Below are 51,442 nucleotides of genomic sequence, written 5' to 3'. Positions count from 1 at the left end.
AAAGGCGCTTTCGCGCCTTTTTACATTTCTAAGATAAACTATTTTTGATAAATAATTTCGACACCTTCGTCGTCATCTTCATCCCAATCGTCATCCCAGTCATCATCAAAATCTTCAGTACCAGAAAGTTGTTCTTTGTGATAATCGTCCCACATGAATTCAACTTTTTCAGGTTGCTGTGTATCTTCAGTCGTTGCCATATCACGCGGTTGAGTATTCATAAATTCCATGATATCCCAACACAGTGCTTTCACACCTTCGTGGTTAACTGCTGAAATCATATAGAATTTATCTTCCCAGCCCATCGCTTTGGCAATTTCTGCTGCGCGCTGTGCTGATTCCTCTTCACCTAAGATATCAATCTTATTGAAGACTAACCAACGTGGTTTTGCTGCCAGCTTTTCACTGTATTTTTCTAACTCACTGATGATGATCTTCGCATTTTCGACAGGATCAGACTCATCAATAGGGCAAATATCAATCAAGTGAAGTAAGACACGACAACGTTCTAAGTGTTTCAGGAATTGGATCCCAAGGCCTGCACCTTCCGCTGCGCCTTCGATCAACCCTGGAATATCCGCAACCACAAAGCTTTGTTCGTTATCCATACGCACGACACCCAAGCTTGGGACTAAAGTGGTAAATGGATAATCAGCAACTTTTGGTTTTGCTGCTGACACTGAACGAATAAAGGTAGATTTACCTGCATTCGGCATACCAAGCATACCAACATCTGCTAACAGCATTAGTTCTAACAGTATTTCGCGAGTTTCCCCTTTTGTCCCCATGGTACGTTGACGTGGAGCACGATTCACTGAAGATTTAAAACGGGTATTTCCAAGCCCATGGAAGCCGCCTTTAGCGACCATATGACGTTGATCATGACGAGTCATATCACAAAGTACTTCATTGGTCCCTAAATCGCGTACACGCGTTCCTACAGGCACTTTAACTGTGATATCTTGACCACGTTTACCTGTACATTCACGGCTTTGGCCATTCTGGCCGCGCTCTGCACGAAAGGATTTTTCAAAACGATAGTCGATTAGCGTGTTGAGGTTTTCGTCTGCTTGTAAGTAAACGTCCCCACCATCGCCACCGTCACCACCGTCCGGTCCCCCTTTAGGGATGTATTTTTCACGGCGGAAGCTGACACAACCATTGCCACCATCTCCTGCCACGACCAATATTTTGGCTTCATCTACAAATTTCATAATTCTCTCTCCGCTTCTGAGCCGCATAACGCTGGATGGCTGTTCTACTCAGAGATGGTGCATCTTTAATACGTGTGTAGTTCATTAAAGATCAAATATCTGAATATAAAAAGCCCCGCAAAAGGTTTTTGCAGGGCTTTAATTCTGAATTAAAGGTCAGAAAACTTATTCAGCTTCGATGCTGATAAATTTACGATTGTTTGGACCTTTAACTTCAAATTTAACTTTACCGTCCGCTAATGCGAACAGAGTGTGGTCACGGCCACAACCTACGTTGTTACCTGCGTGGAACTTAGTACCACGTTGACGAACGATGATGCTACCTGCTAATACAGCTTCACCACCAAAACGTTTAACACCTAAACGTTTTGCTTCTGAGTCACGACCGTTACGAGTCGAACCACCAGCCTTTTTGTGTGCCATTAATCTGCTCTCCTAAATCTTAAGCGATGACAGTGATCTTAACATCAGTGAACCACTGACGATGACCCTGTTGTTTACGGCTATGTTTACGACGACGGAATTTGACGATTTTAACTTTTTCGCCACGACCGTGTGCAACCACTTCCGCTTTCACTTTAACGCCTTCAACGACAGGAGCGCCGATTTGGATCTCATCGCCATTAGCAACCATCAGAACTTGATCAAATTCAACAGTTTCACCTGTTGCGATGTCCAGCTTTTCTAGGCGGACAGTTTGACCTTCGCTAACTCGGTGTTGTTTACCACCACTTTGGAAAACCGCGTACATATTAACTCCGCTTTCCGCGTACCCGCTAAATATTTCAATTCCAGAGCACGCTATAAAATATTCACAATAGGGCGCGAATTCTACGCAAAAAAGCAGCAGAACACAAGCCAATAATGCGGTTAGATGACAAAAAATACGACTTTTTTCTCAATAACCGTTTTTGAACGTTGATTTTGTCCCTATTCACTCAATTGTTACTTATTTAAACATTTTTTGCATCACACCTGATAATCTTATAATTAATAATGTTATGCTAGAAAGATAACTGTTCTATCGGTCTCCCAACTTTTTATTTCGGGAATGAACCAAAAACTAATAATATGAATAAATTAAGATGAATTTAGAATCTATTATTGAACTGACAACTGAGGATATGTCAGCGGTAAACGAAGCCATCCTCAGTCAATTGAATTCAGATGTTGCGCTAATTAACCAGCTTGGTTATTACATCGTCAGTGGTGGCGGTAAAAGGATCCGGCCTATGATCGCAGTGCTTGCTGGTCGATCCTTAGGTTACTCGGGTCATAAACATACCCAAGTTGCTGCATTGATCGAGTTCATTCATACAGCAACTTTGCTGCATGATGACGTCGTTGATGAGTCCGATATGCGTCGCGGAAAGCAAACTGCAAATGCTGTTTTTGGTAATGCAGCGAGTGTCTTAGTTGGTGATTTTATTTACACTCGATCATTCCAGATGATGACGGATCTCGATTCAATGCGGGTGCTAAAACTGATGTCTGAAGCGACGAATGTGATCGCTGAAGGGGAGGTTTTGCAATTGATGAACTGCAACGATCCTAACATTACTGAAGAAAACTATATGCAAGTGATCTACAGTAAAACCGCACGTCTTTTTGAAGCAGCAGCCCATGCATCTGCGATTTTAGCCAATGCGACACCAGAGCAAGAAAAAGCACTACAAGATTATGGTCGTTATATTGGGACAGCTTTTCAGTTAATTGACGATCTACTCGATTATGATGCAGACAATGCTCAGCTGGGGAAAAATACGGGGGATGATTTAGATGAAGGTAAGCCTACACTTCCCCTACTTCACGCGATGCAAAATGGTAATGAAGAAGAGTCAGCATTGATCCGCCAAGCGATTGAACAAGGCAATGGGCGTCATCTGTTAGATACTGTTCTTGCAACTATGAAACGCTGTGGTTCCCTTGAATATACTTATGCAAGAGCCCAAGAAGAAGCACAAAAAGCGATTGATGCCTTAAATGTAATTGAAGATTCAATTTATAAAGATGCATTGATCGGCTTAGCTTATATCGCAATCCAACGCCATTCTTAGTCACTAGAAAAGGCAAAACAGGTCAAGAAAAGGGGAAACGCTATTTTTCCCCTTTGTCTTCTTCATCGATTTGCGCAAGCAGTGACGACAAACCATAACGCAGGATATATTTCACTATTTTATTGCGCTCAGACTCTGTCAATTGATAATACGCTTCTGACCAGATCTGTAATGCATCTGTTCTTTGACTTTGGTAAGTTACCGAAGGCTCATGCAGGCTAAGTTGCCCTTGGATTTCCCCCGGTAAGCTTTCATAATAATACTCAACAGCCTTACCTTGCACCCCTCTTTTACGGCGGTTTTTCCAGCCTTCTCGTCTTGCCATTAGGTTAATTCCCTGGGGTGATGTCGGGAGTCCTTCTAACCCAGCTAATTCTTTGGCAGTGAACCACAATTTTTTCATTTTTCACTTCACACTTATATTATGAAACCTGCTGTTGCAGCTTTACTAAAATGTCATCTGTTAAAAAATTTTTTAAATTCAATATAATATTATTTTTATATATTAATTATTTACACCTTAAGTAATTGTAAATTATTTATTATTAATTAAATCAATTAGTGCTAATGTGCCTTCACGCATAATAAATGTCAGGATAGTGTCTCGTTCATCATTAGAAAGCTGGTTATAAGCTTCCTGCCAAATAAAGGCATTATCATTTCGTTTTACTTGATAAGGAGATGAAGTTTCGTTAGCAAACTGCCCCTCAAAAATATCGATAGGTAAAGAACTAATATGGTACTCCAACGCTTTGCCTTGAATACCTCGCCTTTTACGGCTTACCCAGTTTTCACGCCTTGCCATTGCATTAATACCTTGAGTTGTCATGGGAAGCCCTTGTAACCCAAGCAGCTCTTTTGCCGTTAGCCATTCCTTGTACATGCTGACCCTCCTAGTCATGATGACAATTTAATTCTCAGTTGTTGAAAACTATCTATATTTTCTCAAAACCTCATTAACTCATTCGTTTTATTTATGCCTATAAATAATAATATACAAATTATATTTGTTATTAGCATTCTAATTTCTTTTAATAACAGACAATTAAATAATTTACTCACTAATAATTTAACTAATTTTATTAACTAATCTAGATATATTACGAGTACGAGTAAAAAGTAGCATTAAATATGCCATTTCTATCCCTAACTAGAAAGAGTTAGTTTTAACATCAAAGTTTTATCCTAATTCACAGTTATTCATTCTGACTTTCTATTTAATTTCATAAAAACCACGATAGTTTCATAAAATGAATTTTTAAGAAAAAATCAGAAATTATTTTGGGAAATTTCTGTTATTTTATTTCCAATAACTAAACGGATGTACTGAATGTATCATAATTTTCGGTTACTCGTACCACTAACTCTACATGATTCTAAGTGAAAAAAGGACTAAAAAATGATTTTACGGAAGTCGGACTGGCACCCTGCAGATATCATTGCAGCTTTACGTAAGCGTGGGACAACTCTTGCCGCAATTTCGCGCGAGGCAGGACTAAGCTCTTCAACGTTAGCAAATGCACTATCACGCCCTTGGCCTAAAGGGGAATGGATTATTGCCAATTTCTTAGCGATCCACCCCGCTGAAATTTGGCCAAGTCGTTATTATGACCCAATTACAGGGGATTTATTAGAAAGAAAAGTCAGAGTAAAAACACCAGCAGAAGATTAAAAATTGAATTGATATAATTATAACGCCGTGAATAATAAATCAATTTATTCACGGCATTATCCTTAGATGGCTCTCCAATAAAGAACGGTCTTGTTTATTTCATCCGAGAAAAACCGTCAGCGAGATCTTGTTTTAAGTCATCTAAATTTTCTAAGCCAATCTGCAGCCGTAATGTCGGTCCACCAGGGTTCCAATTAGTCACAGTTCGATATTCAGCACAATTAAATGGAATAATTAAGCTTTCAAAACCGCCCCATGAATACCCCATACCAAAAATTGATAAACCATCCAGCATTTTTGCAATATCTGTTTGGGTATATTTAGGGTCAAGTACAATGGAAAACAGCCCCGATGAACCAGTAAAATCCCGCTTCCAAATTTCATGGCCTGGGCAATCAGCAAATGCAGGATGTAAAATACGAATCACTTCGGTTCGTTCTTGCAGCCAGTGTGCAATATTTAAAGCTCTTTCTTGAGCTTCTTTTAAGCGAATAGGTAAGGTTCGCAAACCCCGCAATGCAAGAAAACAGTCCTCTGCTCCCGGCAACATGGCCATGTAATCATAAGTTTCACGTAGTTTCGGCCACCACGCTTGATTCGCCGAGATAATTCCCATTAGCAAATCAGAATGGCCGCCTAAATATTTGGTGCCTGCTTCCAGCGAGATATCACAACCCAGTTCATGAGCTTTAAAAAATAAAGGTGTCGCCCATGTATTATCAATAATCGTCGCAATATCATGGCGTTTTGCAACCTCAACAATTGCAGGCACATCTTGAATTTCAAAACTTTGAGAACCTGGAGATTCTAAAAAAATTGTGCTGGTATTTGGCGTTACCAGTTTTTCAATGTCAGCACCAATCATCGGGTCATAATAGGTTGTGATGATCCCCATTTTATCCAACAGACCATGACAAAACTTACGTGTTGGCCGATAAACACTATCAGGCATTAATAAATGATCACCTGTTTTCAATGTTGTCAGCAATGCCAACACAATCGCGCCTAAACCAGATGGTGAAAGCACCGTCCCTTCGGCTCCAGCAAGAGCGGACCAAGCTTGCTCCAATTGCTTAATTGTTGGCGTGCCCGCTGTACCATAATTAAATTCCGCCCTATCATTGATTAAGGCATCAACAGTTGGAAATACGACCGTCGAACCACGATAAACGGGAGCATTTACAAAACCAGCTTGCTTAGCAGGGTCTCTCCCTAGCTGGGTGACTTGTGTATCAACATGAAATTCAGATACCGCTTTTTTCTTCATGAGATCCTCTCAACAACATCATTATTTATTCGAAAAATTTAAAGAATGGAGATAGGCATAACAGCACACCAAAGAAAATGATGAACCACACTGTTGGGCCTTTAAATTTGTGTAATGCCGGAACTTTGTAAACCAGATAGCAAGGAATTAAGCAAGAAACGATACCAAATAATGGGCCGCCAAGTTGCATGAAAAACAGAATAGAAAACCGTGTTGAAACCCAAAACCACAGTGCAATGATAACGCCTAAGCATACCCCATAATGTAGCACTGTTTGGTTAATGCGTTCTTCAGGAATAAATCGACTCAATAGATTGACAACAATGCCTTTGATTGCTTCTTGGAAGCCTAAATAAATTCCTAAGAATGCCGTCAAGATTGCAAAAATATTGAGTAATGCGGTCATCACTTTCACTATTGCCCCTGGTATCACTTGAGCAGCAATCGCTAATGCTGAAATATTCTGTTCAAAGGCTGATACGGCTTGCTCATGGCTAATTGAGAAAGTAAAAGAAAAAGCAAAAAACAAGACTGCAACGGCGAGAATAATATACGCAACACGGTTAGCGCGTATTGCTCGGTATGTCGCGATACGCTTATTACTTTCTATTTTACGATACGCAATGTTCATGGGGCTCAATATTTGCACAAACAATATAGAAAATAAGGTAAATGGTAGTGTTAAAAAAACATCTCTCATAAATGGGAGAAAATCAGGAAATGCTGTGATATTGGCAAAATTCCAATATGGAACCATCACTATACCAAGCAGTACGATAATACCGAATTTTACAATAACCATTGGACCAGAGACTTTAAACAGTAACCGCTCCCCTTGTGCAGCAATTGCGACTAATACTGAAATAATAATCAACCCATACCAAACAGAATCAGATAATAGCCCTTCCGTCAATCCAAACGTTTTAATGTAAGAAGCACTATCGAAGGTGACCGCCAGCGAGTAAGAGAACATTCCATGCAATAACATCAAAAAATAGGCAATCCCTAATGCTATCCCCCAGTTTTTACCTAAATATTGTGTAATAACACTGGCGTAGTCATTACATTCTTCAGATTCAGATAATGTTCTGAGATATAAATTTTGTAGCCAATAAATTGCTGGATAAGAAAGTATTGTTGCAGCAATAAAGACCCAAATACCTTTGATACCAATTTGCACAGGCATAAAAACAATCCCTGAACCAATTGCCATACCAATGCATAAAATAACCCAACCAACATCATATTTTGTAAAGGGGATCTTTTTTGTATTAATCGGATTATCTGCACTTGCCTGAATACTATTAGACATAGTCTATTCCTCAACGTTATAGATTTAATTATTAAAAAAGTTAGGAACAACAATATTGTGTAGAAGCTACATTTCTTTTTAAAACTGGTGTGGCATGAGTAAACTGCGATAAATTCACAATTATAGTATGCTGGAATAAACGGGTTTAATAGGGCATGACAATGCTAATAAATAAAAACACTTTTGCGTTTAAAGCAAAAATTGACAGCTACGCGATTTTTCGGCATTTAGAGTTATTCATCAAAATCGTCGAGTGTAATAGCTTCAGCCTGGCTGCAAAGAAGCTGAATGTAACGCCATCATCAGTTAGTCGAGGCCTTCAACAACTCGAAGATCAGTTGGGGGTTGTACTCCTAAAGCGCACAACGCGAAATTTTATTTTAACGGACGCAGGGCGCTATTTATTGCAACGATCGCAAAACTTATTAGCCGATCTCGATGACTCACTGGTCAATACCGCCAGCTTCTATCAACATGCTCAAGGGCAATTAAAAATTACCTGTTCTATTGCATTTGGAGTTTGTCATTTAATGCAAATATACAGTGAATACCGAGAAACCAATCCTAAAGTGAGTTTGTCTGTTGACCTTAATGACGAACTTATTAATTTAAATGAAGTTGATTTCGATATTGCATTACGAATTACCAGCCACCCACCTGAAAACTTTGCATTACGGAAAATTTGTAATATTAATTGGGTATACTGTGGAAGCCGTACTTATTTCGAACGATATGGTATTCCTCAATCCCCTGCCGATATTGCATCACACAATTGTTTAATTAATCCAAATATTCCTGACACCTGGCGCATGACGGATAAAGACGGTAGCGCATATCCTCTAGAAATTAATAATATGATTGAGGTAAATAGTAGTTTAGGGTTATTAGAGGCAGCACGCTGCCATCAAGGTATCGTTTGTTTACCTACTTATATGCTAGGCAATTATATTGAAAACGGAGAGTTGCTCCCTGTCTTATTGGATTATGACCCTAAATCCACCCCATTTGCCCTATATGCTTTATACCACCCAGCCCATACACACTCACCTAAAATCAGGACATTTATTGATTTTTTAGTAGAGAAAATACCATCAGATCCGCATTGGGACCATTGGATGCGACAGCATGCTTCATGATGACTTACCCAATAAAAAAGGTTGAGTTCTAAACGAAACTCAACCCTTCACATTCACTATTAGGAAAAATTAATTGGCATTAGCCATTAATGAATTTTTCACCTAATTCGATATCTGCTTTTAATACATCTAGCATGTCTTTCAGCGCTTTCTCTTCAAATGCGCTTAATTTACCGATTGGTAAGTGCTTTTCGATACCGTTTTTACCTAAAACAACTGGTTGTGCGAAGAAGCGAGCGTGTTCACCATCACCTTCAGTGTAAACACATTCAACTACATTGCTTTCGCCTTGGAGACCACGAATTAAAGATAAACCTAAACGTGCGGCTGCTTGGCCCATAGATAAAGTTGCAGACCCGCCACCCGCTTTCGCTTCAACGACTTCTGTACCTGCGTTTTGAATACGTTTGGTTAACGCGGCAACTTCCTCATCAGTGAAGCTAACACCTTCAATTTGAGATAACAATGGCAGAATAGTCACACCTGAGTGGCCGCCAATAACAGGCACTTCAAGGTCATTAACATTTTTGCCTTTCAGCTCAGCAACAAACGTATTAGAACGAATGATATCTAACGTCGTCACACCGAATAAACGGTTTTTATCGTATACTCCTGCTTTTTTCAGGACTTCCGCAGCGATAGCAACGGTAGTATTCACTGGGTTAGTGATAATACCAATCAATGCCTTAGGGCAGGTTTCAGCAATTTGTTGGATCAGATTACGGACGATACCCGCATTGATGTTAAATAAGTCAGAACGATCCATACCTGGTTTACGTGCAACACCCGCAGAAATAAGAACAATGTCAGCACCTTTCAATGCAGGTTTTGCATCTTCGCCGGCAAAGCCTGTCACTTTAACATCAGTTGGGATATGGCTTAGGTCAGCAGCAACACCTGGAGTAACTGGTGCGATGTCGTAGAGGGAGAGTTCTGAACCTGCTGGGAGCTGGTTTTTGAGAAGAAGGGCGAGAGCCTGACCGATACCACCTGCTGCACCTAGGACTGCAACTTTCATTCTGAAACTCCTTAATTTGTACTTTAAAAAGATATCACTTTATTTGTTATACACTTAACACATTACGTATAAAAAACAATTTGTTAACAGATAGAGAGAGAGTTTAACGCAAGAGAACTTGTTTATTAATTGCCAGTATTCTAAACAAATTCCTTATCTGTTAATGAGATAACGGGCACTTTTTTAACAAATAGTTTTTCAGGGTATTGCATTTCGCACAATAAGTTGTTTTTAGTGTATATTATTCAATCAAAAATATTTTTATTAACAATAAATTTACAGCAGACATCTGAAAAATTCATTGTTCTATTATGCTAATTTTTCATTCCCACAATTTACGATAAATAAATACTTCAGACTATCAGCTCGAAACAAGCTTATCTAACTTTAAGTTATTCACTGGTTATAAAATCATCATAACGCAATTTTGTTGCATAAAAATGCACTTTTACGGATAATACAACTTGGTTCAATGCAAAAGAATGGGTTAATTATGCGCACTCCGTCTAAACAAGAAGACTTGGTTAAGGCTTTTAAAGCCCTACTTAAAGAAGAAAAATTTAGCTCGCAAGCTGAGATCGTCACAGCTTTGCAAGAAGAAGGCTTCGAAAATATTAACCAATCAAAGATTTCCAGAATGCTTACCAAATTTGGTGCAGTTCGCACCCGTAATGCAAAAATGGAAATGGTATATTGCCTGCCTACAGAGCCTGGTGTCCCTACCGCTACCAGTCCACTCAAAAACTTGGTTTTGGATATAGACTATAACCCTTCTGTTGTCGTGATCAGAACTAGCCCTGGTGCTGCACAGCTTATTGCACGTTTGTTAGATTCATTAGGCAAAGCAGAAGGGATTTTAGGTAGTATTGCTGGTGATGATACTATCTTCTCAACACCGGCAAATAATTTCACCACAAAAGAACTGTATGAAGCGATTCTAGCGTTATTTGAACAAGAGCTTTAATCTATTGATATACATTAGCTTAAGAGGGAAATTGATTTCCCTCTTATTGTTTTTGTCTGTTTCTATTCTATTTTGAGACATCATTTTGCTATTTGATATTTTCCGTAACTTCATACACTACGGCTTTCACTTCCTAATGCCAATTGCCTTTGGTTACCTATTTTGGCGAAAAAATTGGAAACTAGCGGCCCTGATTATGATTGCCACGATGGCTATCGACTTAGATCATCTGCTAGCTGATCCGATTTTCGACCCAGAGCGCTGTGGCATTGGTTTCCACCCACTCCATTCCTTTTGGGCTGCGGTTGTCTATGTCGTATTATTATTCATGCCATCATGGAAACTTAAAGCCATTGCTGTTGGTTGTTTATTCCACCTTTTTACTGATTCAGTAGATTGTTATATGGGAAGTTTAAAAAAAGAAATGAATAGTCCAATAACATTAAGTCTCGTCACAGAACAGTGCCCATTGGGTATGCCAAACATAAAAAAACCCCAGTAATCATAAGAATCACTGGGGTTATCAAATAGCTAGCTAAGAGAATTTAATCATCTCGCTCTGTTTCTGCTTTCGCTTTCAAACCTGCGAGCAATTTGCCATGAATGCCACTAAAGCCACCGTTGCTCATCACCAAAATATGATCGCCCGGTTGTGCGGTTTCAATAATCATATTGGTAAATGCCTCAATATCTGCACTCCAACGCGCGGGTTGGACGCATTTTTCAGCGATGTCTGTCACCATCCAAGGGATATTGGCGGGTTGGAAAAGAAACACTTCATCTGCACGGCCAAGCGCAGGCGCAATATCATTTTTATTGATACCCATTTTCATCGTATTCGAGCGAGGTTCGAGCACCGCAAGAATACGTGAAGTTCCCCCAACTTTGCTGCGAAGTGCTTCTAACGTCGCCAAAATAGCAGTTGGATGATGTGCGAAGTCATCGTAAACACTGACACCATTTTCAACGCCTCGTAGCTCAAGACGACGACGTGCATTGATAAAACTATCTAAGGCGAGACAAGCTTCTTTTACTGGAACGCCCACATGGTGAGCCGCTGCAATCGCCATCAATGCATTTTGGATATTGTGGTTACCCACTTGTGACCAAGTGACTTCTCCAACTTTTTCTTGTTGGTAATACACCGCAAAATGGCTGCCATCGTGGCTGAGCTTCTCAGCTTGCCATCCGCCATGCTCCCCACCCACCAGCTCTTGTTCACTCCAACAGCCCATTCCAATCACTTGTTTTAAATGATTGTCGTTGTCCGGTGTGAAAATTTTGCCACTGGCGGGCACAATACGTACAAGATGATGGAACTGTTTTTGAATCGCTTCGAGGTTTTCAAAGATATCCGCATGGTCGAATTCAAGGTTGTTCAATACCAAGGTTTTCGGGCTGTAATGAACAAATTTAGAACGTTTATCGAAGAATGCACAGTCATATTCATCAGCTTCGATGACAAAAAACGGGCTTTCACCAATCTTAGCGGAGACATCAAAGTTACCTGGGACACCGCCGATTAGAAAACCTGGCTTGTAACCGCAGTCTTCTAAGATCCACGCAAGCATCCCCGCGGTGGTCGTTTTACCATGTGTCCCCGCCACAGCCAGTACCCAACGTTCCGGTAACACATAGTCATGGAGCCACTGTGGGCCAGAAGTATACGGCAAACCTCTTTCTAATACGGCTTCAACACAAGGGTTTCCACGCGTCATTGCATTACCAATCACCACCATATCCGGTATTGGGTCAAGCTGAGCCGGATCATACCCCTGAATAAGCTCAATCCCTTGATTTTCAAGCAATGTGCTCATCGGTGGATACACATTGGCATCCGAACCCGTCACTTTATGTCCTAAAGAACGAGCCAATATTGCTAAGCTTCCCATAAAGGTACCGCATATACCTAAAATATGTATGTGCATTCTTTTTCATCCAATTAGCATGAGGTTGGTCACTATTCTACCCATCAAAAACAGGTTTATAAATGCATTAACCTATTAATCTTTTTTTTATTTAGTTAAACTCTTCCCGCGCGAGGGTAAATGCCCCGCAAAACCTCTGTCAATTTTATTCAGGACCTTCGTCATGAAAACATTAGGCGAATTCATCGTCGAAAAGCAACAAGATTTTCCTCATGCAACAGGTGAGCTGACTTCTTTATTATCAGCTATCAAACTGGGCGCTAAAATTATCCATCGTGATATTAATAAAGCTGGACTTGTCGATATTCTTGGCACTAACGGTGTTTCGAATATTCAAGGTGAAGTTCAGATGAAGCTTGACCTGTATGCAAACGAAAAACTGAAAGCGGCTTTAAAAGCACGCGGAGAAGTCGCCGGTATCGCCTCTGAAGAAGAAGATGAAATTGTCATTTTCGAAGGAGACCGCGCAGAAAACGCAAAATATGTTGTTTTAATGGACCCACTTGATGGTTCTTCAAACATCGATGTAAACGTTTCCGTTGGAACAATTTTCTCAATCTACCATCGTATCACGCCAATTGGCCAACCGGTTACAGAAGCGGATTTCCTGCAACCTGGTAACCGCCAAGTGGCTGCGGGCTACGTGGTTTACGGTTCATCAACGATGTTGGTTTACACTACTGGTGTTGGTGTACATGCGTTTACTTACGACCCATCATTGGGCGTGTTCTGCTTGTCTCATGAAAAAGTGATGTTCCCATCAGAAGGAAAAATGTACTCCATCAATGAAGGTAACTATATTAAGTTCCCGATGGGTGTTAAAAAGTACATTAAATATTGCCAAGAAGAAGATAAAGCAACAAATCGTCCGTATACCACGCGTTATATCGGTTCTTTGGTTGCAGACTTCCATCGTAACTTGCTCAAAGGGGGAATTTATATTTACCCAAGTACGGCAAGCCATCCAAATGGGAAACTGCGCCTTCTGTACGAATGTAACCCAATTGCATTTTTAGCAGAACAAGCCGGTGGTAAAGCCAGTGACGGAGCAAACCGCATTTTAGATATCATACCTAGCGAATTACACCAACGTGCGCCGTTCTTTGTCGGAACTGAGTCGATGGTAGAAAAAGCAGAATCATTTATGCGTGAATTCCCTGACACGGAATAATCTAATTCATTAATTATAAGGCGGGGCTTCCCGCCTTTTTTGTCCCTTTTTTTCACCAACTAGTGAGTTTTGTCCCCTTTTACGGCTATAATGTCCCTCACGCTATCTACTCTATTATTTAATTTGCCTAAAGGCGGCAATAAATGCGATGCCAGCGACAAATTAAAATGAGTAAATTCATTATTCACACAAAGGATACATTTAAATGGGCCTGAACAATGTACCGGCAGGTAAAGATCTGCCAGAAGATATCTATGTTATCATCGAAATCCCTGCGAACGCAGATCCTATCAAATATGAAGTTGATAAAGAGTCTGGTGCGCTGTTTGTAGACCGTTTCATGTCAACAGCGATGTTCTATCCATGCAACTATGGTTACATCAACAACACCCTGTCTTTAGATGGTGACCCAGTTGATGTATTAGTTCCAACTCCATACCCATTACAACCAGGCTCAGTCATCCGTTGCCGTCCTGTTGGCGTACTGAAAATGACTGACGAGTCTGGTGAAGATGCAAAATTAGTGGCTGTTCCGCACACTAAATTAAGCAAAGAATACGATCACATTAAAGATGTGAACGACCTGCCAGAATTACTGCGTGCTCAAATTACTCACTTCTTTGAACATTACAAAGATTTAGAAAAAGGTAAGTGGGTTAAAGTTGATGGTTGGGAAGACGCGGCATCTGCAAAAGCAGAGATCATCGAATCTTTCGAACGCGCTGCAAAAAAATAATATCCCTCTAGGGAGATTATGAAAGCTCTGGTTAATACCAGGGCTTTTTTTATGGGTTATAACCCGTTGATTGGTTCATAAAAAACGCCAGCTATCATGGCTGGCGTCCTGTATAACTATAGCATTCAATATAATATTGGATAGCTACTTTTCTTCATCACGTTTCAACCAGTCGCCACTTTTTATTTGGCGTAGACCATCAACGGAATGTTTATATAGATAAATCCAAGCATTGCCATACGGCGTTGGGATGAGCTCCCTCACATAGTCTTGAGAATTTTTCTTTAGCTCATCTAACTCTGTCAAAATGGACGGGTTGATTCGATAAACTTCGCACTCTATCGCCCCATCCCCTTTGACAACCGCTGGATAATATCCAAGATCATACAGTTCATAGCCTTCTAGCTTATGCTCACCAAGTAGCTGGGCATAAGTCATCCAGTGATGATTTCCTTGCTTTTGTCTTAAGCTGCCATAAACAATTACACGCATAATCTAAAACTCAAATTGGTAAAGGAGATCCAATGCCTGATTAACACCAGACACAGCTTCTAAATACAGTTTTGGCATCAATCGATAACGTAAAGTTAACGTCGCCAATGAGTCAAAGATACCAACTCCATACTTCACTTGTAAATCATTAGTGATCTTACCACTTACAACGACTTGAGAACCATCCCCCACACCTTGGGTATCGACGGCTAAATCAGAGACCCCAAATGTCTCACCAATTTTGCCCACGAGTTGCCCACTTTGTGCTACACCTAAGCCTATTAACATAGATGTCATTTGTGAACCATTTGCGTCCCCACTGTCTAAGCCCTCTCCTCTTAATAAGTAAGACAGCGCTTCTTGTTGTGTTTTCGCCGGTTCAGAGAATATTTCTACTTTCGGTTTATCTGCAAGCCCAGTGACCTTCACCCCTGCAATCACGCCATCTGCCGTGTTGTCTGGGTTACGTATAGCTTCTAAGTTTAAGAATGGTTGGTCCGCAGGGCCTGAGAACTGAATTTGCCCCTTACGTACAATCAAATCTTGCCCATAAGCACGGAAACGACCAGCTGGAATATCCACCTGACCATTGATGTGCAAGCCATGGATATTTTGAACCACTTTCAATAAACCCGTCAGGCGCGCTTTTAAGCCAAACGCATCCAATCGAACATCGTTACCAATTTTAATATCCAAATTGGTCTGAATAGGAATGGATGGCGCTTTTTGTTCAATTGGCTGTAAGTTGCTATCTAACATCACCACATCTGAAGATGCGCTTACCGCCGACTCAGGGAGCTCTTGAACAGTAATTCGAGCCCATGGAATATTGACCGTACCATTTAACGTGAGTACCGAAGGTGATGCATCAAATACAATATCCGGTTGAACATCAATTTGGATCATCGGCGGTAAAGAAACACGGAGGTTATTACCTCGCGCCATGATTTTTGCACGCCATGCATCAATATTGCGCCAATCTGCGTCACCATCAATGTTCAAATAGCCCTCTGGCGTGTTTATCTGACCATTCATGACTGAGCTCGTGCCGTTGAAATTAACACCTAAATGACCACTTTTGATATCAAACGGGATCATTGCAGATCTCACTTCTAAACTCGAAAGCGCTAAATTACCATTTAATAACGGGTTATTCGCTGACCCGCCTAAGAGTAGATTTCCACTTAAACGGCCATTCGCCACTTCCTTCTGGCCCAGTAACGGCTTGATTAAATCTAATGTCACCGAATTAATTTCAACATTACCCGACAACAAGCGACGTTTCTCAATATCAGACACTTGGATGTTACCGCGCATCTGTCCGTTATTAGCCAACCCAAATAACCAACTAAGGTCAGCCTTACCATTTTTCAACCCAGCACTTAACGTTAAGGTATCAAAAGCAATAGGCAAACGGGTTCCATCCACGAACTGAACCGCTTTGACATCATTTCCTCGCAAGTCCAGCTTCACTTGTGGCATGCTGCCATCCGCTTTCCAAATGGCATTGGCTTTACCCGTAAATACGCCACTGACTCGAGTATCTTGTGGCATAAATGGTTTAAGCATTGCGAGATCAAAACGTTCTAGCACGATATCCGCGCTACCACTTTTACCCGCTTTAATCGGTTTTGGTACACACAAACGGGCATTCGGGTTAACCCAACAATGTCTGCCAATAGTCACTTCTTGTGTTTGGTTGGCATAATCGAGTGACATTGCTTGGTTTAAGCGCCATTCACCCACCACCGTATCAAATAAGGTATTGGTTAAATTCCCTTTCCACACTTCAGTCTGCCGGTCAAAACTCCCCGCTAATGCTAATTGCCCAGAAACCGGCTCACCCTTCATATTTAATTTTAAAGTGTGCTGTTTTTCACTGCCTTTCGCATCTAAAGTCAGGTTATTGACGACAAGATCGCCTTGTTTTAGCTGACGTAGAACAACGGATAAATCCCCTTTAATTTGTTCGCCTGTTGCCACATTTCCTTTGATAACAATATTTTCGATAGCAAGGTCATCCTGCCACTTCACACCGCGTGCCGTAAGGTCAACAAGGGCTTCTGGTGTTTGTAAATTACCACGTAATTTCACATCACCCGCAATCACACCACCTAAGCCCGGTAGCAAACCATTGAGTGCAGGGGCATTAATTTTGGCATCAAGATTCCATTTATCGGCAAGAGAACCTTTTACATCAACATTGTTTTTACCTAATGCCAAATTAAAGTTCGGAATATCCCATTGGCCTGCTGCGTTACCTTTGGCTTTACCCCGTGCTTTTAAAAGATTATTTTTAACATTACCGTCTAAGATAATTTCAGGAATATCCAACTGCCAGCTGCCACCGTATAAACTTCCGCGTGTGGCAATTTTGCCATCCACTTTAGCAGGCCATTCAGGGTACTGTTTTGCCGTATTAATACCCGAAAGAGTCAATACTGCATTCCAACTAATCGCCTTGCTCCAGTCCGCAACGCCAGTAATATCCGCATTACCTTGCAAAGCGGCTAAACGTAAGCGAGTTAAATTAATTTGCTCTTCATTACCTTTCGCATCTAATAACAAGGTAGAAGGAGGGAGATCCTGCCCAGTGATCGCTGAGCGTACAGACATATCATAAGCCGATGGCCGGCCATTTAGGCGCAGACGTGTCCCATCGAGTTGATATTGCGCATCCCCCACTAACGGCCACGTTAACTTATCACTTTCTAATGTAAGCAAAATAGGCAGGTCTGCTTGTGACAAATCCGTTTCTGCATCTAGTTTTGCATTAATTGGCCCATGTAAATTCAATGCCAATTTTAGCTCATCAATCAAACCGCCTTTTAAGGAGAGATCTACCTTTTGCCCATCTAAATCGTCTAAACGGCTTTCCCCCACGACTGACAATGAGACTGGCCATTTATCTTGCAAGGTCGCCGTGCCAGATAACGCAATATTCCCCTGCGGTGCATCGACTTTTAACTGTTTAACGAGAACTTGTTGCCCTTCATTTGAAAGACTCAGGTGCAATTGGTTAATTTTGAGATCAGTCGCACCCGTTAATTGAAAATTCGAAGCATTAATACCGTCGACATTCAAATCAACAGGTAAAATAACTTCTGGTAATTCAGCAAGTAACGGTTTAGAAAATAGCGCTTTTAATTCATCTGCTAATGATTTTTGTTCATTAATCGGCGTTGGCTCTGGCTGTTTTTCTTCAGCGACGGCATCTGATTTGGTTTCAGGTAAATTAATCGCCAAATCAATGATATCAGTTGGAATAATAGTGATCGCTTTCCCTTCCCACGTGACCCCTGTGGTAAATTTAGCTAAATCAATATCCATACCATCCACATTGACGTGCGTTGAAACCAAAGCCAATTGATTCAAACGAATAGTCAAAGGCGCCTTGAGTTCAGTCAAAGGTTCAGATGGTGGCGTTTTTTCAGCAGGGGGAAATTGGGTGGTATCGACAGTAACAGTGACATTTTCCGTGCCTAAGTTGTCGACACATAGCTCACGGCTTGTTAAACAACCTAGACGTACCGCTAAATTTAATTTCCCCGCATTAACATCAACTCCCGGCATTTGATATTTAACGCCACTTAGCGTTAAGTTACTAATATCACCATCAATTTTATCAATGGTTAATTCAGGAACAAAACGTGTCGCTGTATTTAATGCAAAATGAAGACCTGATTGTGTTCCAATCACCCAACTGAGTGCGGCAACAACCAGAACGAGAATTAATAAAATGGAAAGACTGGTCCATTTTAGCCACTTCAACCACCTCATAACTCAGTCCCCAAGCCGATATAAAACTGTATTTTGTTGTTATCTGGATCACCGATAGGTTTTGCTAAGTCTAATTTTATTGGACCAACCGGTGAGACCCAGCGGATACCGACTCCCGCACCCGTTTTAAAATCATTATCTTTAAAGTTATCAACGGCTTCACCACTATCAATAAAGGTCGCTCCCCACCAATTTCCTGTAAAGTTATATTGGTATTCCACAGAGCCTACCGCCAATTTTGATGCCCCTGTCAGCTTACCTTTACTATCTTCTGGCGAGATCTTTTGATAACCATATCCACGCACGCTGCCGTCACCACCCGCAAAGAAACGCAAGTCCGGTGGAACTTTGTCGAAGTCATTGGTTTCAATCCAACCGATATTTCCACGAACGACAAAGCGATGACCTTCCCATGGCGTTCTGATCCATACATTTTTGGCTTGTAGTACAGCGAAGTCGATATCTGAACCCCAAATTTTATTCGAATAATCAATAGAATAACGTTGGCTATCTCCCCATATTGGCATCACACCGCCGCGTTGGCGAATGCGGCTCACATAAGCCCCGGGATACAGCAACATCGTCGTATTCGTCACGTTAGCTTGGGTAAAGTTACTCAGCATCCAACGCATGTTTACGCCATATTGCCAACCGGATGAATAATCCCAGTTACGAGACACATTCAAGGTTGTTGTATTCGCTTGTGTATCATTCAAATCTGTCCGTTTAAAGCCCCCTTGAACCGCATAATATTGCTCAAGCGGGTTCGCTTTTAATGGAATTTTATAACTCGCATCAATTAATTGTTCTGGTTGGGATAAACTAATATTTGACGTTAAACTCTGCCCACGAGAGTTAATCCAAGGCTTATTCCATGTGGCTTTAACGCGAGGGCCGACATCGGTGGCATAGCCTCCCCCAAGCTCAATAAAGTTTTTCGCTCTAGGGGTCATTACCGCTTCCATCGGTAACTCATAAGAGTTTGCTTTGCGCGCACTCACAATACGCGGTGTCACAATTGCAGAAGAGAACCAACCTGTTTCAGCTAACCGACGGTTAAACTCAGCAAGTTGCTCTGATGTGTAGTATTCCCCTTTTTTAAAAGGGGCTAGGTTATTCAGGTAATCTTCTCGGATTTGCGAACCTGAATAAGAAATTGCACCAAACCGATAACGTTCACCACTGTTAAAATCAAAATCCCAATAAGCCGCATGGTGATCAAGAGAAATACCCAGTTGGCTTTTCTCCATCATCGCATCAAAATAACCTTTGCGAACAGCTAAACTACTAAAGCGCCCTTTAAATTCTTCGTATTCGCCATCATTTTGAACTGTATCAAGCTTTGGCGTATATTGTTTGAGCATCTTTTCATAGTCGGGATCCGTTTTTGCTCCACCTTGCAATTCAACAGTCACTCCCTTCAATAAAATAGGTTCTCCAGGAGTGACCTTGGCGGTTAAAACGGAACGAGCAGGCGGGGTTTTTTCTTCATAGCTAAATTCAACCGTGGGTTGGTAGTAACCTAAAGGCTTTAAACCTTCTTTAATTGCTTTCTCAACACGGGCTCGAAAACGACCATTTGGCACAACTTCATCTTGCGATATATTAGACAGTTGTACTCGAACGTTTTGATTAAGTTGTCCTTCAAGGCCTTCAATATTAAGACGAAGATTAGCTGCGTGTACCACTGGCACTGCCGCAGTTAGGCAGAGAAAACAAATTAGAGGGTATTTCGACACGCCTACTCCTAAGGTGATTGTTCGATTGACTAAATACTTCATATCAATTTATTTTGAGTAAAATTCGCCATATACACAAGTTTTTATCCCTATTTTTAGATTATTTGTGTGGTCAATACATATAGGAATCATTATGCCTTTTAATAAATTTCACTCTGCAAGTATTGCACAACCTCTGCCCGGCAGAGCAACTGCTATGACTTACTCACCATATCATGCGCTTAACCATCATTCGATTGAGATTATTCCTAAGAATATGGAAATTGCTTATTTTGCCATGGGCTGTTTTTGGGGAGTTGAACGATTATTTTGGCAGCAAGCTGGGGTTTATTCAACTTCTGCTGGGTATTGTGGTGGAGTGACCCCTAACCCGACCTACGAGGAAGTTTGCTCTGGACGAACTGGCCACGCAGAAGCGGTTCGTGTCGTTTTTGATCCGCAAGTTATCAGTTACTCTCAACTATTGACATTATTTTGGGAAAACCATGACCCTGCACAAGGCATGCGCCAAGGAAATGACATGGGAAGCCAATATCGTTCCGCAATTTATACTGTGTCAGATGAGCAAGACCAGCAAGCGATGGAAACACTGCAAGCTTACCAAAATGCAATGAAAGCGCAGCATGACTCTCGTGCAATCACGACCGAAATAGCGCCCTTAGACACTTTCTATTTTGCCGAAGATTACCACCAGCAGTACTTATACAAAAACCCGAATGGATATTGCGGATTAGGAGGGATTGGTATCTGTTTACCACCTTCGTTAAACAAATAAATCAATAACTTAATACAGTGAGTTCATCTTCCCAACCATTCAAGTTGCTTTTCAATATGACTTAAAGCAGCTTGAATGATGATGAATATCTAGGCAGATAAATCACCTCAGTGCTATACTAATGCAACATATCAACAATTTGCGCATATTGCGCAACATATATTTGCATACTCAATATATTTAAATACACGAGACTATGCCTTCAGAGATTTTTGAATTTTATGGATTCTTCCTTTGATTGGCTGGATAACTTATGCTCAACAGTTTATTAATTGTTCTATTATTATGTGCAATTAGCGCATTCTTTTCTTTGTCAGAAATTTCTCTGGCAGCTTCCCGCCGCATTAAACTTAAACTTATGGCCGACGAAGGCAACATTAATGCGGCTCGCGTGCTTAAATTACAAGAAATGCCGGGAATGTTTTTTACCGTCGTTCAAATTGGTTTAAATGCCGTTGCTATCCTTGCCGGTATTGTGGGGGAATCTGCTTTTTCTCCAGCTTTGTACGATATCTTTATTCAATTTTTATCCCCAAGCTGGGCTCAACAAGTTTCATCAATCCTGTCATTCACCATTGTGACAAGCTTGTTTATTTTAGTGGCTGATTTAACGCCTAAACGCATCGGTATGGTAAAACCTGAAGCCATTGCGATTCGTATTGTGAATCCGATGCGCTTCTGCTTAGTGGTACTGAGCCCATTCGTCTGGTTTTTTAATGGCCTTGCTAACCTGTTTTTTAAATTATTCAAATTACCTACATCACGCAATGAAGATATCACTTCTGATGATATTTTTGCGGTCGTTGAAGCGGGTGCTGTAGCAGGTGTGTTACGAAAACAAGAACACGAATTAATTGAGAACGTGTTTGAGCTGGAATCACGTACTGTACCATCAGCGATGACTCCGCGTGAAAGTATCATTTATTTTGACAAAGACGAGTCAGAAGAAAGCATCAAACATAAAATTTCAACCCAGCCACATTCTAAGTTTCTAGTATGTGCAGGGGGTATTGACCATGTTATTGGTTATGTTGATTCAAAAGAATTACTTAATCGCGTGCTCAATGGGCAGAGCTTAAGTTTAAAAGATGGTGTTCACATTAGAAATACGCTCATGATCCCTGACACCCTCTCATTATCAGATACCTTAGAAGCATTTAAAACAAACGCCGTCGATTTTGCTGTGATTCTCAACGAATATGCATTAGTCATGGGTATCATTACCATCAATGATGTAATGATCACTTTAATGGGGGACTTAATTGGCCCAGGGCAAGAAGAGCAAATCGTAGTACGTGATGAGAATTCGTGGTTAGTTGAAGGCGGAACGCCAATTGAAGATGTGATGCGCATTTTAGATATTGATGATTTCCCTGACTTTAGCAACTATGAAACCATCGCAGGGTTTATGATGTACCGGCTAAGAAGAATGCCGAAACGGACAGATTATGTGAAATATGCGGGCTATAAATTTGAAGTCGTCGATATTGATAATTACAAAATTGACCAATTACTCGTAACTCGCCTGACTACAGCGCCATCACCTGTCGTTGTACAACCCGGAAAAAATACTATTGAAACGGCTGGCGCAAAACAACAAACAAAAGATACAGGACATTAATGCTTGATAGCGAAGCCGTTTCTTTCAATGCGCCACCTATGTGGCGCGCTGTTAACCAAAAACTGCTGATTAACCTACCCCAGTTCTGCCTGCAATAATGAAACCTGTTTATTGACCTCACTCATCACATTGTAATGGCGCTTATCACTGATTTTAGGTGGTAGAATTTTCCCATAGTTAAACTCAAATGCCCCAAAATCCTTAATATAGAGCCTGCCACGGAATAGCGTTTTGACGTAAAGAGCAATCTTAGATGGGTTATAACGGTTAAAAATTTTCATTAGAACTTTGCCTCCCCTTTGTTCTTACGATATTCAATAACTCATACCGTACAATAATCATAGACCAGAAATTTTCATTTTGGTTCTAAAATTGCAGTTTTATTCAATTTACTGACATAACATGACACTGTAAATTAACTGTTAAAACCCCATAAACTTTGCTTTTATTCTAAATTTTAAAAAAATGTTAAATTACCTCTTGTAACTCATCCGATGAGCTATGCTATAAATAGTAGTCAGCAGACAAACCACTAGGCTCACATGGCAAAATAATCAATCAAGGGGCTTTTATGATAAAAAATTATTTACTTTTAATATGCTTGCTTGGGGTATCTGCAGTAGCTTCTGCAGCAAATATTCAATTAAACCAATCTGTTCCTGCTGTTTCTGTCACTGACAAGGGTGAGCTTGTCATGAATAATGACGGGAAATTGGATTATCAACCGTGGAAAAGCCAACAGCTCGTTGGAAAGGTGCGTACTATCCAACACATTGCTGGCCGTTCTTCAGCAAAAGAACTCAATGCCCCCTTAGTTGAGGCTATCAAGCAAGCCAAGTTCCCTCACGATAGCTATCAAACAACAACAATCATTAATACCGATGATGCAATTTTCGGTACGGGTGTATTTGTGAAAAACAGCGTTGAAGATAGCAAAAAAGAGTTTCCATATTCACAATTTATTGTTGATAGCGAAGGTACGGTGAAGAACGCATGGGGCTTGAAACCAGAAAGTTCAGCAATTATCGTATTGGATAATCAAGGGAAAGTGTTGTTTTTCAAAGATGGTGAATTAAATACCCAAGAAGTTCAAAAAGTCATTAGTTTGTTAGTCTCATCACTAAACCAATAACGTCTACCTTTTGCTGTTACTAAGTTAGTATGTAGTGTGCGCAATTTCGCACACTACAATTTCTCACACGCGACAGGTAGTTAGCCCTATCTCACTTGAGTTAAAAATAGTGAGTTATGCTAAAATGCCCTTACATTAAATATGCATAATTATGATTATTATTTTAATAAACAATCATAATTAATGTGCTTATTATCACGTTTTAGTTTCATTCCAATACACTTTGGCACAAAAGCCCCCATTAACGCCATGAGTAAAAATAACTTGTAAATGATGCAATTGCGCAATCCGTTTAACAATAGAGAGCCCTAAGCCACTCCCAGTTTTTTCTTGTCCCGGCGGACGATAGAAGCGCTCACCTAACCGCCGTAAAACTTCAGGTGTCACGCCATTACCATCATCTTGAATTTCAAAGTGATCAGCATACAAAATAATCTCCACTCGCCCCTCTATTTTTCCATAACGTATTGCATTATTGAGCAAATTTCTCAGCAACGCATTGAGTAGTAATGGCTGACCTTGAAAATCAGGGGGGCTAGCAACTAAAGTATTTATTATCGTTGTTTGCTGCTCTTTAGCTTCCGGCTCTACATCTTTTATCGCCGCTTCAATTAACTCAGGCCAAGATACAACTGTAATATCATCAAGTTGCGTGGATGACTCTAACCGAGACAACATCAGTAGTTGGTCAACGAGCCTTGTCGCCCTATCAATACCTTCCGATAAATTAGCCACTGCATGATTACGGATATCTGCATTATTCCCTGCAATTTGTACCACTTCTGCCTGCACCCTTAATGCTGCAAGTGGGCTACGTAGTTCATGAGCCGCATCCGAGGTAAATTGTCGTTCACGAGCAAACATTTCATTAATACGGCCAAACAGTACATTCATAGAGTCAATAATAGGTCTTACTTCACTGGGAATTCGCGTCACTTGTACTGGGGTTAGTTCATCAGGTTTTCGGTGATACAACTGGGTTGCTACGTCCTTCAATGGGCGTAAAGCTCGTGTCAACAGCCATAAAAATAGTAATAACATGATTGGCAAAGCAATCAACCAAGGCATAAATTGTGCAACCATAATATCGGTTGCCATTTCTTGTCGGTATTCCCACTCTTGCCCTACTGCAATGATATATCGACCATCTTGAGATTTTAGCCACACAAAACGCCAAGGGTCGTCACTTCCTTGGATCATCCCATCGCTAAACCCTTCTCGCTTAAATTGATAGACGATGTCTCTACCGTTATCACCGTCGTTTAATACCATTTCGCCGCCTGGTGTAAAAATAGCAAATGCCAGTGCATCGTCATCTTGATGGCCACGGTTCTTTCGCAATAGTTTTTTGGTTTTAGTCAGTGAAGGCTGGCTCAATTCAAAGCCTGATGGTAAAACAGATAACCGTTTAGCAAACGCCATTTGCTGGGTATCAAACAGCTCATTAATCGTTTTATAGCTTTGGTACCACGCTAACGAACTGGCGATCCCCCATGTCAGTAAAGCTAACAAGAGCAGCATTAAAGTGAGTTTCAGCCTAAGACTAAATGTCTTCATCATTTATCATCATCTAATCGATAACCAACACCATGAATGGTTCGAATAAACTTATTGCCTAATTTACGCCTTAAATGATGGATATGTACCTCAACAGAGTTACTAGAGACCTCTTCATCCCAGTTATATAATTTCTCTTCAATTAAAGGGCGAGAAAAAACTTTATTTGGGTTATGCATAAATAAAGAAAGTAAAGCAAACTCTTTCCCTTTTAGTTGTACAGGTTCACCTTGCTGTGTCACCGTCATTGCAACTGGATCCATTTCGACATCACCATGCGTAAGTTTAGAAGATAATTGCCCACTTCGGCGGCGGATCAACGCTTGCAAACGCGCCATGACTTCCATTAAAGCGAATGGTTTACAAAGATAATCATCAGCCCCTTGTTGAAGTCCTTGAACACGCTGATCCAAAGCATCCCGTGCCGTCAAAATCAAGACTGGCTCATCACGCCCCTCCTTACGCCAATGCTTCAAAATATCCATTCCATCAATATTTGGTAACGAAAGATCGAGTACAACAGCGTCATAAGGTGCATCAAATAAAGCGAGTTGCCCCTGTTTACCATCCATAAACCAATCAATGGTAAATCCTAATTGGGTTAAGCCCACTTTTAAGCCATCACCAATTAACCGGTCATCTTCAATTAGTAGAATTCGCATAATCTACCCCCATATTAGAATATTATTATATTTATCCTATCAGCTATAATATGACTAGCTATTATTGGCAAAATTAAAAATATAATTCGTTAGTTAAGTTTCTTAAGATCCTGTTAAGATTTACTTGGTTTAATACCCTCCATACAAACAAGTTTACATCCAATTTGGAGATACCGATGATGAAAAAATTACCTGTAATTGCTTTAGTTGCTGCACTCGCAAGTGCACCTGTTTTCGCTGCAAATGGCGGGTTTGACGGCCCTGGCGCTGCCACAAATACAACAGCTCAAACCGGTGGTTTCATCGGCCCAAATAGTGGGGAAATGACTGTCGCAAAAGCACTTGATATGTCAGATGACAGCTGGGTTATTTTACGTGGGAATATCGTCAAACAACTTGACCATAAACATTATGAATTCACCGATGGTACTGGCACTATTAATTTAGAAATCAGCGAAAAGCGTTGGAACGGCATAAATGTAACACCAAAAGATAAAGTTGAAATTCGCGGTAAAATTGATAAAGACTGGAATTCAAGAGAAGTCGAAGTTAAACAAATCCAAATAATTAAATAACCCGCAAGTTTACAATGGGATCTGCTCTAAAGCAGGTCCCACTAAATCCTATTTCATACAGAAATTAACAGTGCTAAATTAACAAAATCATTTTTGGTTACTAAGGCTGCTTAATGACTGTAAAACTCCCTAACATACGGAATATTCGTGAGAAACTGCTTTCGGATAATTGGTATATTTTAAAAAAATATACTTATGAGTTACAACGTCGAGATGGTAGTTGGCAACAACAAGAGCGCGAAGTCTATGATAGAGGCAATGGTGCCGTTATTTTGTTGTATAACAAAATAAAAAATAGCATTATTTTAATTCGTCAATTTCGTCTGCCTGTTTATGTTAATGGCTATTCTGATTTTCTGATCGAGGCCGCCGCTGGTTTACTCGAAAACGCCTCACCAGAAGCTCGTATTATTGCTGAAGCCGAAGAAGAAACGGGTTTTAAAGTCGATAAAATTCAAAAAGTTTTTGAAGCCTTTATGAGCCCTGGTTCAGTCACCGAAAAACTCCACTTTTACATTGCTGAATATAGCGATAATAATCGTCGTAACGCAGGTGGTGGACTTGAAGAAGAAGGGGAAGATATTGAAGTTTTAGAGTGGCCCTTCCCTAAAGCCGTTGATGCGATAAGAACGGGAGAAATAGTTGATGGTAAAACCATTATGCTAATCCAATATCTCGCCCTAAACTCTATTCTAAAAAGCTAATCCTATACTTATAGCTCATAATGATAAAATAAGTCATCGTGAGCTCTTCTATTTTTTATCAGTCATTAAATGAACGATAAAAATAAAACAAATCATAAAAAGATAATCAACTTTTATTATTTCGTTATTTAATTAAAAAATAAAACCATAAAGCCAAGATTAAACATATTTAGCTTTGACCTATTCGCTAAAAAACTTTAAATTCAAATAATATTAATTTTATATATCATCATTTTAAGAGTCTTATTTTTGCATCCAATGAATATCAAATAATTGTTATACATTACAGTCGGTGATTAAGGAGCTAAATAAAATGATACGCTGCGTTCGTATGTGGACAGGAGAAGATGGAAATTCTCTATTTGAAGAGGGCACTCTTGAGCTCAATAATATAGCAGGAGGCGATAACCAAACCCCTACCATTGCAGTCAACGAGCTTACCTTTCGTGAAACAGTTTCTGGCGGCTCTTTTGATTGGCATCAAGACCCAGTTCCTCGCTATGTCATTACACTTTCAGGCACTTTAGAATTCGAAACCAAAGATGGTTCTAAATTTATCATCAATCCAGGTGATATTTTACTTGCGCAAGATAATACAGGAACAGGCCATAAATGGCGGCTTATTGGTGATGAGCCTTGGCGTCGTGCTTATGTTGTCTATCAAGAAGGCACCGATCTTTGCTTCACTCCAACAAAAAAATAGGGGGCATCATGAGCAAACCCATTGCTGAGAATGTCGATATTGCTCTCATAGGTGCAGGGATCATGAGTGCAACGCTTGGTACATTTCTCAAAGAACTTGAACCTTCACTGACGATCGCCGTTTTTGAAAGGCTAAACGACTGTGCCCAAGAAAGTTCCCACCCGTGGAACAATGCGGGAACAGGGCATGCCGCTAACTGTGAGATGAACTATACACCACCAAATCCAGATGGTACGGTGGACATCAGTAAAGCCCTTGAAGTCAATACTGAATTCGATCTCTCTCGTCAGCTTTGGTCTTATCTGGTCACCAAAGGCAAAATTAAAGACCCACGTGACTTTATTCACCCATGCCCACACATGAGCTTTGTTTGGGGTGAAGACAATGTAAAATTCTTGAAACAACGCTACCAACAGATGTCTGCTCACCACTGTTACCACAACATGGAATACAGTGATGATCCAAAGCAGATCAACGAGTGGGCACCTCTGATCATGGAAGGTCGAGACCCTAAAGAAGCGATTGCGGTTACCCGTGTTAATACCGGTGCTGATGTCGATTACGGTGCGCTAACGCATTTATTAATCGCACAATTAAGCGAACAGCCCGGTTTTTCAATTCACTATAAACATGAAGTCATCGATGTTAAAAAAACCGCCGATGGCAGATGGAATATTGAAGTTAAAAACCTACTCACGCACGAGAAAACAATGACTTCCGCGAAGTTTGTGTTCGTTGGTGCAGGCGGTAGAGCAATCGAATTACTACAGAAATCAGGGATCCCTGAAGGAAAAGGGTATGGTGGATTCCCTGTCAGTGGTATCTGGCTGCGTTGTGATAACGAAGAAATTGCCTCTCGCCACCATGCAAAAGTCTATGGTAAAGCAGACAAAGGCTCACCACCAATGTCTGTTCCACACTTGGACACTCGTATTATTGGTGGTAAACGTTCTCTATTATTCGGGCCTTATGCCGGTTTTTCGAGTAAATTCCTTAAGCACGGCTCTTATTTAGACCTGTTTGAATCGGTTAAATTGAATAACATTGAACCAATGCTTGCGGTTGCGAAAGATAACTGGTCACTCGCAGAATACTTAGTGGGCCAAGTCCTGCAAACTTCTGCTCACCAATTTGCTATGCTGCAACAATTCTACCCAGAAGCACAGCATGAGGATTGGAAAGAGGTGGTTGCAGGGCAACGAGTACAAATTATTAAACCTGACCATGATAAAAAAGGGGTTTTAGAGTTTGGTACAGAACTGATTACTAGTGCGGATAAATCATTTACTGTATTGATGGGAGCATCTCCGGGGGCCTCCACAGCGGCATTTATTGCGCTAAACGTATTAAAAACGTGTTTTGATGAGCAACTCAAAGCCGATGGATGGGAAACACGTTTAAAAGACATCATTCCAACCTATGGGATTGACTTAAAAACGGATGCAAAAGCCTGTTTAGATATTCGTACAGCCACTGCCAAAGTGCTGCAACTAGATAATTAGTTATTAATTAGGTTGGGAAATCACTTCCCAACCTTTATTGATGTTTAGAATAAAATCACCCGAAAACCTGGATTTAAGAAAGACTCTCGAGGTGTATAATCGAGCGTTTTTCCATGCCAATCAACGACTTTTGCCCCTGCACCAATGGCAACCGCATGTCCAGCTGCAGTGTCCCAAATATTTGTAGGCCCAAAACGTGGGTAAAGCTGTGCTTTTCCTTCCGCAACCAAACAAAATTTGAGTGAAGAACCAATTTCTACTGTCGTGTGTTCACCCATTTGTTTTAAATAATCCATTAATTCATTGTCTTGATGGGAACGGCTGATAACAATGACTGGTGGCTTGGCATCATTCACATGAATAAGTTGCTTATGGCCACCCTCCTCCTTCCATGCCTGATTACCTTCAGCGTAGTACAGCAGCCCTTTCGCTGGGGCATATACTACCCCCATCGTTGGTACACCGTTCTCGATAAGGGCAATGTTAACCGTAAAATCCCCATTACGATTAATAAATTCTTTCGTTCCATCCAATGGGTCAATCAACCAATAGCGTTGCCAATTCTGCCTGACTGGCCATTCAGGAGGATCTTCTTCAGACAGTTGGGGGATATCAGGAGCAATACGAGCAAGGCCCGCGGTAATCACATTGTGGGCGGCAATATCAGCCTCTGTAACAGGCGAATTATCACTTTTGTGTTCAACCTGTAAAGGTTCTTGCGCATTATAAGTTTCCATAATCGCATAACCCGCTTCTTGAGCTAATTCGCAAATTTGCTGTAGCATATTATTCACCTCTCTGATGACCCTTTACTGCAAGAGTAGCAATTGTGTGAAATTAACGCCATAAAAAAAGCCCCAAAGTCCAAAGACGATGAGGCTTTTTAGCTGTGAACTGAACTAACAGAAATTATAAAATTTCAAGTAATTCAACTTCAAATACTAATGTACTGAATGGCGGGATTGATGCACCTGCACCACGCTCACCATAAGCTAATTGGTGGGGGATATATAATTCCCATTTAGAGCCGACTGGCATCAGGGTCAATGCTTCAATCCAACCTGGAATAACGCCGCTTACAGGAAACTCTGCTGGCTGCCCACGCTGTACTGAGCTATCAAACACAGAACCATCAATTAAACGCCCTGTATAGTGAACACGTACGCGGTCTGAGCGAGATGGGATAGCACCATCACCTTGGTTAATCACTGAAAATTGTAAGCCAGACTCAGTCGTTGAAACACCATCACGTTTTTGGTTTTCATCTAGGAATTTTTGGCCTTCTTCCGCTAATGCTGCCTGGCGGGATACACGAACAGCGTCGGCACGCTCATGCACTTCACGCAATGCTTTGTGCAGAGTTTCAACAGGTACCGATGGCATATTGCCTTCTAAAGCGTCAACGAGGCCTGCTAGAATTGCATTTGGCACTAAACCTTCTAGCCCTGACTCTAATAATTGCTGCCCAACTTGTAAACCTATGCCATAACTCGCTTGAGCTTCTACCGAATCGAAATTTTGGTTTGCCATGAAAATACCCATATGATTTTGAGAAAATCCAAGAATAGCAGCCCCATCCTTATGGGTAAACCCAAACAATGAATCTAAAGAATAAAACTGATTGATTCCCGACAAATTTATTCAGTGTTCTCTGAAAAATTCAGCCCAACGCTAAAAAAGCCTAAAAAGGGTGCTAGTATGCGTATTAATACGGTCTAATTTACTCATTGCCTCATCAAGGAGGAGTGATGTTTAAACTTTCAAAATTTCATCGCTATGGTATTGCACTGCTCGCTTTAATTGTCGTGGTCGCTTTTTTTTGGCCTGCAAGCGAAAAATCCCCCAGCGATATTGTTCAAAACCAGCCTATTGTTATCCCACCACCTACTACCCCTGAGGTTGTGCCTGAACCGACTATTACACCGCCGATACCAGAGCCTGTTCCAACACCTGAAGGTAATTCCCCTCTTTTACCTACTGAGCCCGAAATTATCCCAGAACCTATTGAGCCTGAACCTAATGAGCATACGACGGTAATATCACCAGAAAAAACGCCTGAGCCCAAAACAACTCGCCCTTCAGCTAATGAATGGCAAAACTACCGAGTACAAAAAGGGAAGACGCTCGCACAACTCTTTCGTGATAATAACTTACAAGCCAATGACGCTTTTATTATGGCTCGCGTTGAAGGGGCTGAGAAACCACTGAGTAATTTACGCCAAGGGCAAAAAATTCGTCTGAAAGCAAATACAAAAGGTGAAGTTCAATTATTAGAAACTACTGGCTCTGATGGGAAAACTTATAGTTTCGCGCGGTTAAGTGACGGAAGCTATTACCGTACACCTTAGTTTAAACACCGACTTTAGGGTAGCATCCCGCTACCCTAATACTTAGTCTGAATTTGCACTATTTACCCCACCTTGGCTTAACAATATATAAATTTAGCGATATATAATAAATAGTCTCTCTCACTAACATGTTAAGCGATAAAAACTATCATGCTAAAGCGCAAATGGATTAACATATTTTTAGGTGTGGCTCTTTTATTACTTATCGTGATTGTTAGCTATATTTCATGGTTCAAGATCAATTCAAATGCGCTGTGGAACATCGTTAATACTCAATGTATTCCATTACTTCCAACAACACTGCCCTGCTTGAAAGTAGAACAGGAAAAACACTATGTATTATTCAAAGATAAAAAAGGGCCTTTACACAACTTAATTATCCCGACGGAAAAGATCACAGGGATAGAATCTAGCCAATTATTGGAACAAAACTCACCCGACTATTTTGCTATCGCTTGGCAAGAAAGGGGCAGTTTGTCACAACAAACAACCCACCCAATTCCTGAACATTTATTGGCCATTGCGGTAAACTCCCAATATGGTCGCTCCCAAGACCAACTCCATATTCATATTGCCTGCTTAAAACCTGAGATAAATGAAACGCTTAATCAACTTTCATCAACAATAACAACACATTGGGCTTCTTTATCTTCTAAACTAGCGGGTCATCATTACTTAGCCAAAAAATTTCCGGAAGGCTCACCCCATGTAGAAAATTCGTTTCATCAACTAAACGAATATGTCATCAAGCATCACGATAAAATAGGTAATTTTGGCCTAGCAATGGTACAGCTTAAAGATGGCTCTAAGATATTACTTGCCAACCGATTGAATTTTTGGGATTTGAACTTAGGTTCTGCGGGTGAATTACTCGACTACCAATGCTTAGCTAATCAATAAATACAAAAATATTGTCTAGAAAATAAAAAACACCGGACTTAGCCGGTGTTTTTATTCGCATCATGGATAACCCAGTGATGCATATCATCATTATTGATTACTCAGCAACGATGATAACGTTCAGCTCTGCGAAAACATCGCTGTGTAACTGGAAGTGAACTTCGTGGTCACCAGTAGTACGCAGAACGCCGTTTGGCAGGCGAACTTCGCTTTTCGCGATTTGAACGCCAGCCGCAGTAATTGCGTCAGCGATATCACGAGTACCGATTGAACCGAACAGTTTACCTTCGTCACCAGCTTTAGAAGCTAAAGTTACAGAACCCAGAGCAGTAACAGCTGCTGCACGAGCCTGTGCTGCTGCCAGAACGTCAGCTAATTTAGCTTCCAGTTCAGCGCGGCGAGCTTCGAAGAATTCGATGTTTTTCTTAGTCGCAGGAACAGCTTTGCCCTGTGGAACTAAGAAGTTACGAGCATAGCCCGATTTAACGTTAACCTGATCACCCAGGCTACCTAGGTTAGCTACTTTATCAAGCAGAATAACTTGCATTACCTTATCCTCTATTAGTCGTTAATGGACTGTACCAATTACTGATGACGATCAGTGTATGGTAACAGAGACAGGTAGCGAGCGCGCTTGATAGCACGAGCGAGCTGGCGTTGATATTTTGCACGAGTACCGGTGATACGGCTTGGTACAATTTTACCACTTTCAGTGATATAGTTTTTCAGCGTTGCGATATCTTTATAGTCGATCTCTTGAACGCCTTCCGCTGTGAAACGGCAGAACTTGCGACGACGGAAATAACGTGCCATATGGCTAGTCTCCAGAATCTATCAAATCAATCTGCTCGGCATGGAGGACAATCTTGCTGATCCCATTGCGCCCTTGATGGGTACTAATGAAACCGCTTACTGTAATCCAACTGCCGACCGTTATACTGTGAGTATGGGCTTGTAAGGTTTGTCCGCTGGCGATAATGGGCATTCTGCACCATGCTTGCCTTGACAGTCCTGCTTCCAGCTGCTGTGAACGATGTTCTAAAACAAACTGGCAGTGAGGAATGCCTGACGGACTCACTTTTCGAATCAATGCTTTACAGACTGTGCCTGTTAACACCAAACGATTAGTGGTCACCTGCGCAATTACTCTTCAGAATCCCCAGTTTCTTCTACTTCTTCATCCTGATATTCATCAGACATGTCACGGCCACGACGTTCGTCTTTAGCTTTGACCATTGGAGAAGCTTCTGTTACTGCGTGTTTTAAGCGCATAACCATGCTGCGGATAACGGCATCGTTGAAGCGGAAGTTAGTTTCCAGCTCATCAATCGCTTCCTGCGGCGCTTCTACGTTCAGAAGAACATAGTGTGCTTTGTGCAGTTTATTGATTGGGTAAGCCAGTTGACGGCGGCCCCAGTCTTCCAGACGGTGAATCTGACCTTGTGCGTTAGTGATAACAGCACTGTAACGCTCGATCATGCCCGGAACCTGTTCGCTTTGGTCAGGATGGACCATAAAAACGATTTCGTAATGACGCATTAGTAGTTGCTCCTTACGGATTATTAGCCTCCTGTCTGGGTTAACCGCGGCCCGCGGAGGCAAGGAACTTATTGAGTGCGGCTAAAAAATTGACGCGTAACTATACCCATCCCTGAGATAAAACTCAAGAGATGGATACCGTTTTACATTAAATATTATTTTTCTACAGAAACAGGTAAGCGCTGACGCACCGCTTCAAATAAACAAACCCCTGTCGCCACTGACACATTTAATGATGACACAGAGCCCGCCATTGGAATACTAATTAACTCATCACAGTGCTCACGAGTTAAACGGCGCATGCCTTCGCCTTCAGCTCCCATAACCAAGGCTATCGAGCCGGTTAATTTGCTTTGGTATAAATTATGGTCAGCTTCACCCGCCGTTCCCACAATCCATACATTGTATTCTTGTAGCAAACGCAATGTCCTTGCCAGATTCGTCACACGAATAAGTGGAACATTTTCTGCCGCGCCACAGGCCACTTTTTTCGCGGTTGCATTAAGCTGAGCAGATTTATCTTTAGGAACAATCACAGCATGAACGCCAGCGGCATCAGCGCTACGTAAACACGCGCCTAAGTTATGTGGGTCTGTTACGCCATCTAATACTAATAAAAATGGCGATGATGTGTTCTCCAATAAATCAGGCAGATCACCTTCTTGATACTGTTTACCCGGTAATACTTTCGCAATGATACCTTGGTGAACGGCGCCTTCGGTTTGGCTATCCATCCATTGACGGTTCGCCACTTGAACAACAACACCTAACGCTTCGATTTCATGCACCAGCGGCATTAATCGGCGGTCTTCACGACCTTTCAAAATATAGACTTCTTTAATGCGTTGCGGTGAACGCTCAAGTAAGGCTTTCACTGCGTGAATGCCATAAATCATTTCGCTCATAAATTTCTTATTTATATTAATAAATAGTAAAGTGGCGTGTTAGCGCCACTTTGGTTAATAACGATGGTTAATAACGATGGTTAATAACTACAGCAATACCATTATCCCTCTTGTTTTTGGGATTTTTTTGCAACGCGTTTAGCTTTTAATTTTGCTGTAATTTTTCTGGTTTTATCGGAAGGCTTTTTGCCTTTTCCTTTCCCTTTCGCCTCTGGCTTAGCCTCAGCTTTTTTTCCTTTTTTATCGGAACGACGAAATGCAGAATCAGGCTCGAAGTTTTTATCTTTACTCGCATCCGCTTTTCGACGAGCTGGGCGTGTAGCATTTTTAACTTCTTGCTTCATTTTGTCCCGCGCCGTTTTGCCCGGGTTTTTCGCTTTACGAGTGGTTGAAATTAATGCGAAATCGATGGTGCGTTCATCCATATGCACCGCTTCAACACGAATTTCCACTTCATCGCCAAGACGGTAAGTGGTACCTGATGATTCACCAATTAAACGCTGACCGACCGCATCATAACGATAGTAGTCATTATCCAACGTTGAAATATGCACTAAACCATCAATAAATAAATCATTAAGGCGAACAAAGAAGCCAAAACCGGTCACACTGGTAATTAAACCTGTAAAGGTTTGGCCTACTTGGTCCTGCATGAAATCACATTTCAGCCAGTCAGCCACATCACGTGTTGCTTCATCAGCACGGCGCTCAGTCATTGAGCAGTGCTCGCCAAGCTGTAACATGCTATCCATGTCTGAATGCCAGCCACCCGTTTCCGTCCAGCGTTTATCTGAATGACCATGTTCTTTAGCCAGCAGATATTTTATCCCGCGGTGTAACGTCAGATCTGGGTAACGACGAATTGGTGATGTAAAGTGAGCATACGATTTCAAACCTAGACCAAAGTGACCGCGATTTTCAGGATCATAAATCGCTTGTTTCATCGATCGTAAAATCATGGTTTGTAGTAATTCATGATCAGGGCGTTCAGCCACTTCATTCATTACCTGCGCATAATCTTTCGGCTCAGGCTTCATTCCGCCCGGCAAAGTCAACCCTAATTCACTAAAAACAGAGCGTAAATTCATCACGCTTTCTTCTTTAGGGCGGTCATGCACACGGTACAATGCAGGCTCTTCATTTTTCTCAACGAACCGAGCCGCCGCAATGTTAGCCAAAATCATGCACTCTTCAATCAATTTATGTGCATCATTGCGCTCTACTGGCTCAATACTTTCAATACGTCGCTCCGCATTAAAAATAAATTTCGCTTCTTCAGATTCAAAAGAAATCGCACCACGCTCAATACGTGCAGCATCAAGTGCTTTATATAATTGATGCAAATGCTCAATATGTGGCACTAGCGCTTTATAGTGCTCGCGCAGTTCTTCGTCTCCTTCCAAGATTTTCCATACTTTTGTATAAGTTAACCTTGCATGAGAACTCATAACCGCTTCATAGAACTTGTATGAAGAAAGCTTACCAGATGCCGACACCGTCATTTCACACACCATACACAGGCGGTCAACACCAGGGTTAAGTGAGCACAGACCGTTCGATAAGACTTCCGGTAGCATAGGAACGACTTGAGATGGGAAATATACCGAATTACCGCGGCTACGCGCTTCTGTATCCAGAGCCGTTTGTGGGCGGACATAATAGCTTACATCCGCAATCGCCACCCATAAGCGCCAGCCACCGCCTTTCTTCGGTGCACAGTACACTGCATCATCAAAGTCACGAGCATCTTCACCATCAATCGTGACTAACGGTAAGTCGCGTAAATCCACGCGCCCTTTTTTCGCAGACTCAGGGACATGTTCACTTAGGTCAGCGACTTGTTTTTCAACTTGTGGTGGCCATGAATGTGGGATTTCATGAGTACGTAAAGCGATTTCCACCGCCATACCTGTGCCCATTGTTTCGCCTAATACTTCAATGATATTCCCCACCGCTTGCGAGCGACGTTGTGGACGAGTGACTAATTCAACCACCACCACATTACCCATTCGAGCGCCAAGAACACGATCTTTCGGTATCAAAATATCAAAGCTTAAACGGCTATCATCCGGTACGACAAACCCCATCCCCGATTCGATAAAATAGCGACCAACAATTTGGTTATTACGCGGCTCTAACACACGAACAACCCGAACTTCTGTACGCCCTTTACGATCTTGCCCATAAGGTTGCGCCAAGATAACGTCCCCATGCATGGCGCGTTTCATTTCATCTTGAGATAAATAGTAATCTTCCTTTTTACCATCAACACGTAGGAAGCCGTAACCATCACGGTGGCCAATGACTTTCCCTTTTAATAAGTCTAAACGCTCCGGTAATGCATAACACTGACGGCGAGTGAAGACCAGTTGACCATCACGTTCCATGGCTCTTAACCGACGACGTAATGCCTCTAATTCATCTTCTGTCGATAAATTCAATAATTGTGCGATTTCTTCGCGGTTAGCTGGTGCAGTACGCTTCGAGATAAGGTCAAGAATATATTCTCGACTTGGAATTGGGGACTCGTATTTTTCTGCTTCTCTTTCCTGAAAAGGATCTTGTGACATCGTTACCTCCGTTGTCATCAGAATTCATAACTACCGCAAATGCTAATCAAGCAGTAGTTGATAGAGCGGGCTGTTATCTTTCACCATGTCCGCCAGCGTGTATTGATCAAGTTCTTGTAAAAACTGCTGTATTGCTTGGTGTAGCACACCTTTTAAACGACACGCAGGTGTAATGTGGCAAAACTCGCCACTACAATTAACAAGAGTCAGGGGTTCTAATGCTCTAACAACGTCCCCTATACGAATTGATTCTGCTGGTTGTCCTAGTGTAATCCCGCCATTTTTGCCACGAGTGGCTTTAATATAACCTAAGTGACTGAGTTGATTAATAATTTTTACCATATGGTTACGAGATACACCGTAGACCTCGGTGACCTCAGTAATACTGGTCATTTTCCCTTCACCCAGAGAAGCCAGATAAATAAGAGCTCGTAACCCATAATCTGTAAAACTAGTCAGTTGCACAATCACCTCAAAATTTTAGCTATAACGCTGTTGGCCGCAAATCAGTGGCCTAAAAACATGTGACTTCTTTTAAAATTCACATTTACTATTTCTAACCCAACACATTCAGTTTTCTGAATAAAATATAGCATGCTAATAAATTATATGTTGCTAAATACAGTTTAACGTATAACACAGGTCAAATATGCATTTAATTGCACAGAATTTGCACACAAAAGTGACTTAATTCAATCATTATGGGGAATTTTGACTGTTTTATCAAAGAAGCGACATATTGGAAGGAGGTAAAGCAGTAAAAAAACTGCGCCCGTTTAAGGCGCAGTCAGTGTTATTACTCAACATCAAATGGATCACGCAGGATCATGGTCTCTGAACGATCTGGGCCCGTTGAAATAATATCAACTGGAATACCCGTGAGTTCTTCAACACGTTCGATGTAATTCAGAGCTGCTTGTGGCAGTAATTCTCTTTGTTTCACACCAAAAGTTGTTTCTTTCCAACCTGGCATTGATTCATAAACTGGCTCTAAACCATCCCACTCATCAGCAGCTAAAGGTGTTGTTTCTAACACTTTACCATCTGGACGACGGTAGCCTACACAAATTTTGACTTCTTCTAAACCGTCTAAAACATCCAGTTTAGTCATACAGAAGCCTGACAGTGAGTTGATTTGTACCGCACGATTAATCGCAACGATATCTAACCAACCAGTACGGCGTTTACGGCCTGTAGTTGCACCAAATTCTTGGCCTTTTTCACGCAGGAACTCACCCACTTCGTCAAACAGCTCAGTAGGGAATGGGCCCGCACCAACACGTGTTGAGTAAGCTTTGATGATACCTAATACGTAGTTTACATAGCGAGGACCTAAACCAGAACCAGTCGCCACACCACCAGCTGTCGTATTTGAAGAGGTTACATAAGGATACGTACCGTGGTCGATATCTAATAATGTCCCTTGTGCGCCTTCAAACATCACTAATTCATTCTTCTGATTTGCTTTATAGAGCAGATCAGAAACATCAATTACCATGCCAGTTAAGATATCAGCCACAGCCATAATATCATCTAACGTTTTTTGGTAATCAACAGCAGGTTCTTTATAGTAATGAACAAGTTGGAAGTTGTGGTATTCAACGATTTCTTTTAATTTTTCTGCAAACGTTGCTTTATCGAATAAATCACCAACGCGCAAACCACGACGTGCAACTTTATCTTCATAAGCAGGACCAATACCACGACCTGTTGTCCCAATCGCTTTGGAACCACGTGCTTTTTCACGCGCATTATCTAATGCGATATGATAAGGCAGGATCAGTGGGCATGCTTCAGAAAGACGTAAACGTTCCCGAACAGGAACACCGCGGTCTTCCAATTCTTTCATCTCTTTCATTAATGCGTCTGGCGCTAAAACAACACCATTAGCAATAATGCTGATGACATTTTCACGAAGAATACCGGATGGAATTAAGTGGAGAACGGTTTTTTCACCGTTTACAACAAGAGTATGGCCAGCATTATGGCCGCCCTGATAGCGAACTACATATTTAGCACGCTCTGTCAGCAAGTCAACGATCTTGCCCTTCCCTTCGTCACCCCATTGGGTGCCCAGTACGACAACGTTCTTACCCATTTTGAAATACACTCGGTTGCTTAAAAATGAATTCTACCATCAAAAATGAACTGTTCCAGTGATATTTTGGCAATACAAAAATTTTTTTCTGGAAAGCAAGTAAAATGGTATTTTTTATTTCTGCCGTAAACTCAAAATGAATGCCATCAGTTGAGCAGCTCAAATTTTCCCTGAAAAATCCTATACTTAAAACGACAGGCGAAAAAAAGCCCACCGAAGCGGGCTTTTCTTTAATAGATTAACAGTTATTTTGCTAGGTTGCACGCAACTTAGCTTGTTATTAATCTGTCGCGCGAAGCTTAGTTGGTGCCTTCATAAAGCGGAAGAAATCAGTGTCTGGGCTTAATACCATCACGTCTTCACCACTCTTGAAGCTTTGCTCATAGGCACGCAAGCTACGAATAAACGCATAGAACTCGGGATCTTGGTTGAATGCATCAGCAAACAGTTTCGTTGCCATCGCATCACCCTCACCTCGGTAAGTTAGGGCGGTACGTTCTGCTTCAGCCAACGTTTCTGTTACTGTTTTATCTGCAACAGCGCGGATCTTAGTCGCTTCTTCTTGACCTTGTGAACGATGTTGACGTGCAACTGCTTCACGTTCTGCACGCATACGCGCATAGATAGCTTCAGAAACTTCGTTTGGCAGCTCAATACGTTTAATACGTACATCGACAACCTCGATACCTAACGCCGCCATACTGTTTGCATTCACAACCAGTGGCTTCAGGTTCGTTTCCTCTTCAACACGTTTTGCTGCATCCGCAATCGCTGCATCCGCTTCTTTTGTTGAGTCGTCAATTGCAGTACCTTTGTTCAAAGCATCACGCACATCAACAGTTAAACGACCACGTGAATCAGTGATAATGTCTTTAACGCTTAAACGACCAAACTCAGAACGTAAACGGTCACTAAATTTACGTTTTAACAGGGTTTCCGCTTGGAATGGATTACCACCGCCAGTCGCTACATAGTAACGACTGAAATCAGTCACGCGCCATTTCAGGTAGGAGTCCACCATTAAGTCTTTGTTTTCACTTGTCAGATAGCGGTCAGCTTGAATTTCAAGAGTCTGAATACGTGCATCCAACATTTTCACAGTTTCAATAAATGGAACTTTGAAATGCAGACCCGGCTCATAAATGATCGGTTTGTTTTCAGAGTCACGTAGAACTTTACCAAAACGCAATACGATACCGCGGTCAGTTTGAGGAACAATAAAGATAGATGCGTATGCAACTGCCAAGATGGCAATAACGATAACAATTAGCGATTTACGCATGATTATTGTCTCCCTACTCTAACAGCATCACCACGAACAGCGTTGTTTGGCTGTGCTGGTGTTGCAGCAGATGATGACGAACTATTGCTTGGCGTCGCCATTCTTGCTGACGGATTAGCTTTTGACGTTGAAGCCGCATCTGAATTTGTACCGCGCATGATTTGATCCAGCGGCAGCACTAACATGCTGTTGCTCTTATCATTCGCAATCACTTTACGTGTATTACTTAACACACGCTCCATTGTGTCGATATACAAACGCTCACGGGTGATTTCTGGCGCAGCACGATATTCAGGTAACATTTTCGCAAAACTTGCCACCTCACCCTCTGCTTTGAAGACCACACTCGCTTTATACGCTTCGGCTTCTTCAATTAGGCGTTGTGCGTTACCTTTTGCCAGAGGAAGAACTTCATTTCGATAAGCGTGCGCTTCACGAATGGTTTTTTGTTCTTCTTCCCTTGCTGAGATTACGTCATCAAATGCCGCTTTAACATCTTCAGGTGGACGCGCTGCTTGGAAGTTAACGTCAAGCAGTGTGATACCCATCTTGTATGGTGCAATTGTTGCTTCGAGCTCTTTTTGTGTAACATCACGGATAAAAGCACGATTCGTAGTCAGTACTTGCTCCATCGCAGACTGACCGATTACACCACGCACAGCACTATCTAGCGCCTGACGCAGACTATTGTCTGGGTTTGTGACACTAAATAAATATTGCGCAGGGTCGGTAACACGATATTGAACGTTCATTTCAACGCGGATCACGTTTTCATCTGACGTTAACATCATGCCATTTGTCGCTTGTTCACGTACGGTTTCTACGTTGACAGGAATGACCCTATCAATGAAGGTTGGTTTCCAGTTCAAACCAGGCCCAACAATACCACTATATTCACCAAAACGTAATACTACGCCACGGTCACTTTCTTTGATGGTGTAGAAGCCTGAACCTGCCCATACAACAACGATAGCAGCAAGAGCTAACATACCTAAACGGCCACTGATTTGTGATGGTTGTTTATTATCACCATCACCACCGCCGCCTTTATTTCCACCAAGCTTGCTGCCTAGTTTACGAAAGAGATCGTCGAGATCATAAGCCCCACGTTTTCGACCACCTTTGTTCCCGCCAGAGTTGCCGCCTTTATTGCCGCTTCCCCACGGATCGCGGTCTTGTCCGTCATTACCGGGCTGATTCCACGCCATGTTTTAGCTCCATTCTTTATGATTGATTTTCAGGGCTAAGAGCGATAGGGCTCTTAATATCAATTCCATTGCCTAACTATATTATTAACGGCCAAATTATTAACGGCCAAAGCATTATTAATAACCAAAGCGATTAAATAACATAGTCAGGTAATTGCTGCTCTTGTTTGCACAGACGCCGCCAATCCACCATTGGCATACGCACCTCAAGGCCAATTGAGCCGTCTTCTTCCTGCCATTCACGTTCGATTGACTGAAGTTGATAGAAACGGCTACGTAAACGGCCTTCATTCGGTGGTAAACGCAATTCAACATGTGCGATTTCACCTGAAAGACGTTCCGTCAATGCCTGTAGCAACAATGGGATACCATCACCCGTTTGCGCTGAAACCCAGACACGAACCGGCTTGTTATCCTCATCTCTGTCAATACGCGGGACAAAATCCTCCAGCATATCAACTTTGTTCATCACTAAAAGTGTTGGTATTTCATCCGCTTCGATTTCTTCTAACACACTTTCAACTGCATGAATATTTTCATCCAAGCGATTGTCAGCTGCATCGATAACGTGCAGCAATAACGTTGCTTCACGTGTTTCTTGCAGGGTTGCTTTAAAAGCTGCAACCAAATCATGGGGTAAATGGCGGATAAAACCCACAGTATCTGCAAGAACGACAACACCAACATCTTCTACATCAATACGACGAAGTGTTGGGTCAAGTGTTGCAAATAACTGGTCAGCAGCATAAACATCAGCGGCCGTCATGCGGTTAAACAAGCTAGACTTACCAGCATTGGTATAACCGACAAGCGAAATAGTCGGGATATCTGCCTTACTTCTCGCTTGACGCCCTTGTTCACGCTGTTTTTCCACCCGACTAAGACGAGATAAGATTTGTTTAATTTTATCTCTTAATAGCCGACGGTCAGTTTCAAGTTGAGTTTCACCGGGGCCTCGTAAACCAATCCCGCCTTTTTGTCGCTCTAAGTGCGTCCATCCCCTCACTAAGCGAGTCGATAAATGCCTTAATTGAGCCAATTCAACTTGAAGCTTACCTTCGTGTGTACGTGCGCGTTGAGCAAAAATATCTAAAATTACCCCTGTACGGTCAACCACCTTACATTGGCAAATCCTTTCGAGATTACGTTCTTGAGCAGGGCTTAGAGTATGATTAAACAACACCACATCTGCACCACTTTCCTCAACAGCTTGGGCAATTTCTTCTGCTTTACCTTCCCCAACAAAAAACTTTGGATGAGGAGCTTTACGACTGCCCGTGACTATTTGTACTGGTTTTACCCCAGCAGATGTCACAAGTGACTCAAATTCTGCCAGATTATCAACGTCTTTCTCTTGAGAAAAAAAGACATGGACTAATACAGCTAGTTCACCGCCTTCATACCTATCAAACAAGGTGTAACCTCTTAGGCTAAACAATAATTGCAAAGGAAAAACACAGGTACAGTCTCCCTACCCATGCTTTCCTTGTCTTTTAGCGTACAAACTTACTCAGTTACTTCGCCATCTTGCGCTGCAGGGTTACCTGAATGGTAATTACCATTACCAGTGCTACCCGCAGTACCGCTATGATGAGAAACAGGGCGAGCAGGGACAACAGTCGAGATAGCGTGTTTATAAACCATCTGGCTAACTGTGTTTTTTAATAAAATGACAAATTGGTCAAAAGACTCAATTTGCCCCTGCAATTTGATGCCATTAACGAGATAAATAGAGACCGGAACCCTTTCACGACGTAATGCGTTCAGGAACGGATCTTGCAAAGATTGCCCCTTAGCCATTCTATGTTTTCCTTATTTTGTTGTTTTTAAAAGAGAATCTTTTAGATTCCAAAAAGTAACTACTCAAAAATTGCGCTTAACGTTCTAATTGTACACAAACATCAGTCCTATGCACGCATAACCTGCATAACGGTGCTAAGCGCTTGCTGAGGTTGTTCACTATCTAGCCAATGAACATTCTCCCAGCTTCTTAACCAGGTAATTTGACGTTTTGCCAATTGGCGAGTTGCACAAATCCCCCGATAAATCATTTCATCATGGCCAATTTCACCATCTAAATATGACCACATTTGCCGATACCCCACACAACGAATTGAAGGGAGGTCAACATGTAAATCATTTCGTTGATGTAACTTGCGAACTTCTTCTTCAAAACCCGCATCTATCATCAGATGAAAACGTTGTTCTATGCGCTCATGTAAAATTTTACGATCTTGTGGCGCAATAGCAAACTGAAACACATTATAAGGTAATTCTTCCCCTGCTGTTTGTATCATTTCAGTCAAAGTTTGTCCCGAAATGAGATATACCTCTAAAGCACGGGATAATCTTTGTGGGTCGTTAGGATGAATCCTTGCCGCGGCAACTGGGTCAACCTCAGTAAGACGACGGTGAATTTCCCCCCACCCTTGTTCTTTCGCAATGTGTTCAATTTCAGTACGAACTGCTTGGTCAGCTGAAGGAAGAGGTGAAAGCCCTTCTAATAAGGCTTTAAAATACAACATTGTGCCGCCAACTAATAATGGAATTTTACCTTGTGAGGTAATTTCAGCCATGGCATTTAATGCGTCACGGCGAAAATCGGCAGCACTGTATGGTAGAGACGGATCGAGGATATCAATCAGACGATGGGGAGCTTGGCTGAGTTCTTCTGTTGTTGGTTTTGCTGTGCCAATATCCATCCCTCGGTAAATTAATGCCGAATCGACACTAATAATTTCCACAGGCAAATGCTTGCGAAGTTCTATCGCCAAAGCGGTTTTACCTGAGGCCGTTGGACCCATTAGGAATATTGCGTCAGGTTTTTTCTGAGTTGCTAAATCACTCATTTGTTAGTGTAGCTACCACGGATTGTAAATTAATTAATTGTAATAATGTTGGTGGAGGGTTTTTCACCCACTGCGGACATACCCGCTCAACATCAGCCAGCAACTGAACAGCCTGTGCTAAACTCCAACTTTCTTCTGTTTTAACCTGTGAAACTGCTTTAGCGAGCCATTGTGCTATATCTTCGTCAGTGACACTTTCTTTTCTCGATAAAAAATCGAGTAGCTCAGAAAAAAGCTGTGATAAATTTTGTGTTCTTAATGGTAACGATACCGTATGAATTGTTACTTTTCCATGTAATATCGTGGCTTCGATACCAAATATTGTCAATTGTTCCTTGTACCGCTGTAAAACCTCTATTTCATCATTTTTAAGTGACAATTTTAGAGGTATTAACAATGGTTGGGGCTTTAAGGCTCCACCACTCGGTGACAATTGTGACAACTTCAATAAATAATTAGCTTCCGTTAAGGATAACAGGATTAGCCCCAACGAAGACTCAATTAATGCAAAGTTTTTTGCGTAAATTGTCAATACTTTGCCAAAAAGGTAGTTATCCGCATTTTTTGCTACAGGTTGTGAGGATATTTGCGGTGAACTGATTGGGTTACGTTCAGGAAAAAGCGGTTTTTTATCTTCAGGAGCAACGGGAATGGACATTAAGCTCTGATACAGTTCGCCTGCTTTTTTGTCATAAGTTGAGCCAAACGTTTTTGCTGGTACATTTTCTGAAAAACCTGACGTTGATTTCGGCGAAGAAAAAGCGTGATTTTTAACATTATCCTTTAAGTGGCTAGCCTGCTTATAAGGTGTTTTAGGCTCTAGAAGGGTATTCTCGACTATCGTCTTGTTTTCTGCCTTATGTTGATTAGGAGCCACACTAGGAGAAGAAAAATAATTTTCCCCCGCAGAAGGTCGATTTTCCAGTTCTGTATTTACAGGTTCGATACCCGGAAGCTCATCAATAGATGCGGCTTCTAATAATACTGTTCGTACCGCTTGATAAATAAAATCATGTACCAGACGAGCTTGGTGAAAACGAACCTCATGTTTTGCTGGGTGTACGTTAACATCAACCTGTTTTGGGTCAATGGTCAAATACAGAACATAAGCTGGCTGCTGGTTTTCGTCTAAATGCCCTTCATAAGCTTGGCGAATAGCATGATTAATCAGGCGATCACGCATCATACGGCCATTGACATAGCAATATTGTGTTTCACTACCCGACGTCATTGATGGAGAAACGACCCACCCTTTGATAGCAAGATCGCTATGTTCCCAAGATAACGCCAAAGCGCCTTGCATAAAGCCCGTTCCACAAATCGTCCCAAGACGCCTCTCTTGCTGTGCCTCATCATGAGCCGCTCGGTATTGCTTTACTAATTTCCCATTGTGAGTCAGGTTGATAGCCACATCAGGGCGAGAAAGCGCAATTCGGCGAACAATTTCATCGATATGACCGAATTCAGTTTTTTCTGTGCGCATAAATTTACGACGAGCTGGCGTATTATAGAATAAATCTAATACTTCAACCGTTGTGCCATTGGGATGCGCTGCGGGTTTAACTATTACCTCCATATCCCGACCTTCGGCATAGGATTGCCATGCTTCTGTCTGGTCTGCAGGCTTTGATGTCAACGTTAAACGTGAAACAGAACTGATACTCGCTAGTGCCTCACCGCGAAACCCCATACTCATAATGGCTTCAAGATCATCTAATGTGGCAATTTTACTGGTCGCATGGCGAGCTAAAGCCAAAATCAGTTCATCTTTACGGATACCACAACCATTATCACGAATACGGATCAGTTTTTCTCCGCCGCGCTCAATGTCGATATCAATACGCGTTGCCCCTGCATCAAGACTATTCTCAACGAGCTCTTTAACCACTGACGCAGGCCTTTCAACCACCTCACCTGCTGCGATTTGGTTGGCAAGCTGTGGGGATAGAATATGTATAGCCATGCCTCCCCCTTATTGTGGCGCTGCTTGTATTGGATTCGCCAAGAAATATTGACGTAATCCTAAATGGATAGCTTCTGCGACTTTGTCTTGGAATTCATTCGATTTTAGCAACTGCTCTTCCGCTGCATTACTAATAAACCCAGTTTCGACTAAAATCGATGGGATATCAGGAGAACGCAATACACCTAAGCTTGCATGTTCAGGGGTTCTTTTGTGAATATTACCTACTTTTCGTAGCTGTTCGATCACTTTAACCGCAACATCGTACCCCACACGCTGAGAATGACCGAATTGTAAATCTAAAACGGCTTGGCTTAAGTAAGGGTCCGCGCCACTCAGTGCATCACCCGCCCCACCTAATAATTCCGATTGTTTTTCACGTTGTTCCAGCCAACTACCCAGTTCACTGTTTGCACGCCGATTAGACAATACCCATACTGATGCGCCCCGTGCACTGCTATTCGGAGCCGAGTCCGCGTGAATTGACACCAACATATTAGCCCCTTTCTTACGTGCCACATCAGAACGACCACTAACAGAAATAAAATAGTCACCGTCACGTGTCATCGCGGGCTTAAACATTGGGTCGGCTTCAAGGCGTTGGTATAATTTACGAGCGACGCTGAGAGTCACATCTTTTTCTTTATAACCATTCTTGCCTATCGCACCAGGGTCTTTTCCACCGTGCCCTGCATCAATAGCAATGACGACCTGCTTGCTACCCTTTGGCATATTTTTATATTTGGTTGGTGTTGGTGTAGCCACAGGTGCAGGGTTACTCATCTTCAATGGTTTATCTTGAGTATTATTTGCCGCTGCTTTAACCGTATTATTGGTTTGATTAAAAGAGGTAGAACCGGATGCATTTCCAGTCGATATCGTTAACACCAACTGATATTCACCTGAAACCTGTTTAAGTGCCGCTTTTGTTTTCGCTGCGCGAGATAGCTCTAAAACTAAGCGTTTGTGTTGGTTATCAGAAGGTTGGCTCGCCCGTACCAGTTTTACAAGGTCTCCTGCGGGAACTTTAAGTGGTAAACCAATAATCTCACCTCGTTGTTTGATATCAACAACAAGGCGCTCAGGTGAATGCAATGGGAAATAGGAGTAGTCGGGCTTACCATCAATAAAACTTAGCACCACTTCTGCTTGTGATGGGCTGTTATTAACTTGAATATTTGATAATGTTGCCGCTTGTGCTCCAAACAGCCACATAGCTGATGCCATAAACAAGACGAAAACAGTAAAAAAACCCTTTTTTGTTATTCTGTGGATTGATGCATTCAACATGAGCAATAGCTTCCTTAGAGTAGGGGTAATGCTTCTAACAACGACTCCCCATTGGCAGAAAAAGCAACAAAGTGAGCCTGACGCCCTTCGCCTTGATAGGTCAGATGGAGCTCAAGATCCGCTTCAGGTAAAAAACCTTTACCTTGTTGCGGCCATTCGACCAAACAGATCGAATTTCCAGAAAAATAGTCACGAATTCCCATGAATTCAAGTTCTTCAGGATCTGCTAACCGATAGAGATCAAAGTGGAAAACTTGACGATCTGCTAATTCATAGGGTTCAACCAATGTGTAAGTTGGACTTTTTACATGGCCTTGATGACCTAGCGCTTGTAAGAAACCTCGGCTAAAGGTGGTTTTCCCTGCACCAAGATCACCGTATAAGTGAATCACAGTGCTTTGATGGCAAGCCTTAGCGATAGCATTACCTAACGCAACAGTTTGCGCTTCATTGGCAAGTTGTATTGTACATTCTTTCATATTGTTCTTTTATTATGTCATTAATAGGCGGTGTCGCCTGTTTATCCTTTAAATGCATAGTTTATATTGCTGATCAAAATGCATAAAGAGATATCAACAAACATCAATATTACCGCTTATCTTAACCTAAGATGGGGCTTTTTTCTTAATTAACATTGCTTGAATGATGAGTTCAGAAATATCCTATAATTGTTCTCAATATTGACGGTATTTTTCATGCGTTTTGATGAATAACGCAGGTCATGTTAGAGTGCCAGCCGTTTTAATCTTTCTCAATATAGGATCTGATGCCAAGATACCTCAATCTCGATCTTCTCGCTCAGAATATTAAACAATGGGGTGTTGAAGCAGGTTTCCAACAAGTCGGGATCTGCGATACTGACCTTTCAGCGGAAGAGCCCAAATTACAAGCATGGCTAGATAAACAATTTCATGGTGAGATGGAATGGATGAATCGCCATGGGATGATGCGAGCCAGACCACACGAACTGCACCCTGGCACGTTACGTGTCATTAGCGTACGTATGAATTACTTGCCTGCCAAAGCCGCATTTGCTAGTACATTAAATAACCCTGAATTAGGTTATATCAGCCGTTATGCCCTAGGGCGAGACTACCACAAACTATTAAAAAAACGTCTAAAACAACTTTCAGATCGTATTTTAGACTATTGTCGTGAATTTAACGGAGTGATACTGGCCGATGGCACCACCATTGACGATCTTAATTTTCGACCTTTTGTCGACTCTGCGCCAATCTTAGAGCGCCCTCTCGCCGTCAAAGCGGGTTTAGGATGGACAGGAAAACATTCATTAGTCTTAAATCGTGAAGCAGGATCTTGGTTTTTTCTCGGTGAATTATTGATTAATTTACCCGTTTCTGTTGATAAACCTGTCGAAGAAGATTGCGGCCGCTGTGTTGCTTGTATGACAACTTGCCCAACAGGTGCAATTGTCGAACCTTACACCGTAGATGCTAGGCGCTGTATTTCTTATCTTACCATTGAGCTAGATAGTGCTATCCCTGAAGAATTTCGCCCTCTAATGGGAAATCGGATCTACGGTTGTGATGACTGCCAGCTTATTTGCCCGTGGAACCGTTTTTCCCAGCTAACTGATGAAGATGATTTCAGTCCAAGAAAGGACTTACATACACCAGAGTTGCTCGACTTGTTCTCATGGGATGAAAAAACCTTTTTAAAGGTGACCGAAGGCTCTGCAATCCGCCGCATTGGTTATATTAAGTGGTTGCGAAATATCAGTGTGGCGCTAGGTAACGCACCTTATCAAGACAGTATTGTACTGGCTTTACAAAATAGGTTGGGAATTAACGAAATGCTAGATGAGCACTTCCAATGGTCTATACAACAACAGCTTAATCAACGTAATGCAAACCAAGTCACAATTCAAACTTCACAGCAAAAACGCCTTGTACGTGCGATTAACAAAGGTTTACCGAGAGATGCATAGAAAAAAGTCAGCTATATACCTGAAATGAAGAATTGTCAAATTGATGTGAATAAAGTAAAAAGTGCTTAGCAGACAATAGGTAAAGAATTTGCAAGATGTGCTAGCCGCATTTTGACAAAATAAATCACTTAACAAATAAATCAATAAGTTACAACAGTGCTATTTAAATACTAGAATTAAATAGCACAACAGAAATTTGTTAATTAGCCTGTGGATAACTCTGTGTAATAAGTTATTTCAAATCGCGATAAAAACCCAGATTGATTGAGCGGGCTGTGGATAACTTTCTAATGGCACATTGAAAAGAAAAATACTGATTTTACGTTTACTAGCAGTACAAAAGTTACCAAAAAACAAGACTAAAATGAAAAGTGACTCGAAGTAAATAAAAAAGCATATTTTTGTTTATTATTTAAACTTCGCGTTATCATCTTAGAGATGGAAGCAAAACACCCTATTGCTAAGGGGTGGCTATTCTATGGCGACCTGAAAACGAATGCAAGAGGAAATCTTGATCTGATCCAAAAAAGATCGCAAAACCCATGTAGATCCTAGTGTTCAAGATATAAAAGGATAAAAACAGTGAACAAGCGCAATTCATATGCACACCAGGTGATTCTACTTAAGTTAAATAGGTATTGTGTAAGAATTAATTAAGAAGAAAAGTTAAGAGATTAAGAAAATATTGGAGCGGGAAACGAGACTCGAACTCGCGACCCCGACCTTGGCAAGGTCGTGCTCTACCAACTGAGCTATTCCCGCATTTGGTGGGTACTACTATCGAACTAAGAAATACTAAAATATCTAACTAAAACACTAAGAAAG

General features: G+C 41.5%; 50 protein-coding genes and 1 tRNA gene. 17 read left to right on the top strand and 34 right to left on the bottom strand.

Translation table 11 applies throughout. From position 1 onward, the window contains the following. Positions 1–38: 38 nt before the first annotated feature. The 3 genes from cgtA to rplU form a co-directional block, all read right to left on the bottom strand. Complete coding sequence (cgtA, locus tag PSE83_RS13445) at positions 39–1,214, bottom strand: Obg family GTPase CgtA (RefSeq protein WP_036958779.1); 1,176 nt, start codon at positions 1,212–1,214, stop codon at positions 39–41. 165 nt (positions 1,215–1,379) lie between these two features. After that, positions 1,380–1,637 carry a 50S ribosomal protein L27 gene (gene rpmA, locus PSE83_RS13440; RefSeq protein ID WP_004905922.1) on the bottom strand — a complete coding sequence of 86 codons (258 nt, stop codon included), beginning with the start codon at positions 1,635–1,637 and terminating at the stop codon, positions 1,380–1,382. A gap of 19 nt (positions 1,638–1,656) precedes the next feature. Continuing rightward, complete coding sequence (rplU, locus tag PSE83_RS13435) at positions 1,657–1,965, bottom strand: 50S ribosomal protein L21 (RefSeq protein WP_004905925.1); 309 nt, start codon at positions 1,963–1,965, stop codon at positions 1,657–1,659. 334 nt (positions 1,966–2,299) lie between these two features. Between rplU and ispB the strand changes: the two genes are divergently transcribed. Continuing rightward, the gene (gene ispB / locus PSE83_RS13430; RefSeq protein ID WP_096864332.1) at positions 2,300–3,271 is read left to right on the top strand and encodes an octaprenyl diphosphate synthase; all 972 of its coding nucleotides are present in this window, start codon (positions 2,300–2,302) and stop codon (positions 3,269–3,271) included. A gap of 40 nt (positions 3,272–3,311) precedes the next feature. Here ispB and PSE83_RS13425 read toward each other — a convergent pair whose 3' ends face one another. Further along, complete coding sequence (locus tag PSE83_RS13425) at positions 3,312–3,674, bottom strand: DNA-binding protein (protein ID WP_004905928.1); 363 nt, start codon at positions 3,672–3,674, stop codon at positions 3,312–3,314. Positions 3,675–3,806: 132 nt separating this feature from the next. Continuing rightward, the gene (locus tag PSE83_RS13420; RefSeq protein WP_004905929.1) at positions 3,807–4,154 is read right to left on the bottom strand and encodes a DNA-binding protein; all 348 of its coding nucleotides are present in this window, start codon (positions 4,152–4,154) and stop codon (positions 3,807–3,809) included. Between the two features lie 516 nt (positions 4,155–4,670). Here PSE83_RS13420 and PSE83_RS13415 point away from each other — a divergent pair. Continuing rightward, on the top strand, positions 4,671–4,943 hold the full coding sequence (locus tag PSE83_RS13415) for a helix-turn-helix domain-containing protein (protein WP_004905930.1): 273 nt from the start codon (positions 4,671–4,673) through the stop codon (positions 4,941–4,943). Positions 4,944–5,037: 94 nt separating this feature from the next. On the opposite strand, the gene metC is transcribed toward PSE83_RS13415, so the two are convergent. Next, the gene (metC, locus tag PSE83_RS13410) at positions 5,038–6,210 is read right to left on the bottom strand and encodes a cystathionine beta-lyase (protein WP_004905932.1); all 1,173 of its coding nucleotides are present in this window, start codon (positions 6,208–6,210) and stop codon (positions 5,038–5,040) included. 25 nt (positions 6,211–6,235) lie between these two features. Then, positions 6,236–7,423 carry an amino acid permease gene (locus PSE83_RS13405; RefSeq protein ID WP_232062811.1) on the bottom strand — a complete coding sequence of 396 codons (1,188 nt, stop codon included), beginning with the start codon at positions 7,421–7,423 and terminating at the stop codon, positions 6,236–6,238. 260 nt (positions 7,424–7,683) lie between these two features. Between PSE83_RS13405 and PSE83_RS13400 the strand changes: the two genes are divergently transcribed. Continuing rightward, positions 7,684–8,658: a LysR family transcriptional regulator gene (locus PSE83_RS13400; protein ID WP_004905935.1), complete on the top strand. Its 975-nt coding sequence runs from the start codon at positions 7,684–7,686 to the stop codon at positions 8,656–8,658. Positions 8,659–8,737: 79 nt separating this feature from the next. On the opposite strand, the gene mdh is transcribed toward PSE83_RS13400, so the two are convergent. Then, entirely contained in the window at positions 8,738–9,676 is a 939-nt protein-coding gene (gene mdh / locus PSE83_RS13395; RefSeq protein WP_004905937.1) for a malate dehydrogenase, read from the bottom strand. A 493-nt stretch (positions 9,677–10,169) separates the two neighbouring features. Between mdh and argR the strand changes: the two genes are divergently transcribed. Next, positions 10,170–10,640 carry a transcriptional regulator ArgR gene (gene argR / locus PSE83_RS13390; protein WP_004907450.1) on the top strand — a complete coding sequence of 157 codons (471 nt, stop codon included), beginning with the start codon at positions 10,170–10,172 and terminating at the stop codon, positions 10,638–10,640. An 85-nt stretch (positions 10,641–10,725) separates the two neighbouring features. Further along, positions 10,726–11,142: a DUF6122 family protein gene (locus PSE83_RS13385; protein ID WP_036958784.1), complete on the top strand. Its 417-nt coding sequence runs from the start codon at positions 10,726–10,728 to the stop codon at positions 11,140–11,142. A 43-nt stretch (positions 11,143–11,185) separates the two neighbouring features. On the opposite strand, the gene mpl is transcribed toward PSE83_RS13385, so the two are convergent. Next, a complete protein-coding gene (gene mpl / locus PSE83_RS13380) occupies positions 11,186–12,568 on the bottom strand; it encodes a UDP-N-acetylmuramate:L-alanyl-gamma-D-glutamyl-meso-diaminopimelate ligase (protein ID WP_036958785.1) in 1,383 nt (460 codons plus the stop codon). 163 nt (positions 12,569–12,731) lie between these two features. On the opposite strand from mpl, the gene fbp reads away from it, so the two are divergent. Both fbp and ppa read left to right on the top strand, forming a co-directional pair. Further along, positions 12,732–13,739, top strand: a complete 1,008-nt coding sequence (fbp, locus tag PSE83_RS13375) for a class 1 fructose-bisphosphatase (protein WP_004905947.1) — start codon at positions 12,732–12,734, stop codon at positions 13,737–13,739. 205 nt (positions 13,740–13,944) lie between these two features. Continuing rightward, on the top strand, positions 13,945–14,475 hold the full coding sequence (gene ppa, locus PSE83_RS13370) for an inorganic diphosphatase (RefSeq protein WP_004905951.1): 531 nt from the start codon (positions 13,945–13,947) through the stop codon (positions 14,473–14,475). 144 nt (positions 14,476–14,619) lie between these two features. On the opposite strand, the gene PSE83_RS13365 is transcribed toward ppa, so the two are convergent. The 3 genes from PSE83_RS13365 to tamA are packed head-to-tail and all read right to left on the bottom strand — an operon-like array spanning position 14,620 to position 20,486. Beyond that, complete coding sequence (locus PSE83_RS13365; RefSeq protein ID WP_004905952.1) at positions 14,620–14,967, bottom strand: gamma-glutamylcyclotransferase family protein; 348 nt, start codon at positions 14,965–14,967, stop codon at positions 14,620–14,622. Between the two features lie 3 nt (positions 14,968–14,970). Next, on the bottom strand, positions 14,971–18,747 hold the full coding sequence (gene tamB / locus PSE83_RS13360) for an autotransporter assembly complex protein TamB (RefSeq protein WP_272660910.1): 3,777 nt from the start codon (positions 18,745–18,747) through the stop codon (positions 14,971–14,973). Next, complete coding sequence (tamA, locus tag PSE83_RS13355; protein ID WP_036958787.1) at positions 18,744–20,486, bottom strand: autotransporter assembly complex protein TamA; 1,743 nt, start codon at positions 20,484–20,486, stop codon at positions 18,744–18,746. The genes tamB and tamA overlap by 4 nt, the downstream gene beginning before the upstream one ends. 133 nt (positions 20,487–20,619) lie before the next feature. Between tamA and msrA the strand changes: the two genes are divergently transcribed. Next, entirely contained in the window at positions 20,620–21,261 is a 642-nt protein-coding gene (msrA, locus tag PSE83_RS13350; protein WP_004905960.1) for a peptide-methionine (S)-S-oxide reductase MsrA, read from the top strand. Positions 21,262–21,514: 253 nt separating this feature from the next. Beyond that, positions 21,515–22,882, top strand: coding sequence for a hemolysin family protein (locus PSE83_RS13345; RefSeq protein ID WP_004905961.1), 1,368 nt, complete (start codon positions 21,515–21,517; stop codon positions 22,880–22,882). Positions 22,883–22,956: 74 nt separating this feature from the next. Here the strand turns inward: PSE83_RS13345 and PSE83_RS13340 are convergent, their stop codons facing one another. After that, positions 22,957–23,163, bottom strand: coding sequence for a DUF1107 domain-containing protein (locus PSE83_RS13340; protein WP_004905964.1), 207 nt, complete (start codon positions 23,161–23,163; stop codon positions 22,957–22,959). A gap of 290 nt (positions 23,164–23,453) precedes the next feature. Here PSE83_RS13340 and PSE83_RS13335 point away from each other — a divergent pair, with 290 nt between their 5' ends. Then, on the top strand, positions 23,454–24,014 hold the full coding sequence (locus PSE83_RS13335) for a YtfJ family protein (RefSeq protein ID WP_110591050.1): 561 nt from the start codon (positions 23,454–23,456) through the stop codon (positions 24,012–24,014). A gap of 195 nt (positions 24,015–24,209) precedes the next feature. Here PSE83_RS13335 and qseC read toward each other — a convergent pair whose 3' ends face one another. Together qseC and qseB are read right to left on the bottom strand one after the other, a co-directional pair. Next, positions 24,210–25,571, bottom strand: a complete 1,362-nt coding sequence (gene qseC, locus PSE83_RS13330; protein ID WP_272660911.1) for a quorum sensing histidine kinase QseC — start codon at positions 25,569–25,571, stop codon at positions 24,210–24,212. Then, on the bottom strand, positions 25,571–26,233 hold the full coding sequence (gene qseB, locus PSE83_RS13325; protein ID WP_164565611.1) for a quorum sensing response regulator transcription factor QseB: 663 nt from the start codon (positions 26,231–26,233) through the stop codon (positions 25,571–25,573). Before qseB ends, qseC begins: the two co-directional genes overlap by 1 nt. Before the next feature lie 179 nt (positions 26,234–26,412). Here qseB and PSE83_RS13320 point away from each other — a divergent pair, with 179 nt between their 5' ends. From PSE83_RS13320 to mqo, 4 genes are all read left to right on the top strand, one after another. Next, complete coding sequence (locus tag PSE83_RS13320; protein ID WP_172767588.1) at positions 26,413–26,808, top strand: YgiW/YdeI family stress tolerance OB fold protein; 396 nt, start codon at positions 26,413–26,415, stop codon at positions 26,806–26,808. Positions 26,809–26,921: 113 nt separating this feature from the next. After that, a complete protein-coding gene (nudK, locus tag PSE83_RS13315) occupies positions 26,922–27,512 on the top strand; it encodes a GDP-mannose pyrophosphatase NudK (RefSeq protein ID WP_153673780.1) in 591 nt (196 codons plus the stop codon). A gap of 313 nt (positions 27,513–27,825) precedes the next feature. Continuing rightward, positions 27,826–28,215: a cupin domain-containing protein gene (locus tag PSE83_RS13310; RefSeq protein ID WP_036958789.1), complete on the top strand. Its 390-nt coding sequence runs from the start codon at positions 27,826–27,828 to the stop codon at positions 28,213–28,215. 8 nt (positions 28,216–28,223) lie between these two features. Then, positions 28,224–29,717 carry a malate dehydrogenase (quinone) gene (gene mqo / locus PSE83_RS13305; RefSeq protein WP_004905977.1) on the top strand — a complete coding sequence of 498 codons (1,494 nt, stop codon included), beginning with the start codon at positions 28,224–28,226 and terminating at the stop codon, positions 29,715–29,717. A 44-nt stretch (positions 29,718–29,761) separates the two neighbouring features. On the opposite strand, the gene cysQ is transcribed toward mqo, so the two are convergent. Further along, the gene (cysQ, locus tag PSE83_RS13300; RefSeq protein ID WP_004905978.1) at positions 29,762–30,502 is read right to left on the bottom strand and encodes a 3'(2'),5'-bisphosphate nucleotidase CysQ; all 741 of its coding nucleotides are present in this window, start codon (positions 30,500–30,502) and stop codon (positions 29,762–29,764) included. Between the two features lie 124 nt (positions 30,503–30,626). Beyond that, positions 30,627–31,247 (bottom strand): peptidylprolyl isomerase, encoded by a 621-nt coding sequence (locus tag PSE83_RS13295; RefSeq protein WP_004907421.1) that lies wholly within the window; start codon positions 31,245–31,247, stop codon positions 30,627–30,629. A 218-nt stretch (positions 31,248–31,465) separates the two neighbouring features. Between PSE83_RS13295 and PSE83_RS13290 the strand changes: the two genes are divergently transcribed. Together PSE83_RS13290 and PSE83_RS13285 are read left to right on the top strand one after the other, a co-directional pair. Continuing rightward, entirely contained in the window at positions 31,466–32,065 is a 600-nt protein-coding gene (locus tag PSE83_RS13290; protein ID WP_004905980.1) for a LysM-like peptidoglycan-binding domain-containing protein, read from the top strand. A 150-nt stretch (positions 32,066–32,215) separates the two neighbouring features. Then, entirely contained in the window at positions 32,216–32,965 is a 750-nt protein-coding gene (locus tag PSE83_RS13285) for a CDP-diacylglycerol diphosphatase (RefSeq protein ID WP_272660909.1), read from the top strand. A 97-nt stretch (positions 32,966–33,062) separates the two neighbouring features. Here the strand turns inward: PSE83_RS13285 and rplI are convergent, their stop codons facing one another. From rplI to tsaE, 16 genes are all read right to left on the bottom strand, one after another. Beyond that, positions 33,063–33,512, bottom strand: a complete 450-nt coding sequence (rplI, locus tag PSE83_RS13280) for a 50S ribosomal protein L9 (RefSeq protein ID WP_004905983.1) — start codon at positions 33,510–33,512, stop codon at positions 33,063–33,065. A 38-nt stretch (positions 33,513–33,550) separates the two neighbouring features. After that, positions 33,551–33,778 (bottom strand): 30S ribosomal protein S18, encoded by a 228-nt coding sequence (gene rpsR, locus PSE83_RS13275; protein ID WP_000135199.1) that lies wholly within the window; start codon positions 33,776–33,778, stop codon positions 33,551–33,553. A 4-nt stretch (positions 33,779–33,782) separates the two neighbouring features. Beyond that, a complete protein-coding gene (gene priB, locus PSE83_RS13270) occupies positions 33,783–34,100 on the bottom strand; it encodes a primosomal replication protein N (RefSeq protein ID WP_036958791.1) in 318 nt (105 codons plus the stop codon). 8 nt (positions 34,101–34,108) lie between these two features. Continuing rightward, entirely contained in the window at positions 34,109–34,504 is a 396-nt protein-coding gene (gene rpsF, locus PSE83_RS13265; protein WP_004905988.1) for a 30S ribosomal protein S6, read from the bottom strand. Positions 34,505–34,659: 155 nt separating this feature from the next. Beyond that, entirely contained in the window at positions 34,660–35,409 is a 750-nt protein-coding gene (gene rlmB / locus PSE83_RS13260; RefSeq protein WP_004905989.1) for a 23S rRNA (guanosine(2251)-2'-O)-methyltransferase RlmB, read from the bottom strand. 101 nt (positions 35,410–35,510) lie between these two features. Then, entirely contained in the window at positions 35,511–37,979 is a 2,469-nt protein-coding gene (rnr, locus tag PSE83_RS13255; RefSeq protein ID WP_036958793.1) for a ribonuclease R, read from the bottom strand. Positions 37,980–38,021: 42 nt separating this feature from the next. After that, positions 38,022–38,444, bottom strand: a complete 423-nt coding sequence (nsrR, locus tag PSE83_RS13250; RefSeq protein WP_004907407.1) for a nitric oxide-sensing transcriptional repressor NsrR — start codon at positions 38,442–38,444, stop codon at positions 38,022–38,024. A 331-nt stretch (positions 38,445–38,775) separates the two neighbouring features. Next, positions 38,776–40,077 (bottom strand): adenylosuccinate synthase, encoded by a 1,302-nt coding sequence (locus PSE83_RS13245; RefSeq protein ID WP_004905994.1) that lies wholly within the window; start codon positions 40,075–40,077, stop codon positions 38,776–38,778. A 280-nt stretch (positions 40,078–40,357) separates the two neighbouring features. Next, the gene (gene hflC / locus PSE83_RS13240) at positions 40,358–41,359 is read right to left on the bottom strand and encodes a protease modulator HflC (protein ID WP_004905999.1); all 1,002 of its coding nucleotides are present in this window, start codon (positions 41,357–41,359) and stop codon (positions 40,358–40,360) included. A 2-nt stretch (positions 41,360–41,361) separates the two neighbouring features. Next, a complete protein-coding gene (gene hflK / locus PSE83_RS13235) occupies positions 41,362–42,567 on the bottom strand; it encodes an FtsH protease activity modulator HflK (RefSeq protein WP_094961668.1) in 1,206 nt (401 codons plus the stop codon). Between the two features lie 133 nt (positions 42,568–42,700). Further along, positions 42,701–43,981: a ribosome rescue GTPase HflX gene (gene hflX, locus PSE83_RS13230; protein ID WP_004906004.1), complete on the bottom strand. Its 1,281-nt coding sequence runs from the start codon at positions 43,979–43,981 to the stop codon at positions 42,701–42,703. A 92-nt stretch (positions 43,982–44,073) separates the two neighbouring features. After that, entirely contained in the window at positions 44,074–44,367 is a 294-nt protein-coding gene (gene hfq / locus PSE83_RS13225) for an RNA chaperone Hfq (protein WP_004906005.1), read from the bottom strand. A gap of 107 nt (positions 44,368–44,474) precedes the next feature. Then, complete coding sequence (gene miaA / locus PSE83_RS13220; protein WP_004906008.1) at positions 44,475–45,416, bottom strand: tRNA (adenosine(37)-N6)-dimethylallyltransferase MiaA; 942 nt, start codon at positions 45,414–45,416, stop codon at positions 44,475–44,477. Then, a complete protein-coding gene (gene mutL, locus PSE83_RS13215; protein WP_272660908.1) occupies positions 45,409–47,379 on the bottom strand; it encodes a DNA mismatch repair endonuclease MutL in 1,971 nt (656 codons plus the stop codon). The genes miaA and mutL overlap by 8 nt, the downstream gene beginning before the upstream one ends. 9 nt (positions 47,380–47,388) lie before the next feature. Then, positions 47,389–48,669 carry an N-acetylmuramoyl-L-alanine amidase AmiB gene (gene amiB / locus PSE83_RS13210; protein ID WP_164565614.1) on the bottom strand — a complete coding sequence of 427 codons (1,281 nt, stop codon included), beginning with the start codon at positions 48,667–48,669 and terminating at the stop codon, positions 47,389–47,391. A 14-nt stretch (positions 48,670–48,683) separates the two neighbouring features. After that, positions 48,684–49,148, bottom strand: a complete 465-nt coding sequence (tsaE, locus tag PSE83_RS13205; RefSeq protein WP_004907392.1) for a tRNA (adenosine(37)-N6)-threonylcarbamoyltransferase complex ATPase subunit type 1 TsaE — start codon at positions 49,146–49,148, stop codon at positions 48,684–48,686. A gap of 287 nt (positions 49,149–49,435) precedes the next feature. On the opposite strand from tsaE, the gene queG reads away from it, so the two are divergent. After that, positions 49,436–50,617 carry a tRNA epoxyqueuosine(34) reductase QueG gene (queG, locus tag PSE83_RS13200; protein WP_272660907.1) on the top strand — a complete coding sequence of 394 codons (1,182 nt, stop codon included), beginning with the start codon at positions 49,436–49,438 and terminating at the stop codon, positions 50,615–50,617. Between the two features lie 686 nt (positions 50,618–51,303). Here queG and PSE83_RS13195 read toward each other — a convergent pair. After that, positions 51,304–51,379, bottom strand: a tRNA-Gly gene (locus PSE83_RS13195). Positions 51,380–51,442: the final 63 nt, after the last annotated feature.

The sequence above is a fragment of the Providencia sp. PROV150 genome (assembly GCF_028481025.1).
GTDB lineage: Bacteria > Pseudomonadota > Gammaproteobacteria > Enterobacterales > Enterobacteriaceae > Providencia > Providencia hangzhouensis.
This window is presented reverse-complemented; position numbering and strand designations above follow the sequence as displayed.

Bases quoted from the DNA above. Each gene is read 5' to 3' on its own strand.
- cgtA (WP_036958779.1), bottom strand. From the start codon at position 1,214: ATGAAATTTGTAGATGAAGCCAAAATATTGGTCGTGGCAGGAGATGGT.
- rpmA (WP_004905922.1), bottom strand. From the start codon at position 1,637: ATGGCACACAAAAAGGCTGGTGGTTCGACTCGTAACGGTCGTGACTCA.
- rplU (WP_004905925.1), bottom strand. From the start codon at position 1,965: ATGTACGCGGTTTTCCAAAGTGGTGGTAAACAACACCGAGTTAGCGAA.
- ispB (WP_096864332.1), top strand. From the start codon at position 2,300: ATGAATTTAGAATCTATTATTGAACTGACAACTGAGGATATGTCAGCG.
- PSE83_RS13425 (WP_004905928.1), bottom strand. From the start codon at position 3,674: ATGAAAAAATTGTGGTTCACTGCCAAAGAATTAGCTGGGTTAGAAGGA.
- PSE83_RS13420 (WP_004905929.1), bottom strand. From the start codon at position 4,154: ATGTACAAGGAATGGCTAACGGCAAAAGAGCTGCTTGGGTTACAAGGG.
- PSE83_RS13415 (WP_004905930.1), top strand. From the start codon at position 4,671: ATGATTTTACGGAAGTCGGACTGGCACCCTGCAGATATCATTGCAGCT.
- metC (WP_004905932.1), bottom strand. From the start codon at position 6,210: ATGAAGAAAAAAGCGGTATCTGAATTTCATGTTGATACACAAGTCACC.
- PSE83_RS13405 (WP_232062811.1), bottom strand. From the start codon at position 7,423: ATGGCAATTGGTTCAGGGATTGTTTTTATGCCTGTGCAAATTGGTATC.
- PSE83_RS13400 (WP_004905935.1), top strand. From the start codon at position 7,684: ATGCTAATAAATAAAAACACTTTTGCGTTTAAAGCAAAAATTGACAGC.
- mdh (WP_004905937.1), bottom strand. From the start codon at position 9,676: ATGAAAGTTGCAGTCCTAGGTGCAGCAGGTGGTATCGGTCAGGCTCTC.
- argR (WP_004907450.1), top strand. From the start codon at position 10,170: ATGCGCACTCCGTCTAAACAAGAAGACTTGGTTAAGGCTTTTAAAGCC.
- mpl (WP_036958785.1), bottom strand. From the start codon at position 12,568: ATGCACATACATATTTTAGGTATATGCGGTACCTTTATGGGAAGCTTA.
- fbp (WP_004905947.1), top strand. From the start codon at position 12,732: ATGAAAACATTAGGCGAATTCATCGTCGAAAAGCAACAAGATTTTCCT.
- ppa (WP_004905951.1), top strand. From the start codon at position 13,945: ATGGGCCTGAACAATGTACCGGCAGGTAAAGATCTGCCAGAAGATATC.
- PSE83_RS13365 (WP_004905952.1), bottom strand. From the start codon at position 14,967: ATGCGTGTAATTGTTTATGGCAGCTTAAGACAAAAGCAAGGAAATCAT.
- tamB (WP_272660910.1), bottom strand. From the start codon at position 18,747: ATGAGGTGGTTGAAGTGGCTAAAATGGACCAGTCTTTCCATTTTATTA.
- msrA (WP_004905960.1), top strand. From the start codon at position 20,620: ATGCCTTTTAATAAATTTCACTCTGCAAGTATTGCACAACCTCTGCCC.
- PSE83_RS13345 (WP_004905961.1), top strand. From the start codon at position 21,515: ATGCTCAACAGTTTATTAATTGTTCTATTATTATGTGCAATTAGCGCA.
- PSE83_RS13340 (WP_004905964.1), bottom strand. From the start codon at position 23,163: ATGAAAATTTTTAACCGTTATAACCCATCTAAGATTGCTCTTTACGTC.
- PSE83_RS13335 (WP_110591050.1), top strand. From the start codon at position 23,454: ATGATAAAAAATTATTTACTTTTAATATGCTTGCTTGGGGTATCTGCA.
- qseC (WP_272660911.1), bottom strand. From the start codon at position 25,571: ATGAAGACATTTAGTCTTAGGCTGAAACTCACTTTAATGCTGCTCTTG.
- qseB (WP_164565611.1), bottom strand. From the start codon at position 26,233: ATGCGAATTCTACTAATTGAAGATGACCGGTTAATTGGTGATGGCTTA.
- PSE83_RS13320 (WP_172767588.1), top strand. From the start codon at position 26,413: ATGAAAAAATTACCTGTAATTGCTTTAGTTGCTGCACTCGCAAGTGCA.
- nudK (WP_153673780.1), top strand. From the start codon at position 26,922: ATGACTGTAAAACTCCCTAACATACGGAATATTCGTGAGAAACTGCTT.
- PSE83_RS13310 (WP_036958789.1), top strand. From the start codon at position 27,826: ATGATACGCTGCGTTCGTATGTGGACAGGAGAAGATGGAAATTCTCTA.
- mqo (WP_004905977.1), top strand. From the start codon at position 28,224: ATGAGCAAACCCATTGCTGAGAATGTCGATATTGCTCTCATAGGTGCA.
- cysQ (WP_004905978.1), bottom strand. From the start codon at position 30,502: ATGCTACAGCAAATTTGCGAATTAGCTCAAGAAGCGGGTTATGCGATT.
- PSE83_RS13295 (WP_004907421.1), bottom strand. From the start codon at position 31,247: ATGGCAAACCAAAATTTCGATTCGGTAGAAGCTCAAGCGAGTTATGGC.
- PSE83_RS13290 (WP_004905980.1), top strand. From the start codon at position 31,466: ATGTTTAAACTTTCAAAATTTCATCGCTATGGTATTGCACTGCTCGCT.
- PSE83_RS13285 (WP_272660909.1), top strand. From the start codon at position 32,216: ATGCTAAAGCGCAAATGGATTAACATATTTTTAGGTGTGGCTCTTTTA.
- rplI (WP_004905983.1), bottom strand. From the start codon at position 33,512: ATGCAAGTTATTCTGCTTGATAAAGTAGCTAACCTAGGTAGCCTGGGT.
- rpsR (WP_000135199.1), bottom strand. From the start codon at position 33,778: ATGGCACGTTATTTCCGTCGTCGCAAGTTCTGCCGTTTCACAGCGGAA.
- rpsF (WP_004905988.1), bottom strand. From the start codon at position 34,504: ATGCGTCATTACGAAATCGTTTTTATGGTCCATCCTGACCAAAGCGAA.
- rlmB (WP_004905989.1), bottom strand. From the start codon at position 35,409: ATGAGCGAAATGATTTATGGCATTCACGCAGTGAAAGCCTTACTTGAG.
- rnr (WP_036958793.1), bottom strand. From the start codon at position 37,979: ATGTCACAAGATCCTTTTCAGGAAAGAGAAGCAGAAAAATACGAGTCC.
- PSE83_RS13245 (WP_004905994.1), bottom strand. From the start codon at position 40,077: ATGGGTAAGAACGTTGTCGTACTGGGCACCCAATGGGGTGACGAAGGG.
- hflC (WP_004905999.1), bottom strand. From the start codon at position 41,359: ATGCGTAAATCGCTAATTGTTATCGTTATTGCCATCTTGGCAGTTGCA.
- hflK (WP_094961668.1), bottom strand. From the start codon at position 42,567: ATGGCGTGGAATCAGCCCGGTAATGACGGACAAGACCGCGATCCGTGG.
- hfq (WP_004906005.1), bottom strand. From the start codon at position 44,367: ATGGCTAAGGGGCAATCTTTGCAAGATCCGTTCCTGAACGCATTACGT.
- miaA (WP_004906008.1), bottom strand. From the start codon at position 45,416: ATGAGTGATTTAGCAACTCAGAAAAAACCTGACGCAATATTCCTAATG.
- mutL (WP_272660908.1), bottom strand. From the start codon at position 47,379: ATGGCTATACATATTCTATCCCCACAGCTTGCCAACCAAATCGCAGCA.
- amiB (WP_164565614.1), bottom strand. From the start codon at position 48,669: ATGTTGAATGCATCAATCCACAGAATAACAAAAAAGGGTTTTTTTACT.
- tsaE (WP_004907392.1), bottom strand. From the start codon at position 49,148: ATGAAAGAATGTACAATACAACTTGCCAATGAAGCGCAAACTGTTGCG.
- queG (WP_272660907.1), top strand. From the start codon at position 49,436: ATGCCAAGATACCTCAATCTCGATCTTCTCGCTCAGAATATTAAACAA.